We start from the raw sequence: 56,573 nt of genomic DNA, 5'->3' as shown, positions 1-56,573 counted from the left end.
CGGTGATCGGCACCGTGCTCAAGCAGGGGGAGCCGCTGAACAACTACGTCAACCAGTTCGGTCCCTTCTGGGCGCAGACCTTCAGCCTGCTCAGCCTGAACACCGTCTACAGCGCCTGGTGGTTTTTGCTCATCCTGGCCTTTCTGGTCATCTCCACCTCTTTGTGTATTGCCCGCAATACACCCAAGATCCTGGCGGATTTGAACCAGCTGAAGGAAAACGTCCGCGAACAAAGCCTGAAGGCATTTGGCCATCGCGCCGAAGCCGCCCTGGCTGAAGCGCCCGACGTTGCCGCCCACCGCATTGGTCAAACCCTGGTGCAAAGCGGCTGGAAGGTGAAGCTGCAGCACCGTCAACCGGAGGGACCTGACGCGGCTGGTGGCTGGATGGTGGCGGCCAAAAAGGGCTCGGCCAACAAGCTGGGCTACATCGCCGCGCACAGCGCCATTGTGCTGATCTGCATTGGCGGCTTGCTCGATGGCGACATGATCGTGCGCGCGCAGATGTGGCTGGGTGGCAAGAGCATCTACAGCGGTGGCGGGCTGATCGCAGAGGTTCCGGCCGAGCACCGGCTCAGCGCCAGCAACCCGACCTTCCGTGCGAATCTGCTGGTGTCGGAGGGCACGCAATCAGGCACCGCCATCCTCAACCAGCCCGGTGGTGTGCTGTTGCAGGAACTGCCGTTCAATATCGAGCTGAAAAAGTTCATCGTCGAGTACTACTCCACCGGCATGCCCAAGCTGTTCGCCAGCGACATCGTGATTCACGACAAGTCCACCGGCGAAGCCACCGAGGCGCGTGTGGAGGTCAACCATCCGGCCCGCTACAAGGGCATCGAGATTTACCAGTCCAGCTTTGATGACGGCGGATCCAGCGTGACGCTGCAGGCTTTCCCCATGGCGGCGGCCAGCAAGCCGTTCGAGATCCAGGGCACCATCGGCGGCTCCAGCAGCCTGATCAACGGCGAAGGCCCGAACGCAGAAAAACTGACACTCGAATACACCGGCCTGCGCGTCATCAACGTGGAGAACTTTGGCGCAGACCCTGGCACTGCGGGCTCGGGTGCAGATGTGCGCAAGGTCGACCTGCGACAGGCCATCGACAGCCGCCTGGGCGCAGCCAACAAGACCGTGACGCAAAAGGAGCTGCGCAACGTCGGCCCAAGCGTGAGCTACAAGCTGCGCGATGCAGCCGGCCAGGCGCGCGAGTTCAACAACTACATGCTGCCGGTCAAGCTCGACGCCTTGCCCGACAGCCCGTCCGTGTTCCTGCTCGGTGCGCGGGAAAAGCCGTCGGACCCGTTCCAGTACCTGCGCATCCCGGCAGACGCGGAGGGCAGCATGCAGACCTTCCTGATGGTGCGTGCGGCGCTGGCTGACCCGGTACTGCGCGAGCGCGCTGTGCGCCGCTACGCCAGCCAGGCGGTGGGCGCCGACCGCCCGGAGCTGGCCCAGCAACTGATCGAATCCGCCTCGCGCGCGCTTGCCCTGTTCGCTGGCAGCGGCGAAGGCGCGCCGGGTGGCAAGGCCCCTGCAGCCGGTCTGCAGGCGATTGCCGATTTCATGGAAGTCAATGTGCCCGAAGCCGAGCGTGAGCGCGCCGGCGAGGTGTTGATCCGTATCCTCAACGGTGTGCTGTTTGACCTGACGCAGATGACGCGCCAGCAGGCGGGCCTCAAGCCGTTGACTCAGGACGAGCCCACACGCGGCTTCATGTCGCAGCTGGTGCTGGCTCTGTCTGACGCCTACCTTTACCCGGCGCCCATGGCGTTTCAGCTGAAGGACTTCACGCAGGTGCAGGCCAGCGTGTTCCAGGTTGCCCGTGCGCCCGGACGGAACATCGTTTACCTTGGCTGCGCCTTGCTGATCATCGGCATTTTTGCCATGCTGTATGTGCGTGAACGGCGCATCTGGGTCTGGCTGTCCCCCTTGTCTCCTTTCGCTTCTGCAGAGCAGGCGGGAAGCAGCGCCACGATGGCCCTGTCCACCAACCGGAAGACAATGGACGGTGACAAGGAATTTGATCTTTTGAAAGCGAAACTGTTGCAGGCCTCCGCATGAACACAACCACGATCGCCAAGCCCCCTACCAACACCAAGATGACCCACACCACCACCACGCTGAGCGCTGGCGGTGACACCACCCTGAGCCTGGAAGCGGGCTACTTTTCGAGGCGCAACGCACTCGACTGGGTGTTCGCCGTGCTGGTGACGGCGGGTTGCCTTTACGCCTTGTTCCGCTACAGCGCCCACATGGATGTCTACGAGAAAGGCATCCTGATCGGCACCATTCCTTCCGTGATCGCCATGGGCTGGTTCTGGCGCCCGCTCCAGGCGCTGACGGTGCTGGTGGCGGCGTTCTCCCTGATGGGCATTGGCGCCTATCAGGGTGATCTGGCGCGGGCCGAGCAGGTGTTCTGGCTCAAGTACTTCCTTTCCAGCCAGTCGGCCATCCTCTGGATGAGCGTGCTCTTTTTCATGAGCACGATTTTTTACTGGCTGGGCATGTTTGCGCCTGCGGGCAAGTCGGATGAAGGCTCTGCGCGCGGCGGAACCATGGAGCTGCTGGGTTCGCGCATTGCGTGGGTGGCCATCGGTATGGCGCTGATCGGCACCATGGTGCGCTGGTACGAAAGCTACCTGATGGGCCCGGATATCGGGCACATTCCGGTGAGCAATCTGTACGAAGTCTTCGTGCTGTTTTGCTGGATGACAGCGGCTTTTTATCTTTATTTCGAAGCGCAGTACAAGACCCGCGCCATGGGCGCTTTCGTGATGCTGGTGGTCAGTGCGGCCGTGGGCTTTCTGCTCTGGTACACCGTGGTGCGTGAAGCGCATGAAATCCAGCCGCTGGTGCCTGCGCTCAAAAGCTGGTGGATGAAGCTGCATGTACCGGCCAATTTCGTCGGCTACGGCATGTTTGCGCTGGCTGCCATGGTGTCGCTGGCCTACCTGATCAAGCAACAGGCGACCGAAACCCGCTGGTACCGCCTCACGCCCCTGTGGTTGCTGGGCGTGGTGCTGTGTTTCGTTCCCATCGTGTTCCGAAAATCCCCGGCGGAAGCCGCAGCGGGGAGCAGCAACTACTGGGCCGTTTATCTGCTGGTGTCCGGCCTGATCACGGCAGGCCTTCTGCTGGGGCGCAAACGCATCGCAGACCGCCTGCCCAGCTTTGAGGTGCTCGACGACGTGATGTACAAGTCGATCGCGGTCGGCTTTGCGTTCTTCACCATTGCCACGGTGCTGGGCGCGCTGTGGGCGGCCGAGGCCTGGGGTGGCTACTGGAGCTGGGACCCGAAAGAAACCTGGGCCCTGATCGTGTGGCTCAACTACGCGGCCTGGCTGCACATGCGCCTGATGAAAGGCCTGCGCGGCACGGTCGCTGCATGGTGGGCATTGGTCGGATTGGCTGTGACCACGTTTGCGTTCCTGGGAGTGAACATGTTCCTGTCAGGGCTTCACAGTTACGGTACCCTGTAGGCAGTCTGGCGTTCGTCGGGTGCGTCTCGCCCGTCCTGTTTTCCGGATGGGCGCGTGATGACCACTGAATCCCTGTAAGAAGCGACTGCGTATTCAGACTAACCCTCAACACCAGGACTTCCCATGATCATCAAGACTTTTTCCAACGGCTTCGACCACCGCGTTCCCAGCGAAATCACGTCGCAGCAGGTTTACCAGAATCGGCGCGAGCTGATGAAACTGATGGCCACCGGTGCCGCAGGCGCGGCGCTGGCAGGCTGGGCAGGGCGCGAGGCGCTGGCACAGGGCGTGCAGAAGCCCGGCAAGCTGGCCGCCTTGCCCGGTGCGAAGTCGTCCGTCGTCGGCGCGGTGACGATGGAGAAAGTCACCGACTACAAAGATGTGACGAGCTACAACAACTTCTATGAGTTCGGCACCGACAAGGCCGACCCTGCGAAGAATGCACACACCCTGGTCACCAAGCCCTGGTCCGTGGCGATTGAGGGGCTGGTCAAGCAGCCCAGGAGCTACACGCTGGAAGACCTGATCAAGCTCGCCCCGCAGGAAGAGCGCATTTACCGCCTTCGCTGCGTGGAAGGCTGGTCCATGGTCATTCCATGGGTGGGTTACTCGATGTCTGAACTGATCAAGAAGGTCGAGCCACTGGGCAGCGCCAAGTATGTGGAGTTCGTGACGCTCGCGGATCCAAAGACCATGCCCTTCGTGGGCTCGCGTGTGCTGGAGTGGCCGTACGTGGAGGCCCTGCGCCTTGACGAAGCCATGAATCCGCTGGCCATGCTCGCTTTCGGCATGTACGGGGAAGTGCTGCCCAACCAGAGCGGCGCGCCGGTGCGCATGGTGCTGCCTTGGAAGTACGGTTTCAAGAGCGGCAAGAGCATCGTCAAGATCCGCTTCACAGACAAGGAGCCACGCACCGCATGGAACAAGGCGGCGCCGCAGGAGTACGGTTTCTATTCGAATGTGAACCCGCTGGTTGACCATCCGCGCTGGAGCCAGGCCACCGAGCGGCGTATCGGCGAAGACGGCCTGTTCGCCAAAAAGCGCAAGACGCTGATGTTCAACGGCTACGAGGCCCAGGTCGGCCAGCTGTACGCGGGCATGGACCTCAAGAAGTTCTTCTGATGGCCAGCTTGTCAGCGGGCCGCCAGAAGGCGCTGCTGCATCCGGTGGCCAAGCCGCTGTTGTTTCTGGTCTGTCTGCTGCCGTTTGCCTGGCTGGTCTACAGCGCGGCGACCAACGGGCTGGGGGCCAACCCGGCTGAAGCGCTGATCCGCCAGACAGGCGACTGGACGCTGCGTTTCCTCTGTCTTGTTCTGGCCGTGACGCCCTTGCGGGTGATCACTGGCACTCCGGCGCTGGCCCGGTTTCGCCGCATGCTGGGGCTGTTCGTCTATTTCTATGTGGTGATTCACCTGCTGAGCTACAGCTGGTTTGACATGGGCTTTGACATTCCCGAGATCGTCAAGGACATCGTCAAGCGCCCCTTCATCCTGGTTGGCTTCGCCGCCTTTGTGCTGCTGACCCCGCTGGCAGCCACTTCATTCAACGCGGCCATCAAGGCCATGACTGCCAAGCATTGGCAGCGGCTTCACAAGCTGGTGTACCTGATTGCCGGGCTTGGGGTGCTGCATTTTTTCTGGATGCGCGCTGGCAAGAATGACTTTGCCGAAGTGTTCATCTATGCGCTCATCATTGCCGCCTTGCTCGGCTGGCGGTTTCAGCAGTTTCTCAAGAAGAAAAAACTGCAGCCCGCTGTGGGCGGGCACACCGGGCTTTCACGGTGATCAACGGCCGATGAGGTGCTCACCGCGCATCTGGTCAGTGGCGGTTTCGCGTTCCCGGATCAGGTGAACCTGGTCACCGTCCACCAGCACCTCGGCCGCCCGGCCCCGGGTGTTGTAGTTGCTGGCCATGCTCATGCAGTAAGCACCTGCAGACATCACTGCTAGCAAATCGCCTGCCGCCACGCGCAGGTTGCGGTCACGACCAATCCAGTCGCCGCTCTCGCAGACCGGGCCGACCACGTCGTAACGTGCTTCAGTCGCTGACGGCTTGGCCGGTTGCAGTGGCACGATGGCATGAAAGGCCTGGTACATCGCCGGTCGTGGCAGGTCGTTCATTGCGGCATTGACGATGCAGAAATTCTTGTGCTCGCCTGGCTTCACGTACAGCACCTCGGTCAGGCAGACACCGGCGTTGCCTACCAGCGAGCGACCGGGCTCGATCATCAATTTCTTGTGGCCGTAGCCACGGGCATCGATACGCGCCAGCAACTGCGCCCACAGCGCATCGGCCTGCGGTGGTGTGTCGTTGTTGTAGTTGATACCCAGTCCGCCACCGAAGTCGATGTGCTCCAGCACCATGCCGGCGGCTTCAATACTGTCGACCAGATCAAGCACCCGGTCCATGGCGTCCAGATAAGGCGTGGTGTCGGTGATCTGCGAGCCGATGTGGCAGTCGATGCCGACCACCTTCAGGCCGGCCAGCGACGCCGCGTGCCGGTAAATGCGCAGCGTGTCTTCGTGGGCCACGCCAAATTTGTTGTCCTTGAGCCCGGTGGAAATATAGGGATGCGTCTTCGGGTCGACGTTCGGGTTGACGCGAATGCTCACCGGTGCGCGCAGGCCCATCGTGAGGGCGACTTCCGACAGCACGTCCAGTTCGGCCTCGCTCTCCACATTGAAGCAGCCGATGCCGGCGCTCAGGGCCTGACGCATTTCGGCAGGTGTCTTGCCGACCCCGGAGAAGATGACCTTGTCTGCCTGCCCGCCAGCGGCCAGCACCCGTGCCAGCTCGCCACCGGAGACGATGTCAAAGCCGCAGCCCGCCTGTGCAAACACCTGCAGCACGCCGAGCGAGGAGTTGGCCTTCATGGCGTAGCAGATCTGTGCGTTGCGCCCTGCAAAGCCGCGCTGGTAGGCCGCCAGCGCCGTCAGCATGGCGGCCTTGGAGTAGACAAATAGCGGTGTGGCGAACTGCTGCGCCAGCGCGGGCAGGGAGACGCCCTCGGCAAACAGGACATCGTCGCGGTAGCTGAAATGCGGGTGGCCGGGGAGGAGGGCGTGGGTCATGGGTGCAGTCGAAAAGGAAGAGCGTTCAGACAGGATGTTAGTGAGGCGGGTAACGGCACGCCATGCTGTTTTTGTGGAAATCAGGCCGTTTCTCTTGTGTTTGAGAGGCTCGACCAAGGGGTTTGCCTTGACTGTGCCGGGTTGCCGAAGGGCTCGAGGCCCTCAATGCTCAACGCGCCGCCGATGCCGCCGGTGCGGCGCTCGGTGCAGGCAGGCTGGCGGCGGCGGGTGCCTTGGGTGGCGTTGGTAGAAACAAGGGCCCCTTCTGGCCGCAGCCCGCAAGGGCCAGGGCTCCGACCACAAAGGCAGCAAGGCCATGGCGGCGAGTCTGCAATCGCAGCAGGCCTAAAATTTGCGCAGAGAACAGCATCACAGGATTGTAATGACGGACCTTGAATACCAGGACCTCGCGGAATCGGCACTGCAGGCGATAGAAATATCCTGTGACCGGATCAACGATGAGACGACAGCTGATGTCGACAACCAGCGCACCGGCGGCATGATCACGCTCACGTTCTCGAACCGCAGCCAGATCATCATCAACCTGCAGAAACCGCTGCAGGAAATCTGGATGGCGGCCAAGGCGGGCGGCTTTCACTACCAGTTCAAGGGCGGGCAGTGGGCAGACACGAAGGACGGCAGTGAGTTGTTCGCGGCCCTGTCACGCTATGCCTCGGCGCAGGCCGGGCAGCCGCTGGTTTTTTCGCCGGCGGTTCCCCAAGGTCAGCCGCTGCGCTGAACGTACCGCGGGGCGTTCAGCGCAGGCGTCCCCGCCTACCCGGGCCCAATCCTCAATTCTTGAAGAGGTCCAGGATGCGCTTGCGCTCGTCCGACGGCGGCAGCACCTGAATCGGTGTACCTGGCGCAGCGGGTGCGCCCGGTGCGGCCGCTGCCGGGTCCTGCATGCCCACCGCACTGACGCCAGACCCTCTGGCGTATTCGCTGTAGTACCACTCGCCGCCTGAGTTGACGACGCCTTCCGGCGCCGGGTATTCAGCCACGGGAACGCCCTTGAGTGCGTACTCCATGAAGTTGATCCAGATGGGCAGGCTCAGGCCGCCGCCGGTTTCCCGGTCGCCCAGTTTCTTCGGTGTGTCGTAGCCCATCCAGACCGCCGCTGTGAGGGTGGGCTGAAAGCCGACAAACCAGGTGTCGATGGAGTCGTTGGTGGTGCCGGTCTTGCCGAACAGGTCGGGGCGCTTGAGGGTGGATTGCGCCCGTGCCGCGGTGCCAGAGCGGGCCACTTCCTGCAGCAGGCTGTCCATGATGAAGGCGTTGCGTGCATCAATCACCCGGGCCGAGTCGTCCAGCACCGGCGGTTTGGTTTCGAGCACCACCTTGCCCCGCTGGTCGGTGATGCGGGTGATCAGATAAGGATTGACGCGGTAACCGCCGTTGGCGAACACGGAATAGGCGGTTGCCATCTGCATGGGCGTGACCGAGCCGGCGCCCAAGGCCATCGTGAGGTAGGCCGGATGCTTTTCAGCTTCGAAGCCAAAGCGGGTGATCCAGTCCTGAGCGTAGGGTGCCCCGACCGCCTGCAACACGCGAATGGACACCATGTTCTTGGACTTTTTCAGGCCGGTACGCAGGCTCATTGGGCCTTCGAACTGCCCGTCGTAGTTCTTGGGCTCCCAAGGTTGCCCACCGGTCACACCGGCGTCGAAGAACAGGGGTGCGTCGTTGACGACGGTAGCTGGCGTGAAACCTTTCTCCAGCGCGGCAGAGTAAATGAAGGGCTTGAAACTGGAGCCCGGCTGGCGCCATGCCTGCGTGACGTGGTTGAACTTGTTTTTCTCGAAGTCAAAACCGCCGACCAGCGCGCGGATCGAGCCGTCGCGCGGATCGAGCGCGACAAAGGCGCCTTCCACTTCCGGCAGCTGGGTGATCTCCCAGGTGTTCTTGGGCGTCTGAACCACGCGGATCAGCGCGCCACGCCGGATCTTGATGTTGGGGCCGGCCTTGTCCGCCAGGCCTGACTGAGCCGGTTTGAGCCCTTCGCCGGTGATCTCCACCGTCTCGCCGTTCTGGCGCATGGCCAGAATCCGTTTTGGGTTGGCCTCCAGCACCACCGCAGACCGGACGTCGCCGTTGTCTGGGTTCTCCGTCAATGCGTCGTCGATGGCGTCGTCGGTTTCCTGCGGGTTGGACGGCAGGTCGATGAATTTCTCGGGGCCGCGGTAAATCTGCCGGCGCTCGTAATCCATGATGCCTTTGCGCAGTGCTTTGTAGGCGACCGTCTGGTCGGTCGAGCGCAGTGTGGTGTAGACGTTGAGGCCACGGGTGTAAGTCTCGTCGCCGTACTGGTTGTAGACCAGCTGGCGCACGGTCTCGGCCACGTACTCGGCATGCACGCGCCCGGCGTCTGGCCCGCTTTTGACCTTCAGCTCTTCGTCTTTGGCCGCCTTGGCCTGCTCGGCGGTGATGAAACCGTTTTCTTCCATCCGGTCGATGATGTAGAGCTGGCGCGAGCGTGCCCGTTTGGGGTTGATGATGGGGTTGTAGGCCGAAGGCGCCTTGGGCAGGCCAGCCAGCATGGCCGCCTCGGCGACCGAGATGTTTTTGAGCGGCTTGCCGAAGTAAGCCTCGGAGGCGGCAGCAAAGCCGTAGGCCCGGTTTCCCAGAAAAATCTGGTTCATGTAGATCTCGAGGATCTGATCTTTTGTAAGCAGATGTTCCAGCTTGAAGGTCAGAAGAATCTCGTAGATCTTGCGGGTGTAGGTTTTCTCTGCAGACAGGTACACGTTACGCGCCACCTGCATGGTGATGGTCGACGCGCCTTGCCTTTTGGCCTGCCCCACATTGGCCAGGCCCGCACGGATCACGCCCAGATAGTCCACCCCGCCATGGGAGAAAAAGCGTGCGTCCTCAATCGCCAGGACGGCGTCTTTCATCACCTTGGGAATCTCCTGGATCGGCGTGAGGCTGCGTCGTTCTTCGCCGAATTCACCAATGATCACCCCATCGGCCGAGTACACGCGAAGGGGCAGCTTGGGACGGTAGTCCAGCAGGTCAGAGATGTCCGGCAGGTTGGGGTAGGCGACCGACAGGGCAATCGCCACAAACAGCACGATGCCCAGTGCGCCAGCCAGCGCGACGCCAGTGGTCCAGAGCACGCCCTTGAGCAGCCACAGCTTCCAGCCGCCGAGGCTGGAGCCCTTGCTTGCCGGACGGTTGTGGGCGTCGGCAGGGTCGGATGGGGATGAGTTTTGGGGCATGTAGGCAATCGTAGGGCAGTGCCGATTATAAAAATGCTGGTAGCCGTACCGTCTGCGGCGCGATCCAGTAAAACCTCACACTTTCACGTTACGCAGCCCGAAGCGCCTGAATACGTATGGCTGATGTAGGCCCAGACCGTCGGCTTTTGGCAACGCTATGGATGCGTGAAAACGGAAAAATCGTTATCGTACAAGGGGCTTACTGCTACTATTGAAGTGATTTCTTAAGTATGCGAGGCTACATGTTAGCCGTCATTTGGGGACTATCTTGATCTCTTTGGGATCGTTATTCAAACGCCAGGACCCTGCGCTGCTGGGGCTGGACATCAGCTCGTCCAGCGTCAAGCTGGTGGAGTTGAGCCGCGACAAGGCGGGCAATCTGGTGCTTGAGCGCTGCGCGATCGAGCCGCTCGAGCGCGGATGGATCACCGATGGCAACGTGGAGAAATTCGACGAGGTGGCCGACGCGGTCCGCCGCCTGGTCAAAAAGAGCGGCACACGCACAAAAAACGTGGCGATGGCGCTGCCCGCCTCTGCGGTCATCACCAAGAAAATCATTCTTCCTGGCGGTCTCACCGACGACGAGCTCGAACTGCAGGTCGAGTCCGAGGCCAACCAGTACATCCCCTTCTCACTGGACGAAGTCAGCCTTGACTTCTGCGTTGTGGGGCCCAGCGCCAACTCCGCTGGCGACGTGGAGGTGCTGATCGCAGCCTCCCGCAAGGAAAAGGTTCAGGACCGCGAAGGTCTGGCCGAAGCTGCCGGACTCAAGCCGGTGGTGGTGGATGTGGAGTCGTACGCCTCCCGCCTCGCGACCGCCCGTCTGATTGAGAACCTGCCCAACAAGGGCGTGGACACCATGGTTGCGCTGTTTGAAGTGGGCGCGCTCACCACCAGCATGCAGGTCATCAAGAACGACGATGTGCTGTACGAGCGCGATCAGGCTTTCGGTGGTGCACAGCTCACGCAACTCATCGTGCGGCAGTACGGTTTTTCGCCCGAAGAGGCCGAAAGCAAGAAACGCAGTGGCGATCTGCCTGAAGACTACGAGTCCGGCGTGCTCAAGCCCTTTGTGGAAAGCATGGCCCAGGAAATCGGCCGCGCCCTGCAGTTTTTCTTCACCAGCACGCCGCACAACAAGGTGGACTACGTGATGCTGGCTGGCGGCTCGTCGGCCTTGCCGGGTCTCACGGATGCGGTGACGCAGCAAACCTCCTTCGCCTGCGTACTGGTCAATCCCTTTGAAGGCATGGAGTTTGGTGATGGTGTCCGGGAGAAGAAGATGCGGCGCGAAGCCTCTTCCTACCTGACATCGTGTGGCCTGGCGTTGCGGAGGTTCCTGCAGTGATTCTTGTCAACCTGCTCCCCCACCGCGAGGCGGCACGCAAGCGTCGGCGCGAGGCGTTCTTTGCCAGCTTGGGTGCTGCAGCCGTTCTGGGTGGCCTGATCAGCATGGGGGTGTACTCGTGGTATCTGGCCCAGATCGAGGAGCAGACCGCGAAGAACAATTTCCTGAGGACAGAGATCACACGTCTGGACAACCAGATCAAGGATATTGCCACGCTTCAGGCAGAGATTGCCGCCCTTCGCGCCCGGCAGAACGCGGTGGAGGACCTCCAGGGCAACCGCAACATGCCGGTTTACCTGCTGGCCGAACTTGTGAAGCAACTGCCCGATGGTGTGTACATCAACTCCATGAAGCAGGAGAACCAGTTGGTGCGGATCACGGGTGTAGCCCAATCGAACGAGCGTGTGTCTGAACTGCTTCGCAATCTGGCCAACAACAGCCCGTGGCTGACCAAGCCCGAGCTGGTGGAGATCACGGCAGGTACTGTCTCGCTGAGTCAGCGCGACCTGCGCCGCGTGTCGAATTTTTCCATGCGGGTCGGCGTCAAGCGGGCCAGCGATGCCAAGCCCGCCGCCGGTGCGGCATCTGCTCCGAAGACGGCAGCCCCTGCGCCTGCCGCAGCCAAAACCTGACGCCGTCTGACTGACCCATCATGGCAAAAACCCCGAAACTATCCATCGATCTGAGTGGACTGCAGGAAAAGCTGAAAGGCCAGTTCACGGGCCTCAATCCCAACGACCCGCCCTCCTGGCCGGCCGTTCCCCGTTATCTGCTGTGCGTGGCGGTAACGGTTCTGGTGGTTGTCGCTCTGTGGTTCGTGTGGCTCAGCGCGTCAGACGAAGAGCTGAATGCCGAGATTGCCCGCGAGGTTCAGCTCAAGGAAGACTACAAGAAAAAGCTGGTTCAGGCGGTCAATCTCGACGCGCTCAAGAAGCAGCGTGAGCAGGTTCAACAGTACGTGACGCAGCTTGAGAAACAGCTGCCCAGCAAGGCAGAGATGGATGCGCTCCTCTCGGACATCAACCAGGCTGGAATCGGGCGCAGTCTGCAGTTCGAGCTGTTCCGTCCAGGCCAGGTGAGCGTGCGGGAGTATTACGCCGAACTGCCAATTGCTGTGCGGGTCTCGGGCCGGTACCACGACATCGGTGCCTTTGCGGCCGATATCGCCAATCTGTCACGCATCGTCACCTTGAACAACATGAGCCTGGCGCCTGCCAAGGACGGTACCTTGGTGCTCGACACTACCGCCAAGACTTTCCGGTATCTGGACAACGACGAAGTGGAGTTGCAGCGCAAGGCCGCGCCCAAGGGGGCGAAGAAATGATGATCAACCGATGCCTGGCGGCTTTTGGCGCATTGCTGGCTGCAATGCTGATGGGCGGCTGCACGTCGTCCGAGCAGCAGGAACTTCAGCAGTGGATGGCAGAGCAGCGTAACGCCACCAAGCCCAAGGTGGACCCAATACCTGAGCCGACCAAGTTTTCCCCGCGCGCTTACACCGAGGAGGGTTCCATAGAGCCCTTCAGCAGCCAGAAGCTGACACAGGCCCTGAAGCGCGATTCGAAGCAGGAAACGGCCAATGCTGCCCTGATTGCCCCCGAACTGAGCCGCCGCAAGGAGCCTCTGGAGGCCATGCCACTTGATGCCGTGGTAATGGTGGGCAGCCTCATCAAGGCCGGGCAACCGGTGGCGCTGGTGCGGGTGGACAACCTGATTTACCAGGTGCGGGTGGGCAACTACCTCGGACAGAATTTCGGCCGTGTGACCAAGGTCACTGAGACAAGCCTTTCGCTGCGTGAGATTGTGCAGGATGCTGCCGGCGAGTGGATAGAGCGAACAGCAGCGTTACAGCTTACAGAGGGATCCAAATGAAACAACCAACAGCGATCATCATGAGGCTTGCGGTGGGGAAAGTTGTCCAGCGGTCGCTGGGCATGGCGATGGTTTGTTCCCTCTTTGGGGTATTTCTCCTGGCTGCATCTCCTGTGCTGCAGGCGCAGACCACCAACTCTATTCAAGGCGTCACCGGATCGGTCCAGGGCGGTGTGGAGATCATCCGCATCGACATGGCTGAGCCGCTGGCTGCCGTTCCTGCAGGCTTCAGCATCCAGGCGCCAGCCCGTATTGCACTGGACTTCCCGGGCATCAGCAACGCCATGGGGCGTTCAACCGTTGATCTCAATGTGGGCAACCTTCGCTCCGCCAACGTCGTGCAGGCGGGTGACCGCAGCCGCGTGGTGCTGAATCTCAAGGCACCAACTGCGTACAAGGCCGAGGTTCAAGGTAAGGTGCTACTCATCACCCTGGAGCCGGTCGCAGTCGCTGCGCCTTCGGCTGTGGCCCCTCCTGCTTTCGCGGAGAACCGCAACCGCGACGTTCTTCTTCTCAGGGACATTGACTTCCGTCGTGGCCAGGACAGCTCGGGCCGGGTGATTGTCGATCTGGCCAACAACCAGGTCGGAGTGGATATTCGTCAGCAGGGCCAGACGCTGGTCGTTGAATTTCTCAAGAGCTCCCTGCCAGAGGGGTTGCGTCGGCGGCTGGATGTGGCTGATTTCGGCACACCGATCCAGACGGTCACAACATTCCAGTCAGGTGACCGGGTGCGCATGGTGGTGGAGCCCAAGGGGGATTGGGAGCACAGCGCCTACCAGAGTGATAACCAGTTCGTGCTGGAAGTTCGCCAGCAGAAGATTGATCCGAACAAGCTGACCCAGGGCGCGGGCTACAACGGTGAAAAACTGTCCCTGAATTTCCAGAATATCGAGATCCGCTCGTTGCTGCAGGTGATTGCCGATTTCACCAACTTCAATATCGTGACCTCAGACACAGTGACGGGCGCGGTGACCTTGCGGCTCAAGGACGTCCCGTGGGATCAGGCGCTGGACATCATTCTGCAGGCCAAAGGCCTCGGCATGCGCAAAACCGGAAACGTACTGGTAATTGCCCCCAAGGACGAACTGGCGGCCAAGGACAAACTGGATCTGGAGTCGCGCAATGCGATCCAGAATCTGGAGCAGGTTCGCACCCAGGACTTCAAGCTCAACTACGCCAAGGCGGCAGACATTGCATCCGGACTGGTCGGCTCCGGTGGCCCCGGCGCGACTCGAATACTGTCGCCACGCGGCAGCGTGATCTCCGAGGTGCGAACCAATCAGTTGTTCGTCACCGATATTCCCTCCAAGCTTGAGCAGGTTCAAAGCCTGATCGCCAAGCTGGACATCCCCGTTCGGCAGGTGCTGATCGAGGCGCGTATCGTGGAAGCGGCAGACTCGTTTGGCAAGTCCCTGGGCGTCAGGCTGGGCGGGCGACCGTTCTCCTTGAACAACGGACGAAACGCCAGTTTCGGTGCGACCTACATCAATCCGCCGACGACACCCGCTGCACCGGTTCTGGGTTCCAACTTTGGAACGACCACAGGAGACTTCCTTCGCTTGCCAGCCAATGGCCAGAATGGTTTCTCGGCGGCCAGTTTTGCGATTTCTCTTTTCACATCAGATGTGACCCGGCTGTTGAATCTTGAGATATCCGCCATGGAGGCAGACGGAAAGGGCAAGATTGTGTCCAGCCCCCGAATCGTCACTGCAGACCAGGTCAAGGCGCTCATTGAGCAGGGTACCGAGCTGCCTTATCAGATCGCCACTTCCAGTGGTGCAACGTCCCTCGCATTCCGCAAGGCAAATCTGAAGCTGGAGGTCACTCCGCAGATCACGCCGGAAGGGAACATCATCCTGAATGTTGATATCAACAAGGACAGCGTGGGGCGCTCGACACTGAACGGTTTTGCGATCGATACCAAACACATTCAGACTCAGGTGCTTGTCGATAACGGCGGCACAGTCGTCATCGGCGGCATCTTCGAGCAAAACGACCGGGAGGACGAGACCAAGGTTCCGTTTCTGGGCGACCTGCCGGGTGTCGGCAATCTGTTCAAGACCCGAACCCGTACGGCGACCAAATCCGAACTGCTGGTTTTCCTGAGCCCGAAAATGCTGACCAGTGGTGCTTCCTTGCGCTGAAACACGGATCGCTTCTCCGATTTGCGGCTGTTTCGATATCCCTGACGATATTGCATGAAAATGCAGGGGCACTGCAGTCGCGTTGGCTGCAGCCTGGAGAGCATTGGACGTGGAAGCAAATTCGGTGAAGATTTCCTGCATCGGCCTGCCTGGTTCGGGAAAATCCACGATCGGCAGGCAGCTGTCGCGGCGCTTGGGTGTCCGCTTTCTTGATTCCGACCAGGTCATAGAGCAGCGTGCGGGTTGCTCGGTGCGCGAGCTTTTCGAACGGGAAGGCGAAAGCGCATTCCGGCAGATGGAACGGCAGGTCATTGACGAGCTGACCCAGCAGGCGTGTGGTGTCATTTCCACCGGCGGCGGCGCGGTTCTGGACCCTGACAACCGCGAACACCTGCGAAGCCGCACCCGCGTGATTTACCTCCACTCGGCACCGGAAGAGGTATACCGGCGTCTCAAGCATGACCACAGCCGGCCCCTGCTGCAGGTCGCCGATCCGCTTGCCAAGCTGCGTGATCTGTACGCGGCGAGGGACACCCTGTACCGCGAAACCGCCCATTTCGTCATCGAGACGGGCCGTCCATCCATCGCCACGCTGGTGAACATGATCCTGATGCAACTGGAACTCGCCGGCATGGCGCCGGCGGCCTGAGTTCTGCGGCGTGGGTAGGCGCGCGCTGCGCCGCAGCGTTTTACACTCGGATGATGCAAGCCAATTCCCAGTCGTCGATGGCGCGGGTCGACATCGACCTCGCTGATCGCAGTTATCCCATCCTGATCGGTTCCGGCCTGCTCGGACAGGCCGCCACTTACGGCGACTTGCCGCGCGCCGATTCTGCTCTCATCGTGTCGAACACCACCGTCGCCCCCTTGTATGCGGCGCAGCTGACAGACGCCCTGCAAGCCCGTTACCGCCGGGTGTTTCTGGTGACATTGCCGGACGGCGAGGAACACAAAGACTGGGCGACGCTGCAGCGCGTGTTTGATGCCTTGCTGGAGCCGGGTTGTGATCGCAAAACCGTTTTGTTTGCCCTGGGCGGTGGCGTGGTCGGTGACATGACCGGTTTTGCTGCGGCCAGCTATATGCGCGGTGTGCCGTTTGTTCAGATACCCACCACCTTGCTGGCCCAAGTGGATTCCTCGGTGGGTGGCAAGACCGCCATCAACCACCCGCTTGGCAAGAACATGATCGGTGCGTTTTACCAGCCACTGCAGGTGGTTTGCGACCTCGATGTGTTGCAGACACTGCCGTCCCGCGAGATCAGTGCCGGCCTGGCAGAGGTCATCAAGTACGGGCCGATTGCCGACATGGCCTTCCTCGACTGGATTGAGGCCAACCTTGATGCGTTGTTGAATCGCGAGCCCGGGCCCATGGCGCATGCGATCCAGCGCAGCTGTGAAATCAAGGCCTGGGTGGTCAGCCAGGACGAGCGGGAGTCTGGCATCCGCGCCGTCCTGAACTTTGGCCACACCTTCGGTCACTCCATCGAATCAGGTCTGGGTTATGGCGAATGGCTTCATGGCGAGGGCGTGGGGTGCGGCATGGTGATGGCGGCCGAGCTTTCGGCACGCCTGGGGCTGGTCGATGATGCGTTCGTCCAGCGCCTCAGGCGCTTGATCTCCCGTGCCGGTTTGCCAGTGAAGGCCCCCAAACTGTCTGACAAGGACAACGCCGGCCGTTACCTCGAACTGATGCGGGTGGACAAAAAGTCCGAGGCCGGGGAAATCCGGTTTGTCCTGATCGATCAGCCCGGCCATGCCGTGATCCGTCCGGCATCGGATGCGGTGGTGCGTGAGGTGATTGATGCGTGCTGCGCCTGATGGCTGTTGATCGGTCTGTGCAGGGACCTTCCGGTGGGCCGTTCGTGCTGGCCGCGATCTGGGCGGGGTTTTTCGGCCCCAGGTTGGGGTAGTCCATGGTTCTGGCCCCCTATGCCTGCCATCCCGAAGCCTCCCGCGGGCGTCGGTTTCCCGAGCCAGTCGCCCCGACCCGATCAGACTTTCAGCGCGACCGCGACCGCATCGTTCATTCCACCGCGTTCAGGCGGCTGGTCTACAAGACCCAGGTCTTTCTCAACCATGAGGGCGATCTGTTCCGCACGCGTCTCACGCATTCGCTGGAGGTTGCACAGCTCGGGCGCTCCATTGCGCGGACGCTGAAGCTCAATGAAGATCTTGTGGAGGCGATTGCGCTGGCGCATGACCTCGGGCACACGCCCTTCGGCCATGCCGGGCAGGACGCCTTGAACGATTGCCTGCGGAAGCACAATCCCGAAAGCGCAGGCTTCGAGCACAACCTGCAGAGCCTGCGGGTGGTGGACTTTCTCGAGGAGCGGTATCCCGAACACGACGGCCTGAACCTCACCTTCGAGACGCGGGAGGGCATTCTCAAGCATTGCTCCGCGCGCAATGCCCGGCACATCGAGGCGCGCGAGCCGGGCGGTGTGGCCCATCGCTTTATCGCTGAGCCGCGCGGCCAGCCCAGCCTGGAAGCACAACTTGCCAACCTGGCCGACGAAATTGCCTACAACGCCCACGACATCGACGATGGGGTTCGCTCCGGGCTGTTGCGCCTGGAACAACTGGAAGAGGTCGAACTTTTCAGCCAGTACTGCCGGGAGGCGCAGCTCGCACATCCGCGTCTGGCCGGGCGGCGACTGCTTTTCGAGGCCATCCGGCGCATGCTGAGCGCGCAGGTGTACAACGTGATTGACGCGACCTGGCAGGCAATCCGCTCAGCGGGGCCTTCGGATGCCGATGCCGTGCGGCAATGCCCGCCGCTGGTCTGCTTCGCCGACGAGATGACGCGTCAATCTGCGGCCTTGAAGCGTTTTCTGCTCGCCAATCTGTATCGCCACCCCAAGGTGGTGCAAACAACGGTGGCAGCCCAACAGGTGGTGAGGGATTTATTCGAAGCCTACATGAGCGATCCGGCACAAATGCCACAAGCCCATCTCGATCGGTTTGATGGGGCTGAATCGCCGTATCGGCCGGGTGCGAAACCCGAGCGGGTGGTGGCCGATTACATCGCCGGCATGACCGACCGCTTTGCCACCCGTGAGCATGAGCGCCTGAAGGGGCAGACGGTTTTTGCATCGGTTTGAGGCAGCGCCTCATCGGCGTAGCGCGCCGTAAAAAAATCCCAATCTGTTGGCTGGATTGAATCGAACGGGCGGAGAGGTTTGGCGCATGGAGGTCCTGGGTTGGCGCCGGTTACACCGAATAGGCATGACCATATGACGGGTATGCATCCGGAACGCTGGCGCTTTGAATCGGCGCGTATTAAGCTCATGACGAATACGTTTTGTAACATTCAACAGGCGATACAGGCATCAAATCTGCTTGGTTGCCGGACAGCTTTGAAGGTGTTCCCATGAGTATCAATCGACGTCAACTGGTGGTGGGTGGAATGTTCGGCAGTGCGATGGTGGCGAGTCCCGCCGTCATGGCGCAGGCCGCCAAGGGGGGCGCCCGCAAGCTGGTGCTGGGACAGTCGGTTCCGCTGACGGGTGCGGCTGACCAGATCGGTCTGGCCTATCTGAACGGCGCCAAGATGTACTTTGATGCCATCAACGCCAAGAACGGTGCCGGTGGCTACAAGATCGAAGTCAAGGCGCTGGACGACGGCTACAACCCGGCCAAGGCCGCGGCGAACGCCAAGCAGTTGATGGACGACGGCGTGGACGCGCTGTTCGGCTTCACCGGCACCGCCAGCTGCGACGCAGCCTACGCGGTAGCCAAAGCCTCGGGTACCCTGTTTTTTGCGCCGTTTGCAGCATCGGACACGTTGCACGAACCCGGTTTGTCAAACGTTTTTCATGTTCGTCCCGCGCTTGCTGATGAGGCCTACAAGGTGGTCCGCCACTGCGCAACCCTCAACCAGGACCGGATCGCGGTTTTCGCCGAAGATGACGCCATGGGCCGTGCCGGTGTGGCCGCCATCAACCAGGCGCTGGTGGATCTCAAGCGCCCGCCGATTGTGGCCAGTGCGCTGTCGCCCGTGAACAGCGACAAGGTGGAGCCGGCAGTGGCGGCGCTGATGAAGGCCCAGCCTCAGGCCATCATTCAGGTCAGCCTGTTCAACTCGTCTGCGGCTTTCATCCGCAAGATGCGCCGTGCCGGCTACGGCGGACAGTTCCTGAATTTTTCCGTGGTCGGTATCGATCCGCTGTTCAGTGCACTGGGTAAGGAAATTGGCGGGATTGTGATTTCCCAGGTGGTGCCATCACCCCGCAGCACCGGCACGCCGATCATCCGTGAATACCTCGAAGTGCTGAACCAGACCGACCAGACGCCGAGCTACGAAAGTGTCGAAGGCTACATCGCCGCCAAGACCTTTGCCGAAGGCGTGCGGCGCAGCTCGGCCGGAAGCGGTAAGCCCGACCGCGCTGGCCTGCAAAAGGTGTTTGAGTCAATGACCGATTACGACATCGGCGGCTTCCGCGTGAACCTGCGCCCCAAGAAATACGAATCGGTGCGCGTGATCGATCTGGTCACCATCACCGCCGACGGCAAAGTCGTCCGGTAAACGGGCCCGCGCGGCATGGGCTGCGCGGGTATCGTGGTTCGGCAGGTGCAGCCGGGCAGCGGGCTGCCAGCTGCCGGTAGTTGGCCCTATCATGGCGCCAAGGTGGGCGTCCTTGCCCACAGCACCTCACGGCACGACCTTGGCACGCCTTCCACGTTTGAGTCTTCCCGGTTACCCGCACCACGTCATCCAGCGCGGTAACAATCAGCAGCCCATCTTCTCCGGGACGCAGGACTTCGAGTTTTTTCTGGCCTTGCTGCAGGAGAACGCACGGAAGTTCGATGTGGCCGTTCATGCGTATGTGCTCATGCGCAACCACTTTCACTTGCTGCTGACGCCACCCACCGCGGACGCCTTGCCCCGGTTCATGCAGTCTGTGGGCAGGCGCTACGTCCGTTATTTCAATGACACGCAGCAGCGCTCTGGCACCTTGTGGGAAGGGCGCTACCGTTCATCGCCGATGCAGGCCGACCCTTATCTGCTGGCCTGTATGGTGTACCTTGATCTGAACCCGGTTCGCGCCGGGCTGGTGGCTGAGGCGGCCGACTATCCGTGGTCCAGTCACGGCCATTACACGGGCCTGCGCGTGGACAAACTAGTGACGCCCCATCCCCTGTTCTGGTCGCTGGCCAACACGCCGTTCGCGCGTGAGACCGCCTATGCGCGTCTGGTCCGGGCCGGTGTCAGCCCCGATCTGCAGGTAGTCTTGACTGAATCTGCCTTGACCGGGTGGGCACTGGGCAGTGAGGACTTTGTCGCTGATCTGCAGCGAAGCACGCCGCGTCGGGTCAGCAAGGAGCGCCCTGGTCGTCCGGCACGCCCCAAGCCCGCCGTCGACTAGGCGTCCAAATGGTCATCAAAGGCCAATTTAAGCGATTTTTAATACGTCCCCAATTAATTTTCTAGCGTTCGAAGTGATCGTTAAATGGTATCTGACCCCAATTAAAACACTTGGCATTTTTGTTGCTGTGCAATAAGCTCCAATGTTCGCAAAATTGTGATTCTGCGGGAGCCCTCTCGATCCGGTTTTAAAGGGTCGGGCGCCTGCACTGACGAGGAAACTGCCATGACCACCGCCGCCGAAATCAAGCATTCTGAAGACCATGGGCTGTACGCCGGCGGCAACGAGCATGACGCCTGCGGCGTCGGTTTTGTGGCGCACATCAAGGGCCACAAGTCCCACGACATCGTCCGTCAGGGCCTGAAGATCCTCGAAAACCTCGATCACCGGGGTGCAGTGGGGGCGGACAAGCTGATGGGCGATGGCGCCGGCATCCTGATCCAGTTGCCTGATGCGCTGTACCGCGAGGAGATGGCCAAGCAGGGCGTGCAACTGCCACCGCCCGGTGAATACGGCGTCGGCATGGTATTCCTGCCCAAAGAGCATGCGTCGCGCCTGGCCTGTGAGCAGGCGCTGGAGCGCGCGGTCAAGGCCGAAGGCCAGGTGCTGCTGGGCTGGCGCGACGTCCCCGTCAACCGTGACATGCCGATGTCGCCCACCGTGCGCGAGAAAGAGCCGGTGCTGAGACAGATATTCATCGGCCGCGGCAACGACGTCATCGTGCAGGACGCGCTGGAGCGCAAGCTGTATGTCATCCGCAAGACCGCCAGTGCCGCCATCCAGAACCTGCACCTGACGCACAGCAAGGAATACTACGTTCCCAGCATGTCCAGCCGGACGGTGGTTTACAAGGGCCTGTTGCTTGCCGATCAAGTCGGCACTTACTACAACGACCTGACCGACGAGCGCTGTGTCTCGGCCCTGGGTCTGGTGCACCAGCGCTTCTCGACCAACACCTTCCCCGAGTGGCCTCTGGCCCATCCCTATCGCTATGTGGCCCACAACGGCGAGATCAACACCGTCAAGGGCAACTACAACTGGATGAAGGCCCGCGAAGGCGTGATGTCTTCACCGGTGCTGGGCCCTGACCTGCAGAAGCTCTATCCGATCAGTTTTGCCAGCCAGTCCGACACCGCCACTTTCGACAACTGCCTTGAGCTGCTGACGATGGCCGGCTACCCGATCAGCCAGGCGGTGATGATGATGATCCCCGAGCCGTGGGAGCAGCACACCACGATGGACGAGCGCCGCAAGGCCTTCTATGAGTACCACGCTGCCATGCTGGAGCCGTGGGACGGTCCTGCCTCCATTGTGTTCACCGACGGTCGCCAGATCGGCGCCACGCTGGACCGCAACGGTCTGCGTCCCTCGCGCTACTGCGTGACCGATGACGATCTGGTCATCATGGCCTCTGAGTCGGGCGTGTTGCCGGTGCCCGAGCACAAGATCGTGCGCAAATGGCGTCTGCAGCCGGGCAAGATGTTCCTGATCGATCTGGAACAGGGCCGCATGGTGGACGACGAGGAGATCAAGGCCACGCTGGCACACGGCAAGCCTTACAAACAGTGGATCGAAAACCTGCGCATCAAGCTGGACGATGTGAAGCCTTCGCCAGCGGGTGCCGCGGACCGGCTTGGCCGGACGCAAGGCGCCGCCCCCAGCGAGGGGGGAGGCGAACCACACGCAGTGGGGAGCCACGGGGGAGTGTCTTTATTGGATCGCCAGCAGGCGTTTGGCTACACGCAGGAAGACATCAAGTTCCTGATGTCCCCGATGGCCGCCAACGGTGAAGAGGCCACCGGCTCCATGGGCAACGACAGCCCGCTGGCCGTGCTGTCCAACAAGAACAAGCCGCTTTACAACTATTTCAAGCAGTTGTTTGCGCAGGTGACCAACCCGCCGATCGACCCGATCCGCGAGGCGATTGTGATGTCGCTGGTGTCCTTCATCGGCCCCAAGCCTAACTTGCTCGACATCAACCAGGTCAATCCGCCGATGCGGCTGGAAGTCAGCCAGCCGGTGCTCAACGTCGCCGACATGCAGAAGCTGCGCGACATTGAAGCGCACACCCAGGGCAAGTTCAAAAGCTACACGCTGGATATCACCTATCCGTTGGCGTGGGGCCATGAGGGTGTTGAGGCCAAGCTGGCCTCGCTGTGCGCCGAAGCCGTCGATGCCATCAAGGACGGCAAGAACATCCTGATCGTCAGCGACCGCGGCATCAGCGCCACGCAGGTGGCGATTCCTGCGCTGCTGGCCCTGTCGGCGATTCACCAGCATCTGGTGAAAGAAGGTCTGCGCACTACCGCCGGTCTGGTGGTGGAAACCGGCTCCGCCCGCGAGGTGCACCACTTCGCGGTTTTGGCGGGTTACGGCGCCGAGGCGGTTCACCCCTACCTCGCGATGGAAACGCTGGCCGAGCTCTCCAAGGGTCTGCCCGGCGATCTCAGCACTGAGAAAGCGGTCTACAACTACACCAAGGCCATCGGCAAGGGTCTCTCGAAGATCATGTCCAAGATGGGCGTTTCGACCTACATGAGCTACTGCGGTGCGCAGCTGTTCGAGGCGATTGGCCTGAACCGCGACACCATCGCCAAGTTCTTCACCGGCACTGCAAGTCAGGTGGAGGGCATGGGTGTGTTCGAGATTGCCGAAGAAGCGCTGCGCATGCACCGCGCGGCATTCAGCGACGACCCGGTGCTCGCCAACATGCTCGACGCTGGCGGCGAGTACGCCTGGCGCGCACGCGGGGAAGACCACATGTGGACGCCGGACGCCATTGCCAAGCTGCAGCACTCGACCCGCGCCAACAACTGGAACACGTACAAGGAATACGCCCAGCTGATCAACGACCAGAACCGCCGTCACATGACGCTGCGCGGCCTGTTCGAATTCAAGATCGACCCAAGTAAAGCGATCCCGATTGACGAGGTCGAGCCGGCCAAGGAAATCGTCAAGCGCTTTGCAACGGGTGCGATGTCGCTCGGCTCCATCAGCACCGAGGCGCACGCCACGCTGGCCGTGGCCATGAACCGCATCGGCGGCAAGAGCAACACCGGCGAGGGTGGTGAAGACCCTGCGCGTTATCGCCAGGAACTGAAAGGCATTCCGATCAAGAAGGGCGAAACGCTCAAGAGCGTGATCGGCGCCAAGCAGGTCGAGGTTGATCTGCCGCTGCAGGAAGGCGACTCGCTGCGCTCGAAGATCAAGCAAGTGGCTTCCGGCCGCTTTGGCGTGACGGCGGAATACCTGGTGTCTGCCGACCAGATCCAGATCAAGATGGCCCAGGGCGCCAAGCCGGGCGAGGGCGGACAACTCCCCGGCGGCAAGGTCAGCGAGTACATCGGCCAGCTGCGCTACTCGGTGCCGGGCGTGGGCCTGATCTCTCCGCCACCGCACCATGACATTTATTCCATCGAAGATCTGGCCCAGCTGATTCACGATCTGAAGAACGTGAACCCACGCGCCAGCATCAGCGTGAAGCTGGTCAGTGAAGTCGGTGTCGGCACGATTGCAGCGGGCGTGGCCAAGGCCAAGTCTGACCATGTGGTGATCGCTGGGCACGACGGCGGCACAGGCGCTTCGCCGTGGTCGTCCATCAAGCACGCCGGCTCCCCGTGGGAAATCGGCCTGGCCGAGACCCAGCAGACGCTGGTACTGAACCGTCTGCGTGGCCGCATTCGCGTGCAGGCTGATGGCCAGATGAAAACCGGCCGCGACGTCGTCATCGGCGCGCTGCTGGGTGCTGACGAATTCGGGTTTGCCACGGCACCGCTGGTGGTCGAGGGCTGCATCATGATGCGCAAGTGCCACCTCAACACCTGCCCGGTGGGTGTGGCCACGCAGGACCCGGTGCTGCGCCAGAAATTCAGCGGCAAGCCCGAGCATGTGGTGAACTATTTCTTCTTCGTCGCCGAAGAAGCCCGCCAGCTGATGGCGCAACTCGGGGTGCGCAAGTTCGACGACCTGATCGGCCGCGCCGATCTGCTCGATACCCAGAAAGGCATCGAGCACTGGAAAGCCAGCGGCCTCGATTTCAGCCGCCTGTTCTACCAGCCGAATGTGCCCGCCGATGTGGCCCGACTGCATGTGATGGAGCAAGACCATGCGCTGGACAAATCGCTGGACATTCGTCTGATCGAGAAGTCGAAGGCTGCACTGGAAAAAGGCGAGAAGGTCCAGTTCATCGAAGTGGCGCGCAACGTCAACCGCACCGTCGGCGCCATGCTGTCGGGCGAATTGACCCGCCGCCATCCGGAAGGCCTGCCCGACGACACCCTGCGTATCCAGCTGGAAGGCACTGGCGGCCAGTCGTTCGGCGCGTTCCTGGCCAAGGGCATCACGCTGTACCTGATCGGTGACGCCAACGACTACACCGGCAAGGGTCTTTCCGGCGGCCGCATCGTGGTGCGCCCGAGCATTGACTTCCGTGGTGAGGCGCACAAAAACACGATTGTGGGCAACACCGTGCTCTACGGTGCCACTACGGGTGAGGCGTTTTTCAGCGGTGTGGCCGGCGAGCGCTTTGCCGTGCGGCTTTCGGGCGCCACGGCGGTCGTCGAGGGGACTGGTGACCATGGCTGCGAATACATGACCGGCGGTACCGTCGTTGTGCTGGGTAAGACCGGCCGTAACTTCGCTGCCGGCATGAGCGGTGGCGTGGCGTTTGTGTACGACGAAGACGGCCTCTTTGCCACCCGCTGCAACACCGCCATGGTGTCGCTCGACAAGGTGGTGACCACCGCCGAACAGCACACCCACGACAAGGCCGACTGGCATGCCGGCGAGAGCGATGAGGAAATGCTCAAGCGTCTGCTGCAGGACCACAACCGCTGGACTGGCAGCAAGCGTGCCCGTGAGTTGCTCGACAACTGGAGCGAGTCGCGACTGAAGTTCGTGAAGGTCTTCCCCAACGAGTACAAGCGTGCCCTGCTGGAGCGCAAGGAGCGTCGCCTGGAAGCGGCGACCGAGACCACCCGCGCACAGGTCGCGACCAACCAGAGTGAAGCTGTCGCTGCCAAATAAGGCAGTCTGACCCAGCACCACCATCACAGAATCGACAGGACTGCATCATGGGAAAAATCACCGGCTTCATGGAGTACGAGCGCATCGAGGAGGGCTACAAGCCCGTGCCGGAGCGCCTGAAGAACTACAAGGAATTCGTCATCGGGCTGGACGATGCGCAGGCCAACAAGCAGGCCGCCCGCTGCATGGACTGCGGCACGCCGTTCTGCAACAACGGCTGCCCGGTCAACAACATCATTCCCGACTTCAACGACATGGTGTTTCGTGCCGACTGGAAAAATGCCATCGACACACTGCACAGCACCAACAACTTTCCAGAGTTCACGGGCCGCATCTGCCCGGCGCCCTGCGAGGCTGCCTGCACGCTGAACGTGAATGACGACGCGGTGGGCATCAAGTCCATCGAGCACGCCATCATCGACCGTGCATGGTCCGAGGGTTGGGTCAAACCCGTGTTACCCAAGCACAAGACGGGCAAGAGGGTCGCGGTCGTCGGCTCCGGCCCTGCCGGCCTGGCTGCGGCTCAGCAACTGGCGCGTGCTGGCCACTCGGTCACTGTGTTCGAGAAGAATGACCGTGTGGGCGGCCTGTTGCGCTACGGTATTCCCGATTTCAAGATGGAGAAGGTGCACATCGACCGCCGCGTCGAGCAGATGCAGGCCGAAGGCGTGGTCTTCCGCACCGGCGTGATGGTGGGCAGCCTGCCCAAGGATTCCAAGGTCACCAACTGGGCCAAGGAAACCATCACCCCCGAGCAGCTGCAGAAAGAGTTTGATGCCGTCATGCTGACTGGCGGCGCCGAACAGTCGCGCGACTTGCCGGTGCCTGGCCGCGAGCTGGACGGCGTGCATTTCGCGATGGAGTTCCTGCCGCAGCAGAACAAGGTCAACGCGGGCGACAAGGTCAAGGGCCAGCTGCGCGCCGACGACAAGCACGTCATCGTCATCGGTGGTGGCGACACCGGCTCCGACTGCGTGGGCACCAGCAACCGCCATGGCGCGGCCAGCGTGACCCAGTTCGAGCTGATGCCCCAGCCGCCCGAAGAGGAAAACCGCCCGCTGACCTGGCCTTACTGGCCCATCAAGCTGCGCACCTCGTCGTCGCATGAAGAGGGTTGCGAGCGCGAGTTCGCCATTTCGACGAAAGAGCTGATCGGTGAGAAGGGCAAAGTCACCGGCCTGAAGACGGTTCGCGTCGAGTGGAAAGACGGCAAGATGGCCGAAGTGCCCGGCTCCGAGCAGATCCTCAAGGCCGATCTGGTGCTGCTGGCCATGGGTTTTGTGTCGCCGGTGGCGTCCATTCTGGATGCTTTTGGCATCGAGAAAGACGGCCGCGGCAACGCCAAGGCCAGCACCGAGTTCACCGGTGGCTACGCGACCAACGTGCCCAAGGTGTTTGCAGCCGGCGATATCCGTCGCGGCCAGAGCTTGGTGGTTTGGGCGATTCGCGAAGGCCGCCAGGCCGCGCGCGCTGTCGACGAGTTCCTGATGGGTTACAGCGACTTGCCTCGCTGAAGCGTCCCGTCGCAGCCGTGTAAATAATTCCCCGCCCGGCATGGCGGTGTGAATGCGGGCTCTGGCCGCACCTGTAACGGTTTCACCCGGCGGGTGCGGCTTTCCCTTTGGGAAATCGGTCGCTTCAAGCGTCTGCGCAGCTGTTGTCTTGCGACGAACTGAAGCCATCACAGGCCGGGCTGCGCTTGCACACGGCTGACGCACAGGTCACCCGCAGACAGCCGTCGGGCGGCAAAGCCCGTATCATCGAGCTTTACGCTGCAGTGCCGCCGGTCTGGTGCTGCAATCACACTGCCCCATGCCCGACATTTCCAATTCCCCCTTGGTTGAACTCAAGGATGTGACGTTTTCCTATCCCGGCTCTGCCGGTGACCGCGTCATCCTGAACAAGGTCACCCTGTCCGTGCCGCGCGGCAAGGTCACGGCCCTGATGGGTGCCTCTGGTGGAGGCAAAACCACTGTGTTGCGCCTGATTGGTGGTCAGCAGCGGGCGGTGCAGGGTGAGGTGCTGTTCGATGGCCAGAACATTGGCAAGCTGGACCAGCCTGGGCTTTATGCGGCCCGCCGTCGCATGGGCATGTTGTTCCAGTTCGGCGCACTGTTCACCGACCTGAGCGTCTTCGACAACGTGGCCTTCCCGCTGCGTGAGCACACCGCGCTGAGCGAAGCGCTGATCCGCGACATCGTGCTGATGAAGCTCAACGCCGTTGGCCTGCGCGGTGCCCGGGACCTGATGCCCAGCGAGATTTCCGGCGGCATGGCGCGTCGGGTGGCGCTGGCGCGTGCGATTGCGCTGGACCCCGAACTCATCATGTACGACGAGCCGTTTGCCGGACTGGACCCGATCTCTCTTGGCACAGCGGCACAGTTGATCCGCCAGCTCAATGACACGCTGGGCATCACCAGCATCGTGGTGTCCCACGATCTGGAAGAGACATTCCGCATTGCCGACCAGGTGATCGTGATCGCCAATGGCGGCATTGCCGCCCAGGGCACGCCTGAAGAGGTCATGCATTCCACGGATCCGCTGGTGCATCAGTTTGTCAACGCGCTTTCCGAGGGGCCTGTGAAGTTTCACTACCCCGGTCCGGATGTGGCCACTGATTTCGGTGGCTCCGGGTCGGCTGCGAACGGCAGAAAGGGTGGGCGCCGATGAGCGGATTCAGTCTCACCCGCTGGGCGTCGGACATCGGCTTCAGCCTGCGCCGGCAACTGGCCGAGATCGGCTATGCCGCCCGCCTGATGGTCAGGCTGGTGTCGCTCACCGTGCCGGCACTGGCGCGCTTTGGTCTGGTGCGTGATCAGATTTTCTTTCTCGGCAACTATTCGCTGGCCATCATCACGGTGTCGGGCCTTTTTGTCGGCTTTGTGCTCGGTTTGCAGGGCTACTACACGCTGCAGCGCTATGGTTCCTCGGAGGCGCTGGGCCTTCTGGTGGCCTTGAGTCTGGTGCGCGAACTGGGTCCGGTCGTGACAGCCCTGCTCTTCGCCGGGCGTGCCGGGACGGCATTGACGGCGGAAATCGGCCTCATGAAGGCGGGCGAGCAGCTTTCCGCGATGGAAATGATGGCCGTCGATCCGGTGCGGCGTGTGCTGGCGCCGCGCTTCTGGGGCGGCATCATCGCCATGCCGCTGCTGGCGGCCGTGTTCAGCGCGGTTGGCATCATTGGCGGCTGGGTGGTGGGGGTCGTGATGATCGGGGTGGATGCTGGTTCGTTCTGGAGCCAGATGCAGGGCGGTGTGGACGTCTGGCGCGATGTGGGCAACGGCGTCATCAAGAGCTTTGTGTTCGGCGTGACGGTCACGTTTGTGGCCTTGCACCAGGGCTTTGAGGCCCAGCCCACGCCGGAGGGGGTTTCCCGGGCCACCACGCGCACCGTGGTGGTGGCCTCGCTGGCCGTGCTGGGGCTGGACTTCCTTCTCACCGCCTGGATGTTCAGCCTTTGAAGGCCATGTCAAACTTTTTTATCAAGCCATGCCAAAATACTTGCATTGTTTTTGCTTGTGTGCAGACGCCCACCGTGGGGCGTGCGCAGCAACCAGGCCGGGCAAGGGATGGTGTGGGCGGCAGTCCTCGCATGAGGCATGGCGCATGTCACTGAAAGAATAACAATGCAACGCTCGAAAAACGATTTGTGGGTTGGTCTGTTCGTCCTGATCGGGGGCGCGGCAGTGTTGTTTCTCGCGCTCAAGTCGGCCAATCTGCTCAGCCTGAGCTTCGACACCTCCTACCGTGTCACTGCCAAGTTTGACAACATCGGTGGCCTGAAGCCGCGCGCAGCGGTCAAGAGCGCCGGCGTGGTCGTCGGACGCGTGGAGAGCATCACCTTTGACGACAAGGCCTACCAGGCCAGCGTCGACCTGGCCATGGAAAGCCGTTATGTGTTTCCCAAGGACAGTTCGCTCAAGATCCTGACCAGCGGACTGCTGGGTGAGCAGTACATCGGCGTCGAGGCCGGCGGCGATCTCAAGAACCTCGCAGCAGGCGATGTGATCAAGCAGACCCAGTCGGCCGTGGTCCTTGAAAACCTGATCAGCCAGTTCCTGTACAGCAAGGCTGCAGACAGCAGTTCTTCCCCCGCCCCTTCAGCGCCTGCCTCACCGCCTCCAGCAGCAGAGAAAAAATGATGACATTCACCACCTTCTTCAAGCGCGGCCATGGGGCTGCAGCACTGCTTGCCCTGGCTTTGCTCCAGGGCTGCGCCAGTGGACCGAACGCCAACCCGGCGGATCCGCTGGAGCCCCTGAACCGGACCATTTTCAGCTTCAATGAAGGCGTGGATCAGGCGATCCTGAAGCCTGTCGCCACTGTCTATCGCGATGTCACCCCTGCGCCTGTCCGCACTGGTGTGACCAACTTCTTCGGCAACCTCAGCGATGTCTGGTCGACCGTGAACAACCTGCTGCAGGGCAAACCGACCGAGGCGATGAACAGCTTCTTCCGGGTCACGACCAACACCTTGTGGGGCCTGGGTGGCATTTTCGATGTGGCGAGTGATCTGAACATCACCAAGCACAGCGAGGACTTCGGGCAAACGCTGGGTTACTGGGGCTTCGATGCAGGTCCGTACCTCGTGCTGCCGCTGCTGGGCCCCTCGTCAGTGCGTGACGGCGTGGGAACGCTGGTGGACTACCAGGGTGATCTGGTCAGCCGAACCGACAACGTACCGGCGCGCAATTCGCTGACGGTGTTGCGTGTGGTGAATGTCCGGGCGAACCTTCTCGGCGCTGGCGAGGTGGTGGATCAGGCGGCGCTCGACAAGTACAGCTTTACCCGGGATATCTACCTGCAGCGGCGAGCGAGCCTGATCGGGCGCGATACCCCACAGAAGGAAGAGCGCTTTGATCTGCCGGAAGGCAGCCAAAAGTAAGTGCCCGCTTTTACGCCGACAACTTTTACATAACGACGCCAAAACTTCACCGCCCGTAAGGGTGAATACACGCAGAATCCATCACGAGCGCCACACGGGCAACAATGTGCGGCAGGGTAAGCGCCCTGTCCAACCGACCCCAAAGCGCTTCGTAGTGTCATAAAGGAAAACCATGAACCGCAGAATTCTTGCGAAACTGTTTGCCACCGCTGTCGGCGTTTCCCTCCTGGGAATTGCACCTTGGGTCCGTGCGGCTGAGGAAGCCCCGGACGCGCTGATCAAGCGCGTTTCGGCTGAAGTGCTGGACAACATCAAGTCCGACAAGGCCGTCAAGGGCGGTGACATGGGCAAGGTCATCAGTCTGGTGGACGCCAAGATCATGCCGAACGTGAACTTCACCCGCATGACGGCGTCGGCCGTGGGTCGCAACTGGCGCCAGGCGACACCGGAGCAGCAAAAGCGGCTGCAGGAAGAGTTCAAGACCCTGCTGATCCGCACCTACTCCGGCGCACTGTCACAGGTCAATGACCAGAAGATCAACGTCAAGCCCCTGCGCGCGGCACCTGCAGATACCGAAGTGGTGGTGCGCACCGAAGTGCTGGGTCGTGGTGACCCGGTGCAACTCGACTACCGCATGGAAAAAACCCCCACGGGCTGGAAGATTTACGACCTGAACGTGCTGGGCGTGTGGCTGGTGGAGACCTACCGCACCCAGTTTGCCCAGGAAATCAGCGCCAAGGGCGTGGACGGGCTGATCGCGTCGCTGTCGGAGCGCAACAAGTCCAACGCCGGCGAAAAGAAATCCTGAAAAAGTCTTGAATCCAGCGTCACACCATGATCCTGTTGCCTGCTGACCTGACCCACGACCGGGCAGCTGCCTTTTCCGGCACGATCGCCGGTCAGGTGGCAGCGCAAGCGGGCCCTGTGGTGGCTGACGCGGGTAGCATGACGGCCTTTGACTCGTCGGCATTGGCCGTACTGCTGGAATGCCGCCGTCAGGCGGTGGCGGCTGGTCGTGGATTTGTCGTGCAGAACCTGCCACCCAAGCTGCGGCAACTGGCCGGCTTGTATGGCGTCGAGGAACTGTTGCCGGCGGCCGAAGCGACATCTGGCTGAGATCCTTTGCGGGGCATGCCTCGGCCTGAAAGGGCCATCCATGCAGCCACGGGGCGGACGGGCTTGGCACCCCCTAAAATAGAGGGCTAATGTCCGCCACCTCGCCAGCCATCTCCTTTCGGTCAGTCTCCAAAAGCTATTCGTCCAAACGCAGCAGCGCACCAGCGGTCCAGGCACTGGACCACGTGAGTTTCGACATCGAGGCGGGTGAGTTTTTCGGCCTTCTGGGCCCGAACGGCGCTGGCAAAACATCCCTCATCAGCATCCTCGCCGGCTTGTCGCGGGCCTCCAGCGGCACCGTCACTGTGCATGGCAGCGATGTGGTCACCGATTACGCCAACGCGCGCCGCAAGCTGGGCGTGGTGCCGCAAGAGCTGGTGTTTGACCCTTTCTTCACGGTACGCGAAGCGCTGCGCATCCAGTCGGGCTATTTCGGCATCAAGGGAAACGACGACTGGATCGACGAGTTGCTGGCCAGTCTCGGTCTGGCCGACAAGGCCAATGCCAACATGCGCCAGCTTTCAGGCGGCATGAAACGCCGCGTGCTGGTGGCGCAGGCACTGGTGCACAAGCCACAGGTGATCGTGCTTGACGAGCCCACCGCCGGCGTCGATGTGGAACTGCGGCAGACCCTTTGGCAGTTCATCGCCAAACTGAACAAACAGGGCAGCACGGTGCTGCTGACCACGCACTATCTGGAAGAGGCCGAGGCGCTCTGCAGCCGCATTGCCATGCTCAAGCAGGGCCGGGTGGTGGCGCTGGCGCAAACCTCCGAACTGCTGCGTGCGGCCTCGTCCAACGTGCTGCGCTTCAAGATCGACAGCGAACTGCCGCCCGCGTTGGCTGCGCGTGCACGCATCACCGGCCGCATCGTGCAGTTTCCCGCCCACAACGCCCACGAGATCGAGCAGTACCTTGCCGCCATCCGCGAGGCAGGGCTGGTGGCCGAAGATGTGGAAATCCGCAAGGCCGATCTCGAAGACGTGTTCCTCGAGGTGATGGCCGAAAAGATTGGAATGGCGGCATGACCGGCTGGCAAACCCTGTTTTACAAGGAAGTTCTGCGTTTCTGGAAGGTCGCCTTTCAGACGGTGGGTGCGCCCGTCCTCACGGCCGTCATGTACATGCTGATCTTTGGTCATGTCATGCAGGGCAAGGAACTGGTGTACGGGCAGGTGAGCTACGCGGCCTTTCTGGTGCCTGGCCTTGTGATGATGAGCGTGCTGCAGAACGCGTTTGCCAACAGCTCTTCATCGCTGATCCAGAGCAAGATCATGGGCAGCCTGGTGTTTGTGTTGCTGACCCCGCTGTCGCACTGGCACTGGTTTTTTGCCTACGTGGGCTCGTCTGTTGCCCGTGGGCTGCTGGTTGGGGTGGGTGTTTTCGCTGTGACCGCCTTCTTTGGCCCGCCCGCCTTTGTGGCGCCCCTCTGGATCGTGGTCTTCGCGCTGCTGGGGGCGGCCATGCTGGGCGCGCTGGGTGTGATTGCCGGCCTGTGGTCCGAAAAATTCGACCAGATGGCGGCATTCCAGAACTTTGTGATCATGCCGATGACGTTTCTGAGCGGTGTGTTCTATTCCATTCATTCCCTGCCGCCGTTCTGGCAGACTGTGAGCCACCTGAATCCGTTTTTTTACATGATCGACGGATTCCGCTACGGCTTTTTCGGCGTCAGCGATGTGTCGCCCTGGCTCAGTTTGGGCATTGTGTTGACTGCATTGATCGCCGTGAGTGCGATCGCCGTGAACATGCTGCGAACCGGCTACAAAATCAGACACTAATTCATGACCAGCGAAGAACTTCAAACCATCATCACGGCTGGCCTGCCGTGCCAGCACATCGAGCTGTCGGGCGACGGCCGCCACTGGTACGCCACCATCGTCTCCAGCGCATTCGAGGGCAAGCGCCTGATCCAGCGCCACCAGAGCGTTTACGCCACGCTGGGCGGCAGAATACAAAGCGACGAGGTGCACGCCTTGTCGATGAAAACCTACACGCCTGCCGAGTGGGCAGCTAACGCAGCCAGCTGACGCGGCAGAACAGACACCATGGACAAACTACTCATCCGGGGCGGCAAGTCGCTCGCAGGCACCGTCGATATTTCGGGCGCCAAGAACGCAGCCCTGCCGGAGCTGTGCGCGGCTCTGCTCACCGCCGAGCCTGTGACGCTGGAGAACGTCCCGCGTCTGCAGGACGTGGCGACCATGCTCAAGCTGATCCGCAACATGGGCGTGACTGCAGAGCGCAGCGAAGCCGCTTCCGGCACGGTGACATTGAATGCGGCCAACCTGAGCTCGCCTGAAGCGCCTTACGAACTGGTCAAGACCATGCGGGCGTCTGTGTTGGCGCTGGGCCCGTTGCTGGCGCGCTTTGGTGAGGCCACGGTGTCTTTGCCGGGCGGGTGCGCCATCGGCTCGCGGCCGGTGGACCAGCATATCAAGGGCCTGCAGGCCATGGGTGCGGAGATCGTGGTTGAGCATGGCTACATGATTGCCAAGCTGCCGGCTGGCCGCAAGCGCCTGAAGGGCACCAGTCTCACGACCGACATGGTCACCGTCACCGGAACCGAAAACTTCCTGATGGCCGCCAGCCTTGCCGAGGGCGAAACCATTCTGGAAAACGCAGCGCAGGAGCCTGAAATCGGCGATCTGGCCGAGATGCTCATCAAGATGGGCGCGAAGATTGAAGGCCATGGCACCCGGCGCATTCGCATTCAGGGGGTGAAGCGCCTGCACGGCTGCACGCACCGCGTGGTGGCCGACCGCATCGAAACCGGCACCTTTCTGTGCGCCGTCGCGGCCACGGGCGGCGATGTGGTTCTGCGCCACGGCCGGGCCGACCACCTCGACGCGGTCATCGACAAGTTGCGTGAAGCCGGCGCGGTGGTGACGGCCGGCGACGGCTTCATCCGCGTGCAGGCGCAGGGGCGACTGAAGGCGCAGTCCTTCCGGACAACCGAGTACCCGGGCTTTCCGACCGACATGCAGGCCCAGTTCATGGCGCTCAACGCGATTGCGCAAGGGCCGAGCAAGGTGACGGAAACCATTTTTGAAAACCGTTTCATGCACGTCAATGAAATGGTCCGGCTGGGTGCCAAAATCCAGATCGAAGGCAAAGTGGCGGTGATGGAAGGTGTGGAAAAGCTCTCAGGCGCCACCGTGATGGCGACCGACCTGCGCGCGTCTGCCAGCCTGGTGATTGCCGGTCTGGTGGCCGAAGGCGAAACGCTGGTGGACCGCATCTACCACCTGGACCGTGGCTACGACCAGATGGAAGCCAAGCTGCGCGGCATTGGCGCTGACATCGAACGCATCAAATCATGATCACACTTGCTTTGTCCAAAGGACGCATCTTTGACGATGTGCTGCCGCTGCTGCGTTCCGCCGGCATTGAGGTGCTGGACGACCCGGACAAGTCCCGCAAGCTGATCCTTCGCACCAATCAGCCGGAGCTGCGCGTCGTCCTCGTCCGCGCCACCGATGTGCCGACCTATGTGCAGTACGGCGGCGCCGATCTTGGCGTCGTCGGCAAAGACACCTTGCTTGAATCCGGCAGCCAGGGCCTGTATCAGCCGCTCGATTTGCAGATCGCCAAATGCCGGATTAGCGTGGCAGTGCGTGACGGCTTTGATTACGCCGCTGCCGTGCGCCAGGGTTCGCGCCTGCGTGTTGCTACCAAGTATGTGGCGATTGCGCGCGAGTTTTTTGCAACCAAGGGCGTGCATGTGGACCTGATCAAGCTCTACGGCAGCATGGAGCTGGCGCCGCTGACGGGGCTGGCCGATGCCATCGTGGACCTGGTCTCTACCGGCAGCACGCTCAAGGCCAACCAGCTGGTGGAAGTCGAGCGCATCATGGACATCAGCTCGCATCTGGTGGTGAACCAGACGGCGCTGAAGCTCAAGCAGGCGCCGATTCGCGCGCTCATTGATGCTTTTGCCAAGGCTTCCCAACCCGCGTCAATTCCTTCCTGATCAACCCGACGGCACGATTTCATGAACCTCACGGCTACCCCCGTCCGACTCTCCACTGCGAAGCCTGGCTTCGATGCCGAGTTCCAGGCGCGCCTGCACTGGTCGGCAGACACCGATGCGGCGATCGAGCAGCGCGTGGCAGACATCCTGGCCGACGTCCAGAAGCGGGGCGATGCCGCTGTGCTGGAATACACCGCGCGTTTTGATGGTCTGCAAGCCGACTCGATGTCGTCGCTGGAGCTGACCCAGGCGGAGCTCAAGGTGGCCTTCGACGCCATTCCCGCCGCGCAGCGCAGCGCGCTGGAGGCGGCCGCACGCCGCGTGCGCAGCTACCACGAAGCCCAGCGCAAGGCCAATGGCGAGAGCTGGAGTTACCGCGATGAAGACGGTACGCTGCTGGGCCAGAAGGTCACGCCGTTAGATCGCGTCGGTATCTACGTGCCGGGCGGCAAGGCGGCCTATCCGTCGTCCGTGCTGATGAACGCCATCCCTGCGCACGTGGCGGGTGTCGGTGAAATCATCATGGTTGTACCCACGCCGAAGGGCGAGAAAAACGCACTGGTGCTGGCAGCGGCCTATGTCGCAGGCGTCACCCGCGCCTTCACCATCGGCGGCGCGCAGGCGGTTGCCGCGCTGGCCTACGGCACCGCCACGGTGCCCAAGGTCGACAAGATCACCGGGCCCGGTAATGCCTATGTGGCCAGTGCCAAGAAGCGGGTGTTCGGCATCGTCGGCATCGACATGATTGCGGGTCCGAGCGAAATTCTGGTGCTGGCTGACGGTAGCACGCCAGCCGACTGGGTGGCGATGGACCTCTTCAGCCAGGCCGAGCATGACGAACTCGCGCAAAGCATTCTGCTGTGCCCCGACGCCGCCTACATCGACCAAGTGCAGGCCGCGATAGATCGCCTGCTTCCCACCATGCCGCGCGCAGACATCATCGCCAAATCCCTGACGGGGCGCGGCGCGCTGATCCACACCCGCAGCATGGAAGAAGCCTGCGAGATCAGCAACCGCATCGCGCCCGAGCATCTGGAGGTGTCGAGCCAGGACCCGCACCGCTGGGAGCCGCTGCTCAAACACGCGGGCGCAATTTTTCTTGGCGCCTACACCAGCGAAAGTCTGGGCGACTACTGCGCCGGCCCCAACCACGTGCTGCCGACCAGCGGCACTGCGCGGTTCTCCAGCCCACTCGGTGTATACGATTTCCAGAAGCGCTCCAGTCTGATCGAGGTGAGCGAGGCCGGCGCCCAGGCGCTGGGTACCGTGGCCGCTGAGCTGGCCTACGGCGAAGGGCTGCAGGCCCATGCGCGGGCGGCCGAAATGCGCCTGAAAACAGTGCCACCGATGCGCAAGCCGTCATGACAACGCCCGATCCCTTCAACGCCGCCCCGCTGAGTCCACAGTTGAAAAAGCGCATTCGCCCGGATGTGCAGGCCATGCACGCCTACGCCGTTCAAGATTCGACCGGCATGATAAAGCTGGACGCGATGGAGAACCCGCACCGCTTGCCACCAGCGCTGCAGGCCCACCTCGGCCAGCGCCTCGGCGTCTTGGCGCTAAACCGCTATCCGGACGGCCGCGTCAATGACCTGCGCGAAGCGCTCGCGGCCTACGCGCAGATGCCCGAGGGCTATGCGCTGATGCTGGGCAATGGCTCCGACGAGCTGATTTCCTTGCTGGCCATGGTGTGCGATGTGCCCGGCGCCACTGTGCTGTCACCCGAACCCGGTTTTGTGATGTACGCCATGAGCGCGAAACTGCAGGGGCTGAAGTTTGTCGGCGTGCCGCTGACTGCAGACTTCGAACTCGACGAAGCTGCGATGCTGGCCGCTGTGGCCGAGCACAAGCCAGCGATTACCTATCTGGCCTATCCCAACAACCCGACCGCCAACCTGTGGGACGACGCGGTGATCGAAAAAATCATCGTGGCGGTGGGCGAGCAGGGCGGTTTGGTGGTGATGGATGAGGCCTACCAACCGTTTTCCAGCAAGAGCTACATTGATCGCATCACCCGCCACAGCCATGTGCTTCTGATGCGCACCCTGAGCAAGTTCGGCCTGGCTGGCGTGCGCCTCGGTTACATGATGGGCCCCAAGGCACTGATTGCCGAAATTGACAAGGTACGCCCGCCCTACAACATCAGCGTGCTCAATTACGAGTGTGCGTTGTTCGCACTGGAGCATCAGGGGGTATTTGCTGAACAGGCCGCCCAGCTGGTGGCAGAGCGCACCCGCCTGCTCGCCGCGCTCGGCGCCCTGCCGGGCGTGACCACCTGGAAAAGCGACGCCAACATGATTCTGGTGCGCGTGCCCGATGCCGGCAAGACCTTCGAGGGCATGAAATCCCGCAAGGTGCTGGTCAAAAACGTTTCTAAAATGCACCCATTGCTGACCCACTGCCTGCGCCTGACGGTGGGGACTGCGGAAGAAAACACGCAGATGCTGGCGGCGCTCGAACAATCCCTATGACCACCCCTACTTCAGTCACCCCCATGGCGCCGCGCACTGCGGAAGTCTCGCGCAACACGGCCGAGACCCGTATTACCGTCAAGCTCAATCTGGACGGCACCGGCCAGTCCAGCCTGTCCACCGGCATCGGGTTTTTCGACCACATGCTGGACCAGATCGCGCGCCACGGGCTGATCGACCTCGACATTCAGGCGCAAGGCGATCTGCACATTGACGGTCACCACACGGTGGAAGACGTTGGCATCACCCTCGGGCAGGCGGTGGCCAAGGCGGTGGGCGACAAGAAGGGTCTGCGCCGCTATGGCCACGCCTACGTGCCGCTCGATGAGGCGCTGTCGCGCGTGGTGGTCGATTTTTCAGGGCGCCCGGGCCTGGTGATGGACGCTCCATTCAAAAGCGGCATGATCGGCACGTTCGACAGCCAGCTGGCCTACGAGTTTTTCCAGGGCTTTGTGAACCACGCCTTCGTGACGCTGCACATTGACAACCTGAAGGGCGAAAACGCCCACCACCAGGCTGAAACCGTGTTCAAGGCCTTCGCCCGCGCGCTGCGCATGGCGCTGGAGATCGACCCGCGTGCAGCCGGTGTGATCCCTTCGACCAAAGGCTCGCTCTGAGCCCTGGTGTTGCGGCCTGAGGCCGACCGGCTCCATCCCCAGTTCTGCGCCAATCCTTTCTGAAACGACTTTCCGAATGACCTCTTCCAAACGCGTGGCAGTGGTGGACTATGGCTCGGGCAACCTGCGCTCGGTGTCGCAGGCGGTGCAGCATGTCGCACAAGGCAGTGGCTACGAGGTGGTCGTGACTGCCAGCGCGCAGGACGTGATGGACGCCGAGCGCGTGGTTCTGCCGGGTCAGGGGGCCATGCCGGACTGCATGCGCGCACTGGCCGAATCCGGCCTGCAAGCGGCCGTGCTGCATGCAGCCGCACACAAACCGCTGTTCGGCGTGTGCGTGGGCATGCAGATGCTGCTCGACCGCAGCCACGAAGGCACCCAAGGTACCGGAACGCCAGGCCTCGGGCTGATTCATGGCGAAGTCGTCAAGTTTGACCTTGCCGGGCGACTTCAGCCGGACGGCAGCCGCTTCAAGGTGCCGCAGATGGGCTGGAACCAGGTCTACCCTTGCGCGCCGACGCATGCGCTGTGGGCCGGCATACCCGATGGTGCCTACTTCTACTTTGTGCACAGTTTCTATGCGTTGCCGTCGGATGCGCACCACATCGCAGGCGTTGCCGACTACGGCGGACGGTTCGCCGCAGCCATTGCACGCGATAATATTTTTGCGACCCAGTTTCACCCGGAGAAAAGCGCAGACCACGGGCTGGCCCTGTACCGCAATTTTCTGCACTGGAACCCCTGAGCCGTGTGACGGCGGGTGTGCCGTACCGGATGCTTTTCGTTAACCCGATTCCTGAACCGTTTCCCTTTTTGTCCCGACCGCCACATGCTACTCATCCCCGCCATTGACCTGAAAGACGGTCACTGCGTTCGCCTCAAGCAGGGCGACATGGATCAATCCACCGTCTTCAGCGAGGACCCGGCAGCCATGGCGCGCAGCTGGGTTGACAAGGGGGCAAGGCGCCTGCATCTGGTGGATCTCAACGGCGCGTTCGCTGGCAAACCAAAGAACGAGCTGGCCATCAAGCAAATCCTGGCCGAAGTGGGCAGCGAGATTGATGTGCAGCTGGGTGGTGGTATCCGCGACCTGGACACGATTGAACGCTACCTCGATGCGGGCTTGCGTTACGTCATCATCGGCACGGCGGCGGTGAAGAACCCGGGGTTCCTGCAGGACGCCTGCACCGCGTTTGGCGGCCACATCATCGTTGGCCTTGATGCCAAGGACGGCAAGGTGGCCACCGACGGCTGGAGCAAGCTCACCGGCCACGAGGTCGTGGACTTGGGCAAGAAATTCCAGGATTACGGTGTTGAATCCATCATCTACACCGACATTGGCCGCGACGGCATGCTCAGCGGCATCAACATTGAAGCCACCGTCAAGCTGGCGCAGGCACTGACCATTCCTGTGATTGCCTCGGGCGGCCTGTCCAACATGGCCGACATTGAAGCGCTGTGTGCCGTCGAGGACGAAGGTGTCGAGGGCGTGATCTGCGGCCGCTCGATTTACAGCGGCGACCTTGACTTCGCCGCCGCCCAGGCCCGAGCCGATGAACTGAACGGATGACCACGTTGATCATGCGCTGTAGCTCTCCATTCCAGCAGGAGCCGCGGAACCGGCTTCGCCGGGCCGCAGGCGGAGCGGCCCCCTCGGGGGGCAGGGAGCCACACGCAGTGGGCGACCGTGGGGGCGCATGCTAGCCAAAAGAATCATCCCCTGTTTAGATGTCACCGGCGGCCGGGTGGTCAAGGGCGTCAATTTTGTTGAGTTGCGCGATGCAGGTGACCCGGTCGAGATCGCAGCGCGCTACAACGACCAGGGTGCTGACGAGCTGACCTTTCTGGACATCACCGCCACCAGCGACGGCCGTGATTTGATCCTGCACATCATCGAGGCGGTGGCCTCGCAGGTGTTCATTCCGCTCACCGTGGGTGGCGGTGTGCGCACGGTAGAAGACGTGCGCCGCCTGCTCAATGCCGGGGCTGACAAGACCAGTTTCAACTCGGCAGCGATTGCCAATCCGCAGGTGATCGAGGACGCCTCGACCAAATACGGCGCGCAGTGCATTGTGGTGGCCATCGACGCCAAACGCCGCAGCGAGGAAGACGCCAAGCTGCGCGGCCCGGGCTGGGATGTGTACAGCCATGGCGGCCGCAAGAACACCGGCCTCGATGCCGTCGCGTGGGCCACCGAGATGGCCCGCCGCGGCGCAGGCGAGATTTTGCTCACCAGCATGGACCGCGATGGCACCAAGTCCGGCTTTGATCTGGCACTGACCCGGGCGGTCAGTGATGCGGTGAGCGTGCCGGTGATCGCGTCCGGCGGCGTGGGCAATCTCGAGCATCTGGCCGACGGTGTGCAGTCCGGTGGTGCCGATGCCGTGCTGGCCGCCAGCATTTTTCACTACGGCGAATACACCGTGCAGCAGGCCAAGCAGCACATGGCTGCACGCGGCATACCGGTGAGGTTGTAACCCCCGTCGGACGCTCACTGTGTGTAGCGCCTTCCCCCCTGCTGGGGCGATATCTGCGGTCCGGCAAAGCCGGCCCCGCGATATCCTTGGTTTTGATGTCGTGCGAGCTTTCCAAATCCCGGACAATAGGTGAATGAACTGGTTGGACGACGTCCATTGGGACGACAAGGGATTGATCCCGGTGATCGCGCAGGAAGCTGGCAGCGGTGATGTGTTGATGTTCGCGTGGATGAACCGCGAATCGCTCCAGAAAACGGCCGAACTTGGGCAGGCGGTGTATTTCAGCCGCTCGCGGGGCCGGCTCTGGCACAAGGGTGAAGAGTCAGGCAATTGGCAGACGGTGCATGAGATCCGTCTGGATTGCGACAACGATGTGATTCTGCTGAAGATTACACAGGAGGGACATGCGGCGCATGAGCCCTCGATTGCCTGCCACACCGGGCGTCACAGCTGTTTCTTTCATCTTTACAAAGACGGTCAGTGGGTCGTGACGGAGCCCGTTCTCAAAGACCCTCAAAGTATTTACAAATAGGCTGCCCCATGTCCTCCAACGACTCCCTTCAGCGCCTCGCCGAGGTCATCGAAAGCCGCAAGCCCGCCCATGGCGGTGACCCTGACAAGAGCTATGTCGCCCGCCTCCTGCACCGGGGCCCGGACGCCTTCCTCAAGAAGATTGGTGAAGAGGCGACCGAGACCGTCATGGCCGCCAAAGACGTTGATGCGGGTGGGGCGACGGACGTGCTCAAGGGCAAACTCGTGGGTGAAGTGGCCGACCTGTGGTTCCACAGCCTGATCGCGTTGGCATACTATGGCTTGAAACCTGCCGACGTGCTGGCTGAACTGGAGCGACGTGAAGGCACCAGCGGCATCGAGGAAAAAGCCCTGCGCAAGGCCCAGCACCGCGAGGCAAGCGAAGCGCCGGCCAAGGGTTGAGCGGCGGCGCGCCGTCCCCCGCCCAACCCGTCTGAACGTGGAGAAACTGGAACATGGAAACCAATCTGGCCGAATTTGACAGCAAGACCAGCGGCGACCGCACCGTGATGCAGCTGCTTTACGGCCTGCATACCTTGGCCTGGTTCAGCGGCGGCGTGTTCGCGGTGATTGCGCTGATCGTCAACTACATCCGGCGCTCCACTGAATCGGATGCGCTTTACATTGACCACCACAACTACATGATCCGCACCTTCTGGTGGACCCTGCTCTGGCTGGTGGTGTTGTCGCCGCTGTGGTTGCTGCTGTTCCTGCCGGGCGCGATTGCCTACGGTGTGGTCTGGCTGTGGTACCTCTACCGGTGCATCAAAGGGTGGGTGCGCTTCAATCAGCACCAGCCGTCCTGAGGCCTGCGTCAGGTCACCCTCTTACCCATTTCCCTGCCCATGAGCCACTCTGAAAACTGCATTTTTTGCAAGATCGCCGCAGGCGTCATTCCCAGCCGCAAGGTGCATGAAGACGATGAACTGTTCGCTTTTCACGACATCAATCCGTGGGCGCCCGTGCATTTCCTGATCATTCCCAAGGCGCATATTCCGTCCATGGCACAGGTCGGCCCCGAGCATGCGGCCCTGCTGGGGCGCATGATGGTGCTGGCTCCGCAACTGGCCAAGGTACAGGGTTGCAACCCTTACCCGGCCGGTGGTTTTCGCATTGTGACAAACACCGGTTCGGAAGGCGGTCAGGAAGTTCACCATCTGCACCTGCACGTGATGGGTGGGCCGCGCCCCTGGCTCAGGGGCTGAGCTAGGCTTGAGCAAGGCTTGCCCAAGGCGGATCGACGCCAATCGCGCCTGTCCGGGCGTTTGGCCTGCAGGTCAGTAGGTCTACTCAGGCGCACACGGCGGCGGGCCTTTAGAATCGGGTCAGTCGCTGGTGAGTCAGCACAACCTGCAATAACTGAATTTAGGAGCAAATCATGGGTTCATTTTCCATCTGGCACTGGCTGATCGTGCTGCTGATCGTGGTGATGGTGTTTGGCACCAAGAAGCTCAAGAACATCGGCGGCGACCTGGGCGGTGCCGTCAAGGGCTTCAAGGACGGCATGAAAGAAGGCGGCCAGTCGACTGCCGAAGACAAGCCGGCCGCTCCTGCTGGCCAGGTCACCAACGCCCAGGCCGCCGACAAGGCCACGATCGACGTCGAAGCACGCCAGAAGTCCTGATTGAACGCTCGTCGCCCCCCGCGCCTTCTGATTTCGCGCCGCGGGGGATTGCAGGGCCTGCAGTCCGGCGAAACCGGTCCTGCGTTCCCTGCTGGCATAGAAAACTCCACCTTGATGTTCCATGATTGATCTCGGCATTTCGAAGATTGCGCTGATTGGCGCAGTGGCCCTGATCGTCATCGGGCCCGAGAAGCTGCCGCGTGTGGCGCGCACGGTGGGTACCTTGCTGGGCAAGGCGCAGCGCTATGTGGCCGACGTCAAGCAGGAAGTGAACCGTTCCATGGAGCTCGATGAGCTCAAGAAGATGAAGGAAACGGTGGAAGGCGCAGCGCGTGATGTGGAGAGCTCCATACAGACCAACGCCAGCGACTTCGAGAAATCGTGGACCGAAACGACCGGTGAGATCATGGGTGAAGCCGGTGGTGTTGACAGCAATGGGAACTCCATTGGCTTTGACCTTCCGCCCGAATACCGTCACCCCAAGAAGAAATGGCGCATCAAGCAGGGCGCCATGCCGCAGTGGTACAAAGCCCGCTCAGGTGTTCGCACCAAGGCCCAGTCGGGTGCCGCACGCGTGGCCCGCTTCAGGCCCCGGCCGACCCAGCGTCCCAACGCCTGACGCGGACCCCATCGCACTTTCCCTGTTCCGCGCATTCCGGCGCCACCCATCCAGCGCAGATTTCCCATGAGCGACCCCCAGAACGACAAGCCCGACGAACTTGCAGGTACCGAGCAGCCTTTTGTTCAGCACCTGATGGAGTTGCGCGACCGCATGATCAAGGCGGTCATTGCCGTTGGCATCGCTGCCGCTCTTCTGGCGCTGTTCCCCGGACCCAGCGCGCTCTATGACCTGATGGCCGCACCACTGGTGGCCTCGCTGCCCAAGGGTGCCACGCTGATTGCGACCAATGTGATCTCGCCCTTTGTGGTGCCGATCAAGATTTTGTTCATGGCGGCCTTCATGATTGCCCTGCCCGTAGTGCTTTACCAGGTGTGGGCTTTCGTGGCGCCAGGCCTGTATTCGCACGAGAAAAAGCTAGTGATGCCGCTGGTGATTTCCAGCACGCTGTTGTTCTTTGTCGGCGTTGCGTTCTGCTACTACTTTGTTTTTGGCCAGGTGTTCCAGTTCATCCAGAGCTTTGCGCCCAAGTCCATCACGGCTGCGCCAGACATTGAGGAGTACCTGAACTTCGTGCTGGGAATGTTCCTCGCGTTCGGTCTGGCCTTTGAGGTGCCGATTGCGGTGATCCTGCTGGTGCGCATGGGCGTGCTCACCGTGAAACAGCTGCGCGAGTACCGGGGTTATTTCTGGGTCATCGCTGCTGTGGTGACCGCTCTCGTCACGCCGCCGGATGCCGGTTCCATGATCATGCTGCTCGCGGTGGTTGGCAGTCTTTACGAGATTGGCATTGTGGCTGCGCAACTCTTTGTGAAGAGCACCAAGGCGCCAGACACTGACGCCGACACCGAAACCGCCAAGTCCTGACGCTGTGCGGCGGGTAGCTGAGCTGCCGCGCGGAACAGATTAGCGCTGAATCGCTTTGGGCCGTTGCCGTTTTCCGGGCGTGACGGCAATTTCAATCTGATTGTCTTTTCGCAAGACGGTCAACGGCGAAGGTGAACCAGGCTTGAGAGCCGCCACTGCGGTAAGCAACTGACTCACGTTGCTCACAGCCTTTCCTTCCACCGCAATCACCACATCACCTGGCTGAATGCCGGCCTGCGCTGCGGGGCCGTTCTGTAGCACGCCGGTGATGATCACCCCTCCGTTTTTCGCAACTGATGGTTTCAGGCCAAACGTCTCCGCCAGTTCGGCGTTGAGGTCCTGCGGTTCCACGCCGATCCATCCGCGCGTCACCTGGCCGTCCCGCACAATGCCTTCAAGCACTTGCTTGGCTGTTGACACCGGAATGGCAAAACCGATGCCCATGGACCCACCAGAGCGCGAATAAATTGCGGTGTTGATGCCCATCAGGTGGCCGTTCACATCGACCAGCGCACCGCCCGAGTTGCCCGGGTTGATCGCCGCATCGGTCTGGATGAAGTTCTCGAAGGTGTTGATGCCCAGCTGGTTGCGGCCCAGCGCGCTGACGATGCCGCTGGTGACGGTCTGCCCCACGCCAAACGGGTTGCCGATGGCCATCACCGGGTCGCCCACCTGCAGACTGTCGGAGTTGCCGAGGACGATGACGGGCAGCTTGTCGAGCGCGATTTTCAGGATGGCGAGGTCGGTATCCGGGTCGGTGCCGATCACCTGTGCGCTGGCCTTGCGGGTGTCGTTGAGGATGACCTCGATCTCGTCAGCACCTTCAATCACATGATTGTTGGTCAGGATGTAGCCGCTGGCGCTGATGATCACGCCGCTGCCCAGTCCGCCCTGTGGTTCGTTCTGGCCCTGGTCGCCAAAGAAGAATTTGAACCACGGGTCTTCGGCGTGCGGATTTTTGGCTGCTGCCTTGCTGGTGTTGATGCTGACCACGGCAGCAGAAGCCACCTTGGCTGCCGCACGGAATCCGCTCGGCCCCACGCCCGCGCCGCCTGCGGATACCGGCGCCTCAATCACCGCCACAGAACCGCCGATCGCGCCCCTGCCCAGCCATTGCGGCTTGAGGGTGGCGACCACAAAATAGGCGGCCAGCAGCACGGTGACCGTCTGGGAAAACAGGAGCCAGGTACGCTTCATGGATCGGGTGCTTCGGGTGACTTCAGGTGGTTCGCGTGAACGAAATCGCTCACACGATGGCATTGCAAAACCATATTCTCCCTCAAGGACACGCCAAAAAGCCGGGACGGCCTTGCGTCCCATGGATTGCCATCCCGCAGCGGCCTGAGACAATCCGGCCATGAGCACCAATCGAGTCGATGTGTTGCAGGCTTTTGATGCCCTGCTGCAGCCTGCCCGCTTCAAGGATTACGGCCCGAACGGCCTGCAGGTCGAGGGGCGCATGGCGGTGCGCAAGCTGGTGTCGGGCGTGACGGCCAGCCGTGCCCTGATTGAGGCGGCGATTGCTGAAAAAGCCGATGCCATTTTTGTGCATCATGGTCTGTTCTGGCGCGGGCACGACGGCTGCGTCACCGGCTGGATGAAGCAGCGTCTGGCCCTGCTGCTGGCCCATGACATCAATTTGCTGGCCTACCACCTGCCGCTGGATGCCCACCCGGAGTGCGGCAACAACGCCCAACTAGCGCTGAAGCTGGGACTCACGGCCACGGGGCGCTTTGGCGAGCAGGACCTGGGCTGGATTGGCCACAAAACTGATGGTGGCGCTTTTGAAAGCCCCGAGGCCTTGGCCAGCCATGTGGGTCAGGTGCTTCAGCACCCAGTGGTGCTGGTGGCAGCGGGCAACAAGCCTGCCAAGCCGGTGAGTCGGCTGGCCTGGTGCACCGGCGGGGCTCAGGGGTATTTTGAGGCGGCCATCGCGGCGGGTGCCGACGCCTTCATTACCGGTGAAATCTCCGAACCCCAGGCGCATTACGCACGCGAGATGGGCGTGGCTTTCCTCGCGTGTGGCCACCATGCCACCGAGCGCTACGGGGCCCCGGCGGCGGCAGGTCATGTGGCCGCCCAGCTCGGGCTGGAGCACCAGTTCATCGACATCGACAACCCGGCGTGAGGCGACGCCAGCCTGGTCTGCCTGACCAGTTGCATATCAGGTGGGGGTGTGCCGCGGGCGCGGGGGTTTGGTACCTCCTTTGGGAATGCCACCCTTGGTCTTGTGCGGGCTGCCGTGTCCGCGTGAACCTCCGTGGGGTACGGCGTCCCGAAGGGCGCGCCAGCTGGAGCCGAGGTCCGCATGTTCGACCGCAACCGCCTTGCGGGTTTCCGGGTCCAGCATGGCAGCGCGGGAACGCATGCTGCGTGCCGCCTCCGCCATCGACTGCACTTCATGCAGCAGCTGGTCCACATCCTTGCCGGTCGCCGCCATGTGCACGATTCCGACGCCGATGTCCGGTGTCACCGTGATCTCCTGGTGCGACAGGGAGTGCACCGCCACCGGCCGCCGCAGGCTGGAGGCCACGCGCAGGCTGAGGGTGCGAATCCAGCGCGGCGAGTGCATGGTTTCAATCAGCACCAGAAAGCAGCAGTCGTAATAGCGTCCGGCCGGGTTCACGGCGCCGGTGTGCCGCTGAATCCGCAGCGCCAGCTCGATATAGATTTCCTGCATGCCCGCCGGGCCGACCTGGGCTTGCAGGCGATCCGGTTCAAACAACAGGATAGCCATCAGTGCGCCGTCACGGCGTGTCCGCAGACGGCGACCCTGGGCATCAATGATTTTCTGCACCATCGGCACACTGCTGTACAGCTGCGTCACCGGGTCGCGCAGCGAGTTGTCACGCTGCACCAGTTGCCGCGTGTGCTGGTTGCGAAGCCACAGCATGATGGCGGTGACCACCACGCTGAGCAGTCCCACGCTGGCCACCGCTGCCTGCATGGCAAAGGACAGACGCGTGTCGGTGATTGCCAGCCCGTACAAACCCATCTGCGCCGGCAAGGTCAGCAGGCAGCCGAGTGCCAGCCCCCAGGCCTGCTTGTCGCCCAACTGAGTGGCGCGGACGGACAACCACAGCACCACCGACAAATTGCCGACGGCAAGCAAGGCCGAAGCGGGCAGACGCCATTCGGCGGGCGCCAGCAGGCACAGCGGGCCGCCGATCAGACACAGGCCAGTCACCGTCAGCAGGCAGACGCGCATCAGGTGGTCCCGCTGGTGTGCCGACAGCCATTCGCTGGCGCCATAGCTGCCCATGGCTGCGCACAGCGGACCGACCACAACCTGCACCAGCACCAGTTGCGGGCGGGCAAACGGCCAGATGGCGGCGGGAAGACCGCTCAGCAACATCACGGCCAGCCAGCAGAAAAAGAGATACGCCACGGCCTGCACGGCGGCGCGGGTGCGGCTCCAGACCAGTTCTCCCAGGGCGAGCCCCACCACCAGACCGAGTGCGCCTGCCTCGGCGCTCCACAGCATCATCTCGGCCGGCGTCATGGTGGCTGCAAAGGTGTCGCGCACGGCCGTTCAGCCTCGGTGGCGGGGATTGGGGGAAAATACCGGCAATGCAGCCATGCAATCCACCTCTGTTGTTGCGCGGTGTTGACCGCACCCTCGCCGACAGACGAGACCCTGTTGTCGGGATTATGGGCAGCGCCGTCTGGTTTTGTACAGACACGGGCGAATGCGGACGCTTGTCAGCCGTTTTCCACGGGCGACAAAATGCCTGAGACCCTCCTGATCACCATGGGCGACGCCGCAGGCATCGGCCCCGAGATCATTGCCCGGGCCTGGCGTGACAGCCCGGCCGATCTGGCCGGCTGCGTGGTGGTGGGGGATGTGGCCACGCTGCGCCGCGCCAGTGCGCTCATGGCATCCCCGCTGGCATTGCCGGTGGTTCAACTTGACAGCCTCCCAGACGTGGCGCAGACGCCCCCGGGGTGCCTGCCTGTGCTGCAGAAATGTGAACTGCAGGTGCCACCGCCATACGGTGTGGTGAGCGCGGCGGCTGGTCAGGCAGCGGCGGACTGCATTGTCTGGGCGGCCCGCACGGTGCTGGCCGGGGAAGCGGCGGCGATGGTGACTGCGCCCATCCACAAGGAGGCGCTGGCCGCTGCCGGTGGATGGGTGTCCGCCTTTCCCGGGCACACGGAAATGCTGCAGGCAGAAGCTGCCACGTTCCTCGGTCGTCCGGTGGCGGATGTGCCGGTGCGCATGATGCTGGCCAACGATGAGCTGCGCACGGTGCTGGTCAGCATTCACATGTCGCTGCGGCAGGCGATTGAGGCGGTGACGCTTGACAATGTGTTGCAGACCCTGCGCATCACGCACTCGGCGTTGTCGGGCAGCCTAGGGCGCGCGCCCCGCATCGCCGTGGCCGGGCTCAACCCGCATGCGGGCGAGGGCGGACTTTTCGGCAGCGAGGAGCAGACCATCATCGCGCCAGCCGTCGCTTTGGCCCGTCAGGAAGGCATCGATGTGAGTGGTCCCTACGCGCCCGACACCGTGTTCATGCGCGCCCGTCGCACGGCCGGCCTGTCAGGCGAATTTGACGTGGTGGTCGCGATGTACCACGATCAGGGGCTGATTCCGGTGAAGTACCTGGGCGTGGAGCAGGGCGTGAATGTCACGCTGGGGCTGCCTCTCGTGCGCACCAGCCCGGACCACGGCACGGCATTCGATATTGCCGGCCGGGGCGTGGCTGACGCTTCCAGTCTGCTGGCCGCCATCCGCATGGCGCGGCAACTGTCCGCCTAGGGGGCGGGCGGGCTACGGAGCGGGCTACTTTTTGTTCAGACTGTCGCGGATCTCACGCAGCAGCACCACCTCTTCGGGCGGTGCTGCGGGCGCAGCCGGTGCCGCCTCTTCATTGCGCTTCAGCTTGTTGATCTGCTTGACCATCAGAAAAATGATGAAAGCCAGAATCGCGAAATTGACCGCCACGGTGATGAAGTTGCCATAGGCGAACACCGGCACGCCTGCTTTCTTGAGCGCATCCAGTGTGGCGACCGTCCCGGCGGGCACCGGACCCATCACGACGAACAGGTTGGAAAAGTCGAGCTTGCCGACCACGGCGCCGATCACCGGCATGATGAGGTCGCCCACCACCGAATCGACGATCTTGCCGAAGGCCGCACCGATGATGACGCCAACAGCCAGATCAATCACGTTGCCCTTGACGGCAAATTCCTTGAATTCTTTCATCATGCCCATGGCGGCTCCTTTGCGGGGTTGGGGTGGATTCTAAGACCTGTGCTGGCCTTCATGGGGCCGATTATGGCCGGGCCGTTCAGCACAAATGCAACAAAGTGCCGGTTTGCCGGGGCGATCTGTGGACGAGGCAAAGCAAGGCAGTCGGGTTCCCGCCACGCCTTGAAAACGTGCTTTGCGCTCCGCTACAATCGCGGGTTGTCCCCAATAAGCCTTTTTCAAGCGAGTTCTTGAAGGATTTCCATGACCCAAGCGAGTGTGAATGGCGTGCCTCCCGGCGCTCCCCTAGATAAAGACAAAAGAAACTGGCTCGTCGCTACTTGCGCTGTGGGTGGCGCGGGCGTCGCAGCGGTTGCCGTGCCGTTTGTCAGCACCTTCCAGCCCTCTGAAAGGGCCAAAGCAGCAGGCGCTGCGGTGGAAGTCGATATTTCCGCCGTCAAGCCGGGCGAGAAGATCGTCGTCGAATGGCGCGGCAAGCCGGTCTGGATCGTCAAGCGCACGCCCGAGCAGATCGCGTCGCTGCCCAAAGTTGACGCTCTGCTGGCAGATCCCAAATCCGAGCGTAACCCTGGCGAACTCACCCCTGAGTACGCCCGCAATGAGGCTCGCTCCATCAAACCTGAAACCCTGGTGGTGGTGGGCATCTGCTCCCATCTGGGTTGCTCGCCTTCCGACAAGTTCACCCCAGGTGCGCAGCCCTCGCTGCCCGACGACTGGGCCGGCGGTTTCCTCTGCCCTTGCCATGGCTCCACCTTCGACATGGCCGGTCGCGTCTACAAGAACAAGCCGGCGCCTGACAATCTGGAAGTGCCCCCCCACATGTACCTGTCCGATACCCGCCTGCTGATCGGCGAGGACAAGAAGGCCTGAGCCGGGGAATTTCCCCAGAAACCTTCAACCGGACATGTGAAAACAGGCCGCGTTAATCTTTTTGCTATGCCTATGTTGGCGCAAGAATCTCCCCGAACCAGGATCAGTGATGGCTGAATTCAAAGAACTTCCTCCCGACGCCCCCTTGGCCGCCAAAGCCATGAACTGGGTCGACAACCGTTTCCCGGCCAGCAAGCTGTACAAGGAGCATCTCTCCGAGTACTACGCGCCCAAGAACTTCAACTTCTGGTATTTCTTTGGCTCGCTGGCGATGCTGGTTCTGGTGATCCAGATCGTCACAGGCATCTTCCTCACGATGAACTACAAGCCGGATGCCGCACAGGCCTTCGGTTCGGTGGAGTACATCATGCGCGACGTGCCATGGGGATGGCTGATCCGCTACATGCACTCGACAGGCGCTTCGGCCTTCTTTGTGGTGGTGTACCTGCACATGTTCCGCGGCCTGATCTACGGCAGCTACCGCAAGCCACGTGAGCTGATCTGGATTTTCGGCTGCGCGATTTTCCTGTGCCTGATGGCCGAGGCGTTCATGGGTTACCTGCTGCCCTGGGGTCAGATGAGCTACTGGGGCGCCCAGGTGATCGTGAACCTGTTCGCGGCGGTGCCTTTCATCGGCCCCGATCTGGCGCTGCTGATTCGCGGCGACTACGTGGTGGGCGACGCCACCCTCAACCGCTTCTTTGCCTTCCATGTGATTGCTGTGCCGCTGGTACTGCTGGGCCTGGTGGCTGCGCACATCATTGCCTTGCATGAAGTGGGTTCCAACAACCCGGACGGCGTTGAGATCAAGGCAACCCGTGGTCCCGATGGACACCCTGTTGACGGCATTCCCTTCCACCCCTACTACACGGTTCACGACATCCTGGGCGTGAGCGTGTTCCTGATGATCTTCACGGCGATCATTTTCTTTGCGCCTGAGTTCGGTGGTTACTTCCTCGAATACAACAACTTTATTCCCGCAGACCCCCTGAAGACGCCTGCTCACATCGCACCGGTCTGGTACTTCACGCCTTACTACTCCATGCTGCGCGCCATCACCAGCGAGATGATTTACGCGCTGATCGCCTGCGTGCTGGCAGGTGCCGTGCTCGGCGTGATGAAAGCCAAAGTGGCTGCCATCTTCAAGGCCGCCATCGTGGGTGGTGCCGTGGTGCTGGTCGCAGCCATGCTGATGATCGACGCCAAGTTCTGGGGCGTGGTCGTGATGGGTGGCGCTGTGATCATCCTGTTCTTCCTGCCATGGCTGGACAACAGCGAAGTGCGTTCGATCCGCTACCGCCCAAGCTGGAACAAATACCTCTACGGTGCGTTTGTGATCAACTTCCTGGTTCTGGGTTACCTCGGCATCAAGCCGCCGTCCCCCATCAACGAACGCGTCTCCCAGATTGGTACGCTCTTTTACTTCGGCTTTTTCCTGTTGATGCCGTGGTGGAGCCGGCTGGGCACCTTCAAGCCGGTGCCCAACCGCGTGACTTTTGCAGCCCACTGAGCCGGAGACGCATAACAATGAAAAAACTCATCTTCACGTTGATGGTCGCATTCGGCCTGCACGCTGGCGTTCAGGCTGCCGGCGGTGGTGTGGCCTGGGACAAGGCACCCAACAAGATCAATGACCTTGGTGCCCTGCAAAACGGCGCCAAGCTGTTTGTCAATTACTGCCTCAATTGCCACTCTGCTGCCTTCATGCGCTTCAACCGCCTGCAAGACATCGGGCTGACGGAGCAACAGATCAAGGACAACCTGCTGTTCACCACCGAGAAGGTGGGCGACACCATGAAGGTGGCCATGGACCCGAAAGAGGCCAAGGAGTGGTTCGGCGGCCTGCCTCCTGACCTCACGCTGATTGCCCGTTCGCGTTCGGGCGCAGGTGGTACCGGTGCTGATTACCTCTACACCTACCTGCGGACCTACTACCGCGACGACACCAAGGCCACCGGCTGGAACAACCTGGCCTTCCCGAACGTCGGCATGCCGCACGTGCTGTGGGAATTGCAGGGCGAGCGCAAGCCGGTCTTTGCCAAGCACGAAGACAAGGGACACACCGCAGAGGTGTTCACCGGCAAATGGGAACAGATCACGCCCGGCAGCATGACCCCGCTGGAGTATGACCAGGCCATTGGCGATCTGGTCGGCTTCCTGCAGTGGATGGGCGAGCCCGCGCAGAACACCCGCGTCCGGGTGGGCGTCTGGGTGCTGTTGTTCCTGCTGGGCATGACTTTCGTGGCTTGGCGTCTGAACGCGGCGTACTGGAAAGACGTCAAGTAGTATTTCACTGTGCGGCGCACGAACAGTGCGTTGGCATCCTCGGAGTGGATGGTCCTGAGTTGAATCTTGGCCTCCACTCTTTTGTTTTCAGGAGTTCCGAATCATGATGGTCCTTTATTCAGGCACAACCTGCCCCTTTTCGCACCGCTGCCGCTTTGTGCTGTTTGAAAAAGGCATGGATTTTGAAATCCGCGATGTGGACCTCTACAACAAGCCGGAAGACATCAATGTGATGAATCCGTATGGTCAGGTACCCATCCTGGTTGAACGCGATTTGATTCTTTACGAGTCGAACATCATCAACGAGTACATCGATGAGCGCTTCCCCCACCCCCAGTTGATGCCCGGTGACCCGGTGGACCGTGCCCGCGTGCGCCTGTTCCTGCTGAATTTCGAGAAAGAGCTGTTCGTGCATGTCAGCACGCTCGAGTCGCGCGCTTCCAAGGGCAATGACAAGGCGCTGGAGAAGGCCCGCTCGCACATTCGCGACCGCCTCACGCAACTGGCGCCTATCTTCCTGAAGAACAAGTTCATGCTGGGCGAGAGCTTCTCCATGCTGGACGTGGCGATTGCGCCGCTGCTCTGGCGTCTGGATTACTACGGCATTGACCTGTCGAAAAATGCGGCGCCCCTGCTCAAGTACGCCGAGCGCATCTTCTCGCGCCCTGCCTACATTGAGGCGCTGACGCCTTCCGAGAAGGTCATGCGCAAGTGAGTATGGCCCCCACGCTTGTCGCTTCGCGTACTGCGCTGCCCCCCGAGGGGGCCGTGGCTCCTGCGGCCCGGCGAAGCCGGTTCCGCGGCGCCTGCTGGCGCGTGAACGCAGACCAAGCGGATTTGCGGCTCCCAATTCGGGTTTTCATTGGCTGATTTCATGAATGCGCCGGACGCATCTTCCACCCGCCCGTACCTGATCCGTGCGCTGTACGAGTGGTGCACCGACAACGGTCTCACGCCTTACGTGGCGGTGGCGGTCGATGACACCGTGCAGGTGCCGCGTGAGTACGTGAAGAACAACGAGATCGTGCTCAACATCAGTTTTGATGCGACCAGCTCGCTCAAGCTGGGCAACGAGTTCATCGAGTTCAAGGCGCGTTTTGCTGGCAGTGCACGCGAGATCATGGTGCCCATCAGCCACGTGATTGCCATTTATGCCCGCGAGAACGGTCAGGGCATGGCCTTCCCGATGGGACCCGCCACGCAGGCACCGGCCGGGTTGTTGCCTGCCCCGTCGCTACCTGCCGGTACCCCCGCAGAGGCCCCGGCGCGTGCCGCTGATGAGCACGCCAAGATCATGCAACTGGTGCCCGAGACACAGCCTGCAGCCGATGGTGGCAAGGGCGATGATCCGGAGCCTCCCAAGACACCGCCGCGCTCGCGTCCGGCGCTCAAGCGGATCAAGTAAAACGGGTCAAGTAAAATACGTGGTGCCGCGCGCAGCATGCGCTGCGTCAGCAACCATTCATGCCGCTTTAGCTCAGTTGGTAGAGCAACCGCCTTGTAAGCGGTAGGTCGTCAGTTCGATTCCGACAAGCGGCACCATTGCCACCCCCCGCAGCCCTCTGAACAGGCTTTGTGATCGATAGCCCTCTGGAGCCATCACTTCGGGCGGGTTAGTATCTTCAGCCGAATTGAGTTAACCTTCCAACCCTCGCGCTGCAGCCTGGCCTGAAGCAGCGGCAGGATCTGGCGGAGTTTGGCGGCGGCAGCATTGCCGCTGACCAGCAGACACCAGCTGTCGTTGTCAATCGGCCCGGCCTTGACGGACGCGCGCAGGGTTTCAGGAATCAGGCTTTGAACGGCTTGCAACCTGTCACTGGATTCACGGACCAGGTCCGTCAGTCGCGCAAGCGAGGGTGATTGTTCTGCCGCCTGGCGCACGGTGAGCGCGGGCGGAAGACTTCGGTAGGTCGTCACGGCAGCTTTCGTGGAAATTGTGGTCGCCAGCTTCTGGCCGTTTCCCTGGCAGAGGCCAAGCATTGAAAGAGGTACGCACGTGCATTTGATTATCACGGATGCCTGGCTCGCCAGGAGCAGGGCCATCTACCTCAGCGGTACCAAACTGGTTCTGGCGGGTTTTGTTGCCGCGCTGGCATTGATGCTGGTGGCTGCGGGTCTGTACCACTGGGTGTTCCTCAAGGGCGCACGGGAGGGCTGGCCCGTCATTGGTGCGCTGGTAAAGCTGATGGTCAAGGATGAGTTTGACCAGCGGGATCGTTTCCTGCGCGAAAACCTCGACGTCATGGCCAAGCGCGTGGGCGAGATGCAGGCCAAGATGTTGCAACTGGAGGCCTTGGGTGAGCGCGTGTCCGGTCTGGCCGGCGTCAACCCGAACGAGATCAAGACACCGCCCGGGCGCGGTGGCGTGCTGGTTGGCGGCCCCTCACTCTCCATGCAGGAGCTGCAGGCCACGCTCACCGAACTCGACAAACTCACCGACCAGCGCGTGGACCTGATGACCGTGATGGAGTCGCGCCTGTTCGACCAGAAAGTCAAAAAGATGATGGTGCCCACCCAGGAGCCCGTAGCAGGCGGCAATCTGGGCTCGTCTTTTGGCTGGCGCATTGACCCGCTGAACGGCCGGTCTGCGCTGCACACCGGTCTTGATTTTCCTGCCGCATCGGGCACTGCTGTACTGGCTGCTGCCGGCGGCATTGTGGTGTCGCAGGAATACCACCCGGAATACGGCAACCTGGTTGAAATTGACCATGGCAACGAACTGGTCACGCGCTACGCCCACGTTTCACGCGTTTTTGTGAAAAAGGGTGATCTGGTCAAGCGTGGTCAGAAGGTGGCAGAGGTCGGAACCACTGGTCGCTCGACCGGGCCGCACCTTCACTTCGAGGTGCTGGTGCAGGGCGTGTTTCAGGATCCGCAGAAGTTCCTGAATGCGGGCCGCCAGTTGCCTGTGGCCCCGATGGCGATGGCCCAGCCCAACAGGCCAGCCATGTCGCCACAGCTCCCACAGCCGCCTGTCGCGGCCGCGCCGACCAGCGGGGGGACCACTGTTTCCCCTGCGCCCGTATCAGCAAACCCGCCTCGCTGAAATCCTGCGGACTGACGCTGTGAAGCGGGCGCCGCTCCGGCCGCAGCGGTTCTCCCTGTGGAGGCTAAAATCAGGGGTTTGCGCCCGGTTGAACTGCCCGGCGTCGCCCACATCTCTGCTTCGTACTCATTAAGGGATTTCGGTCGCATCACCCGCTCATGGGAGCATTCAGTGCGACCTCTCACGTATGGCTTCCAACTTCCTGACCCAAATTTTCGGCAGTCGCAACGACCGGCTGCTCAAAACCTACCGCAAGACGGTCGAGCGCATCAATGCGCTGGAGCCCCAGTACGAAAAACTCTCCGATGACGAACTGCGCGGCAAGACGGACGAGTTCAAGAACCGCCTGACAGCCGGCGAGGAACTCGACAGCCTGCTCCCCGAAGCCTTCGCAGTGGTCCGTGAGGGCAGCAAACGCGTCATGAAGATGCGGCATTTCGATGTGCAGATGC

At 61.8% G+C, this 56,573-nt stretch carries 57 protein-coding genes and 1 tRNA gene (2 of these 58 running past the window's edge); 51 read left to right on the top strand and 7 right to left on the bottom strand.

Going from position 1 to position 56,573, the window contains the following annotated elements:
• The 4 genes from AAG793_RS09950 to AAG793_RS09935 all read left to right on the top strand — a co-directional run.
• On the top strand, window positions 1-2,060 hold the 3' portion of the coding sequence (locus AAG793_RS09950) for a cytochrome c biogenesis protein ResB (RefSeq protein WP_341907422.1). 121 nt of this gene lie to the left of the window's left edge; 2,060 of the gene's 2,181 nt are visible here — the last part of the coding sequence; its start codon lies beyond the left edge, outside the window; the stop codon is at window positions 2,058-2,060.
• A 38-nt stretch (window positions 2,061-2,098) separates the two neighbouring features.
• Window positions 2,099-3,478, top strand: a complete 1,380-nt coding sequence (ccsB, locus tag AAG793_RS09945) for a c-type cytochrome biogenesis protein CcsB (RefSeq protein WP_341907707.1) — start codon at window positions 2,099-2,101, stop codon at window positions 3,476-3,478.
• A gap of 123 nt (window positions 3,479-3,601) precedes the next feature.
• Window positions 3,602-4,600: a protein-methionine-sulfoxide reductase catalytic subunit MsrP gene (gene msrP, locus AAG793_RS09940; RefSeq protein ID WP_341907419.1), complete on the top strand. Its 999-nt coding sequence runs from the start codon at window positions 3,602-3,604 to the stop codon at window positions 4,598-4,600.
• On the top strand, window positions 4,600-5,262 hold the full coding sequence (locus tag AAG793_RS09935) for a protein-methionine-sulfoxide reductase heme-binding subunit MsrQ (RefSeq protein ID WP_341907416.1): 663 nt from the start codon (window positions 4,600-4,602) through the stop codon (window positions 5,260-5,262). Before msrP ends, AAG793_RS09935 begins: the two co-directional genes overlap by 1 nt.
• On the opposite strand, the gene lysA is transcribed toward AAG793_RS09935, so the two are convergent.
• The gene (lysA, locus tag AAG793_RS09930) at window positions 5,263-6,549 is read right to left on the bottom strand and encodes a diaminopimelate decarboxylase (RefSeq protein ID WP_341907413.1); all 1,287 of its coding nucleotides are present in this window, start codon (window positions 6,547-6,549) and stop codon (window positions 5,263-5,265) included.
• 169 nt (window positions 6,550-6,718) lie between these two features.
• On the bottom strand, window positions 6,719-6,919 hold the full coding sequence (locus AAG793_RS09925) for a lipoprotein (RefSeq protein WP_341907410.1): 201 nt from the start codon (window positions 6,917-6,919) through the stop codon (window positions 6,719-6,721).
• Window positions 6,920-6,931: 12 nt separating this feature from the next.
• On the opposite strand from AAG793_RS09925, the gene cyaY reads away from it, so the two are divergent.
• Window positions 6,932-7,288 carry an iron donor protein CyaY gene (gene cyaY, locus AAG793_RS09920; protein ID WP_341907407.1) on the top strand — a complete coding sequence of 119 codons (357 nt, stop codon included), beginning with the start codon at window positions 6,932-6,934 and terminating at the stop codon, window positions 7,286-7,288.
• A gap of 52 nt (window positions 7,289-7,340) precedes the next feature.
• Here the strand turns inward: cyaY and AAG793_RS09915 are convergent, their stop codons facing one another.
• Complete coding sequence (locus AAG793_RS09915) at window positions 7,341-9,767, bottom strand: penicillin-binding protein 1A (protein ID WP_341907404.1); 2,427 nt, start codon at window positions 9,765-9,767, stop codon at window positions 7,341-7,343.
• 268 nt (window positions 9,768-10,035) lie between these two features.
• Between AAG793_RS09915 and AAG793_RS09910 the strand changes: the two genes are divergently transcribed.
• The 36 genes from AAG793_RS09910 to tatC all read left to right on the top strand — a co-directional run bounded on the left by AAG793_RS09910 (window position 10,036) and on the right by tatC (window position 44,704).
• The gene (locus AAG793_RS09910; protein WP_341907401.1) at window positions 10,036-11,115 is read left to right on the top strand and encodes a pilus assembly protein PilM; all 1,080 of its coding nucleotides are present in this window, start codon (window positions 10,036-10,038) and stop codon (window positions 11,113-11,115) included.
• Window positions 11,112-11,747, top strand: a complete 636-nt coding sequence (locus tag AAG793_RS09905) for a PilN domain-containing protein (RefSeq protein ID WP_341907399.1) — start codon at window positions 11,112-11,114, stop codon at window positions 11,745-11,747. Before AAG793_RS09910 ends, AAG793_RS09905 begins: the two co-directional genes overlap by 4 nt.
• Before the next feature lie 20 nt (window positions 11,748-11,767).
• A complete protein-coding gene (locus AAG793_RS09900) occupies window positions 11,768-12,439 on the top strand; it encodes a type 4a pilus biogenesis protein PilO (RefSeq protein WP_341907396.1) in 672 nt (223 codons plus the stop codon).
• Window positions 12,439-12,987, top strand: coding sequence for a pilus assembly protein PilP (locus AAG793_RS09895; protein WP_341907393.1), 549 nt, complete (start codon window positions 12,439-12,441; stop codon window positions 12,985-12,987). The genes AAG793_RS09900 and AAG793_RS09895 overlap by 1 nt, the downstream gene beginning before the upstream one ends.
• Before the next feature lie 62 nt (window positions 12,988-13,049).
• Window positions 13,050-15,134 (top strand): type IV pilus secretin PilQ, encoded by a 2,085-nt coding sequence (locus AAG793_RS09890; RefSeq protein ID WP_341907704.1) that lies wholly within the window; start codon window positions 13,050-13,052, stop codon window positions 15,132-15,134.
• Between the two features lie 124 nt (window positions 15,135-15,258).
• The gene (locus AAG793_RS09885) at window positions 15,259-15,783 is read left to right on the top strand and encodes a shikimate kinase (protein WP_341907701.1); all 525 of its coding nucleotides are present in this window, start codon (window positions 15,259-15,261) and stop codon (window positions 15,781-15,783) included.
• A gap of 50 nt (window positions 15,784-15,833) precedes the next feature.
• Window positions 15,834-16,952: a 3-dehydroquinate synthase gene (gene aroB, locus AAG793_RS09880; protein WP_341907391.1), complete on the top strand. Its 1,119-nt coding sequence runs from the start codon at window positions 15,834-15,836 to the stop codon at window positions 16,950-16,952.
• Between the two features lie 95 nt (window positions 16,953-17,047).
• Window positions 17,048-18,235: a deoxyguanosinetriphosphate triphosphohydrolase gene (locus AAG793_RS09875; RefSeq protein WP_341907388.1), complete on the top strand. Its 1,188-nt coding sequence runs from the start codon at window positions 17,048-17,050 to the stop codon at window positions 18,233-18,235.
• A 269-nt stretch (window positions 18,236-18,504) separates the two neighbouring features.
• A complete protein-coding gene (locus AAG793_RS09870; RefSeq protein ID WP_341907386.1) occupies window positions 18,505-19,659 on the top strand; it encodes an ABC transporter substrate-binding protein in 1,155 nt (384 codons plus the stop codon).
• Between the two features lie 139 nt (window positions 19,660-19,798).
• Window positions 19,799-20,500: a transposase gene (locus AAG793_RS09865; protein WP_341907700.1), complete on the top strand. Its 702-nt coding sequence runs from the start codon at window positions 19,799-19,801 to the stop codon at window positions 20,498-20,500.
• 225 nt (window positions 20,501-20,725) lie between these two features.
• Window positions 20,726-25,525, top strand: coding sequence for a glutamate synthase-related protein (locus AAG793_RS09860; protein WP_341907384.1), 4,800 nt, complete (start codon window positions 20,726-20,728; stop codon window positions 25,523-25,525).
• Between the two features lie 47 nt (window positions 25,526-25,572).
• Window positions 25,573-27,039, top strand: coding sequence for a glutamate synthase subunit beta (locus AAG793_RS09855; RefSeq protein ID WP_341907381.1), 1,467 nt, complete (start codon window positions 25,573-25,575; stop codon window positions 27,037-27,039).
• 298 nt (window positions 27,040-27,337) lie between these two features.
• The gene (locus AAG793_RS09850) at window positions 27,338-28,195 is read left to right on the top strand and encodes an ABC transporter ATP-binding protein (RefSeq protein WP_341907378.1); all 858 of its coding nucleotides are present in this window, start codon (window positions 27,338-27,340) and stop codon (window positions 28,193-28,195) included.
• Entirely contained in the window at window positions 28,192-28,986 is a 795-nt protein-coding gene (mlaE, locus tag AAG793_RS09845) for a lipid asymmetry maintenance ABC transporter permease subunit MlaE (protein WP_341907375.1), read from the top strand. Before AAG793_RS09850 ends, mlaE begins: the two co-directional genes overlap by 4 nt.
• 165 nt (window positions 28,987-29,151) lie before the next feature.
• On the top strand, window positions 29,152-29,667 hold the full coding sequence (mlaD, locus tag AAG793_RS09840) for an outer membrane lipid asymmetry maintenance protein MlaD (RefSeq protein WP_341907373.1): 516 nt from the start codon (window positions 29,152-29,154) through the stop codon (window positions 29,665-29,667).
• On the top strand, window positions 29,667-30,410 hold the full coding sequence (locus AAG793_RS09835; RefSeq protein WP_341907370.1) for a VacJ family lipoprotein: 744 nt from the start codon (window positions 29,667-29,669) through the stop codon (window positions 30,408-30,410). The genes mlaD and AAG793_RS09835 overlap by 1 nt, the downstream gene beginning before the upstream one ends.
• 172 nt (window positions 30,411-30,582) lie before the next feature.
• Window positions 30,583-31,218: an ABC transporter substrate-binding protein gene (locus AAG793_RS09830; RefSeq protein WP_341907367.1), complete on the top strand. Its 636-nt coding sequence runs from the start codon at window positions 30,583-30,585 to the stop codon at window positions 31,216-31,218.
• A 26-nt stretch (window positions 31,219-31,244) separates the two neighbouring features.
• A complete protein-coding gene (locus AAG793_RS09825; protein ID WP_341907365.1) occupies window positions 31,245-31,526 on the top strand; it encodes an STAS domain-containing protein in 282 nt (93 codons plus the stop codon).
• A gap of 89 nt (window positions 31,527-31,615) precedes the next feature.
• Complete coding sequence (locus AAG793_RS09820) at window positions 31,616-32,554, top strand: ABC transporter ATP-binding protein (protein ID WP_341907362.1); 939 nt, start codon at window positions 31,616-31,618, stop codon at window positions 32,552-32,554.
• The gene (locus AAG793_RS09815) at window positions 32,551-33,306 is read left to right on the top strand and encodes an ABC transporter permease (RefSeq protein ID WP_341907360.1); all 756 of its coding nucleotides are present in this window, start codon (window positions 32,551-32,553) and stop codon (window positions 33,304-33,306) included. Before AAG793_RS09820 ends, AAG793_RS09815 begins: the two co-directional genes overlap by 4 nt.
• 3 nt (window positions 33,307-33,309) lie before the next feature.
• Window positions 33,310-33,555, top strand: coding sequence for a BolA family protein (locus tag AAG793_RS09810; RefSeq protein WP_341907357.1), 246 nt, complete (start codon window positions 33,310-33,312; stop codon window positions 33,553-33,555).
• A gap of 18 nt (window positions 33,556-33,573) precedes the next feature.
• The gene (gene murA, locus AAG793_RS09805) at window positions 33,574-34,848 is read left to right on the top strand and encodes a UDP-N-acetylglucosamine 1-carboxyvinyltransferase (protein WP_341907355.1); all 1,275 of its coding nucleotides are present in this window, start codon (window positions 33,574-33,576) and stop codon (window positions 34,846-34,848) included.
• Window positions 34,845-35,498, top strand: coding sequence for an ATP phosphoribosyltransferase (gene hisG, locus AAG793_RS09800; protein WP_341907352.1), 654 nt, complete (start codon window positions 34,845-34,847; stop codon window positions 35,496-35,498). The genes murA and hisG overlap by 4 nt, the downstream gene beginning before the upstream one ends.
• 21 nt (window positions 35,499-35,519) lie before the next feature.
• Complete coding sequence (hisD, locus tag AAG793_RS09795) at window positions 35,520-36,863, top strand: histidinol dehydrogenase (protein ID WP_341907350.1); 1,344 nt, start codon at window positions 35,520-35,522, stop codon at window positions 36,861-36,863.
• Window positions 36,860-37,969 (top strand): histidinol-phosphate transaminase, encoded by a 1,110-nt coding sequence (gene hisC / locus AAG793_RS09790; protein ID WP_341907347.1) that lies wholly within the window; start codon window positions 36,860-36,862, stop codon window positions 37,967-37,969. Before hisD ends, hisC begins: the two co-directional genes overlap by 4 nt.
• The gene (hisB, locus tag AAG793_RS09785; protein WP_341907345.1) at window positions 37,966-38,586 is read left to right on the top strand and encodes an imidazoleglycerol-phosphate dehydratase HisB; all 621 of its coding nucleotides are present in this window, start codon (window positions 37,966-37,968) and stop codon (window positions 38,584-38,586) included. Before hisC ends, hisB begins: the two co-directional genes overlap by 4 nt.
• Before the next feature lie 76 nt (window positions 38,587-38,662).
• Window positions 38,663-39,331, top strand: coding sequence for an imidazole glycerol phosphate synthase subunit HisH (gene hisH / locus AAG793_RS09780; protein ID WP_341907343.1), 669 nt, complete (start codon window positions 38,663-38,665; stop codon window positions 39,329-39,331).
• A gap of 84 nt (window positions 39,332-39,415) precedes the next feature.
• Entirely contained in the window at window positions 39,416-40,156 is a 741-nt protein-coding gene (hisA, locus tag AAG793_RS09775) for a 1-(5-phosphoribosyl)-5-[(5-phosphoribosylamino)methylideneamino]imidazole-4-carboxamide isomerase (protein WP_341907339.1), read from the top strand.
• A 127-nt stretch (window positions 40,157-40,283) separates the two neighbouring features.
• The gene (gene hisF / locus AAG793_RS09770) at window positions 40,284-41,063 is read left to right on the top strand and encodes an imidazole glycerol phosphate synthase subunit HisF (protein ID WP_341907336.1); all 780 of its coding nucleotides are present in this window, start codon (window positions 40,284-40,286) and stop codon (window positions 41,061-41,063) included.
• A 133-nt stretch (window positions 41,064-41,196) separates the two neighbouring features.
• Complete coding sequence (gene hisI / locus AAG793_RS09765; protein ID WP_341907333.1) at window positions 41,197-41,595, top strand: phosphoribosyl-AMP cyclohydrolase; 399 nt, start codon at window positions 41,197-41,199, stop codon at window positions 41,593-41,595.
• An 8-nt stretch (window positions 41,596-41,603) separates the two neighbouring features.
• On the top strand, window positions 41,604-41,996 hold the full coding sequence (locus AAG793_RS09760) for a phosphoribosyl-ATP diphosphatase (protein ID WP_341907331.1): 393 nt from the start codon (window positions 41,604-41,606) through the stop codon (window positions 41,994-41,996).
• Window positions 41,997-42,049: 53 nt separating this feature from the next.
• Window positions 42,050-42,400, top strand: a complete 351-nt coding sequence (locus tag AAG793_RS09755; RefSeq protein WP_341907328.1) for a hypothetical protein — start codon at window positions 42,050-42,052, stop codon at window positions 42,398-42,400.
• Window positions 42,401-42,439: 39 nt separating this feature from the next.
• Window positions 42,440-42,799 (top strand): histidine triad nucleotide-binding protein, encoded by a 360-nt coding sequence (locus AAG793_RS09750; protein WP_341907326.1) that lies wholly within the window; start codon window positions 42,440-42,442, stop codon window positions 42,797-42,799.
• A gap of 173 nt (window positions 42,800-42,972) precedes the next feature.
• Window positions 42,973-43,218, top strand: a complete 246-nt coding sequence (gene tatA / locus AAG793_RS09745) for a Sec-independent protein translocase subunit TatA (RefSeq protein WP_341907324.1) — start codon at window positions 42,973-42,975, stop codon at window positions 43,216-43,218.
• Window positions 43,219-43,339: 121 nt separating this feature from the next.
• Window positions 43,340-43,837 (top strand): Sec-independent protein translocase protein TatB, encoded by a 498-nt coding sequence (tatB, locus tag AAG793_RS09740; RefSeq protein ID WP_341907321.1) that lies wholly within the window; start codon window positions 43,340-43,342, stop codon window positions 43,835-43,837.
• A 66-nt stretch (window positions 43,838-43,903) separates the two neighbouring features.
• Window positions 43,904-44,704: a twin-arginine translocase subunit TatC gene (tatC, locus tag AAG793_RS09735; RefSeq protein WP_341907318.1), complete on the top strand. Its 801-nt coding sequence runs from the start codon at window positions 43,904-43,906 to the stop codon at window positions 44,702-44,704.
• Window positions 44,705-44,743: 39 nt separating this feature from the next.
• Here tatC and AAG793_RS09730 read toward each other — a convergent pair whose 3' ends face one another.
• Window positions 44,744-45,901 carry a trypsin-like peptidase domain-containing protein gene (locus AAG793_RS09730; RefSeq protein ID WP_341907315.1) on the bottom strand — a complete coding sequence of 386 codons (1,158 nt, stop codon included), beginning with the start codon at window positions 45,899-45,901 and terminating at the stop codon, window positions 44,744-44,746.
• Window positions 45,902-46,061: 160 nt separating this feature from the next.
• Here AAG793_RS09730 and AAG793_RS09725 point away from each other — a divergent pair, with 160 nt between their 5' ends.
• Window positions 46,062-46,832, top strand: a complete 771-nt coding sequence (locus AAG793_RS09725; protein WP_341907313.1) for a Nif3-like dinuclear metal center hexameric protein — start codon at window positions 46,062-46,064, stop codon at window positions 46,830-46,832.
• Window positions 46,833-46,868: 36 nt separating this feature from the next.
• Here the strand turns inward: AAG793_RS09725 and AAG793_RS09720 are convergent, their stop codons facing one another.
• Window positions 46,869-48,230, bottom strand: a complete 1,362-nt coding sequence (locus AAG793_RS09720; RefSeq protein WP_341907310.1) for a GGDEF domain-containing protein — start codon at window positions 48,228-48,230, stop codon at window positions 46,869-46,871.
• Between the two features lie 201 nt (window positions 48,231-48,431).
• Between AAG793_RS09720 and pdxA the strand changes: the two genes are divergently transcribed.
• Window positions 48,432-49,466 (top strand): 4-hydroxythreonine-4-phosphate dehydrogenase PdxA, encoded by a 1,035-nt coding sequence (gene pdxA, locus AAG793_RS09715; protein WP_341907308.1) that lies wholly within the window; start codon window positions 48,432-48,434, stop codon window positions 49,464-49,466.
• A 24-nt stretch (window positions 49,467-49,490) separates the two neighbouring features.
• Here pdxA and mscL read toward each other — a convergent pair whose 3' ends face one another.
• Window positions 49,491-49,922 (bottom strand): large conductance mechanosensitive channel protein MscL, encoded by a 432-nt coding sequence (gene mscL / locus AAG793_RS09710; protein ID WP_341907305.1) that lies wholly within the window; start codon window positions 49,920-49,922, stop codon window positions 49,491-49,493.
• 240 nt (window positions 49,923-50,162) lie between these two features.
• On the opposite strand from mscL, the gene petA reads away from it, so the two are divergent.
• The 6 genes from petA to AAG793_RS09680 all read left to right on the top strand — a co-directional run bounded on the left by petA (window position 50,163) and on the right by AAG793_RS09680 (window position 54,617).
• On the top strand, window positions 50,163-50,789 hold the full coding sequence (gene petA / locus AAG793_RS09705; protein ID WP_341907302.1) for a ubiquinol-cytochrome c reductase iron-sulfur subunit: 627 nt from the start codon (window positions 50,163-50,165) through the stop codon (window positions 50,787-50,789).
• Window positions 50,790-50,898: 109 nt separating this feature from the next.
• Window positions 50,899-52,299 (top strand): cytochrome bc complex cytochrome b subunit, encoded by a 1,401-nt coding sequence (locus AAG793_RS09700; RefSeq protein WP_341907299.1) that lies wholly within the window; start codon window positions 50,899-50,901, stop codon window positions 52,297-52,299.
• A gap of 17 nt (window positions 52,300-52,316) precedes the next feature.
• Window positions 52,317-53,075: a cytochrome c1 gene (locus tag AAG793_RS09695; RefSeq protein WP_341907297.1), complete on the top strand. Its 759-nt coding sequence runs from the start codon at window positions 52,317-52,319 to the stop codon at window positions 53,073-53,075.
• 103 nt (window positions 53,076-53,178) lie between these two features.
• A complete protein-coding gene (locus AAG793_RS09690) occupies window positions 53,179-53,790 on the top strand; it encodes a glutathione S-transferase N-terminal domain-containing protein (protein WP_341907295.1) in 612 nt (203 codons plus the stop codon).
• A gap of 159 nt (window positions 53,791-53,949) precedes the next feature.
• Window positions 53,950-54,480, top strand: a complete 531-nt coding sequence (locus tag AAG793_RS09685; protein ID WP_341907292.1) for a ClpXP protease specificity-enhancing factor — start codon at window positions 53,950-53,952, stop codon at window positions 54,478-54,480.
• Between the two features lie 61 nt (window positions 54,481-54,541).
• Window positions 54,542-54,617 (top strand) — tRNA-Thr (locus AAG793_RS09680).
• A 57-nt stretch (window positions 54,618-54,674) separates the two neighbouring features.
• Here the strand turns inward: AAG793_RS09680 and AAG793_RS09675 are convergent.
• Window positions 54,675-54,992: a hypothetical protein gene (locus tag AAG793_RS09675; RefSeq protein ID WP_341907698.1), complete on the bottom strand. Its 318-nt coding sequence runs from the start codon at window positions 54,990-54,992 to the stop codon at window positions 54,675-54,677.
• Between the two features lie 79 nt (window positions 54,993-55,071).
• On the opposite strand from AAG793_RS09675, the gene AAG793_RS09670 reads away from it, so the two are divergent.
• Together AAG793_RS09670 and secA are read left to right on the top strand one after the other, a co-directional pair.
• The gene (locus AAG793_RS09670) at window positions 55,072-56,121 is read left to right on the top strand and encodes a peptidoglycan DD-metalloendopeptidase family protein (RefSeq protein WP_341907290.1); all 1,050 of its coding nucleotides are present in this window, start codon (window positions 55,072-55,074) and stop codon (window positions 56,119-56,121) included.
• A gap of 187 nt (window positions 56,122-56,308) precedes the next feature.
• On the top strand, window positions 56,309-56,573 hold the 5' portion of the coding sequence (secA, locus tag AAG793_RS09665) for a preprotein translocase subunit SecA (RefSeq protein WP_341907287.1). It continues 2,531 nt past the right edge of the window; the window shows 265 of its 2,796 coding nt (coding positions 1-265); it begins with the start codon at window positions 56,309-56,311; its stop codon lies off the right edge, out of view.

The sequence above is a fragment of the Polaromonas sp. YR568 genome (genome assembly GCF_943372955.1).
Lineage (GTDB): Bacteria > Pseudomonadota > Gammaproteobacteria > Burkholderiales > Burkholderiaceae_C > Polaromonas.
This window is presented reverse-complemented; position numbering and strand designations above follow the sequence as displayed.

Coding starts and splice junctions, on each gene's coding strand:
- ccsB (WP_341907707.1), top strand. CDS start 2,099: ATGACCCACACCACCACCACGCTGAGCGCTGGCGGTGACACCACCCTG.
- msrP (WP_341907419.1), top strand. CDS start 3,602: ATGATCATCAAGACTTTTTCCAACGGCTTCGACCACCGCGTTCCCAGC.
- AAG793_RS09935 (WP_341907416.1), top strand. CDS start 4,600: ATGGCCAGCTTGTCAGCGGGCCGCCAGAAGGCGCTGCTGCATCCGGTG.
- lysA (WP_341907413.1), bottom strand. CDS start 6,549: ATGACCCACGCCCTCCTCCCCGGCCACCCGCATTTCAGCTACCGCGAC.
- AAG793_RS09925 (WP_341907410.1), bottom strand. CDS start 6,919: ATGCTGTTCTCTGCGCAAATTTTAGGCCTGCTGCGATTGCAGACTCGC.
- cyaY (WP_341907407.1), top strand. CDS start 6,932: ATGACGGACCTTGAATACCAGGACCTCGCGGAATCGGCACTGCAGGCG.
- AAG793_RS09915 (WP_341907404.1), bottom strand. CDS start 9,767: ATGCCCCAAAACTCATCCCCATCCGACCCTGCCGACGCCCACAACCGT.
- AAG793_RS09900 (WP_341907396.1), top strand. CDS start 11,768: ATGGCAAAAACCCCGAAACTATCCATCGATCTGAGTGGACTGCAGGAA.
- AAG793_RS09895 (WP_341907393.1), top strand. CDS start 12,439: ATGATCAACCGATGCCTGGCGGCTTTTGGCGCATTGCTGGCTGCAATG.
- AAG793_RS09890 (WP_341907704.1), top strand. CDS start 13,050: ATGGCGATGGTTTGTTCCCTCTTTGGGGTATTTCTCCTGGCTGCATCT.
- aroB (WP_341907391.1), top strand. CDS start 15,834: ATGATGCAAGCCAATTCCCAGTCGTCGATGGCGCGGGTCGACATCGAC.
- AAG793_RS09875 (WP_341907388.1), top strand. CDS start 17,048: ATGGTTCTGGCCCCCTATGCCTGCCATCCCGAAGCCTCCCGCGGGCGT.
- AAG793_RS09870 (WP_341907386.1), top strand. CDS start 18,505: ATGAGTATCAATCGACGTCAACTGGTGGTGGGTGGAATGTTCGGCAGT.
- AAG793_RS09860 (WP_341907384.1), top strand. CDS start 20,726: ATGACCACCGCCGCCGAAATCAAGCATTCTGAAGACCATGGGCTGTAC.
- AAG793_RS09855 (WP_341907381.1), top strand. CDS start 25,573: ATGGGAAAAATCACCGGCTTCATGGAGTACGAGCGCATCGAGGAGGGC.
- AAG793_RS09850 (WP_341907378.1), top strand. CDS start 27,338: ATGCCCGACATTTCCAATTCCCCCTTGGTTGAACTCAAGGATGTGACG.
- mlaE (WP_341907375.1), top strand. CDS start 28,192: ATGAGCGGATTCAGTCTCACCCGCTGGGCGTCGGACATCGGCTTCAGC.
- mlaD (WP_341907373.1), top strand. CDS start 29,152: ATGCAACGCTCGAAAAACGATTTGTGGGTTGGTCTGTTCGTCCTGATC.
- AAG793_RS09835 (WP_341907370.1), top strand. CDS start 29,667: ATGACATTCACCACCTTCTTCAAGCGCGGCCATGGGGCTGCAGCACTG.
- AAG793_RS09830 (WP_341907367.1), top strand. CDS start 30,583: ATGAACCGCAGAATTCTTGCGAAACTGTTTGCCACCGCTGTCGGCGTT.
- AAG793_RS09825 (WP_341907365.1), top strand. CDS start 31,245: ATGATCCTGTTGCCTGCTGACCTGACCCACGACCGGGCAGCTGCCTTT.
- AAG793_RS09820 (WP_341907362.1), top strand. CDS start 31,616: ATGTCCGCCACCTCGCCAGCCATCTCCTTTCGGTCAGTCTCCAAAAGC.
- AAG793_RS09815 (WP_341907360.1), top strand. CDS start 32,551: ATGACCGGCTGGCAAACCCTGTTTTACAAGGAAGTTCTGCGTTTCTGG.
- AAG793_RS09810 (WP_341907357.1), top strand. CDS start 33,310: ATGACCAGCGAAGAACTTCAAACCATCATCACGGCTGGCCTGCCGTGC.
- murA (WP_341907355.1), top strand. CDS start 33,574: ATGGACAAACTACTCATCCGGGGCGGCAAGTCGCTCGCAGGCACCGTC.
- hisG (WP_341907352.1), top strand. CDS start 34,845: ATGATCACACTTGCTTTGTCCAAAGGACGCATCTTTGACGATGTGCTG.
- hisD (WP_341907350.1), top strand. CDS start 35,520: ATGAACCTCACGGCTACCCCCGTCCGACTCTCCACTGCGAAGCCTGGC.
- hisC (WP_341907347.1), top strand. CDS start 36,860: ATGACAACGCCCGATCCCTTCAACGCCGCCCCGCTGAGTCCACAGTTG.
- hisB (WP_341907345.1), top strand. CDS start 37,966: ATGACCACCCCTACTTCAGTCACCCCCATGGCGCCGCGCACTGCGGAA.
- hisH (WP_341907343.1), top strand. CDS start 38,663: ATGACCTCTTCCAAACGCGTGGCAGTGGTGGACTATGGCTCGGGCAAC.
- hisA (WP_341907339.1), top strand. CDS start 39,416: ATGCTACTCATCCCCGCCATTGACCTGAAAGACGGTCACTGCGTTCGC.
- hisF (WP_341907336.1), top strand. CDS start 40,284: ATGCTAGCCAAAAGAATCATCCCCTGTTTAGATGTCACCGGCGGCCGG.
- hisI (WP_341907333.1), top strand. CDS start 41,197: ATGAACTGGTTGGACGACGTCCATTGGGACGACAAGGGATTGATCCCG.
- AAG793_RS09760 (WP_341907331.1), top strand. CDS start 41,604: ATGTCCTCCAACGACTCCCTTCAGCGCCTCGCCGAGGTCATCGAAAGC.
- AAG793_RS09755 (WP_341907328.1), top strand. CDS start 42,050: ATGGAAACCAATCTGGCCGAATTTGACAGCAAGACCAGCGGCGACCGC.
- AAG793_RS09750 (WP_341907326.1), top strand. CDS start 42,440: ATGAGCCACTCTGAAAACTGCATTTTTTGCAAGATCGCCGCAGGCGTC.
- tatA (WP_341907324.1), top strand. CDS start 42,973: ATGGGTTCATTTTCCATCTGGCACTGGCTGATCGTGCTGCTGATCGTG.
- tatB (WP_341907321.1), top strand. CDS start 43,340: ATGATTGATCTCGGCATTTCGAAGATTGCGCTGATTGGCGCAGTGGCC.
- tatC (WP_341907318.1), top strand. CDS start 43,904: ATGAGCGACCCCCAGAACGACAAGCCCGACGAACTTGCAGGTACCGAG.
- AAG793_RS09730 (WP_341907315.1), bottom strand. CDS start 45,901: ATGAAGCGTACCTGGCTCCTGTTTTCCCAGACGGTCACCGTGCTGCTG.
- AAG793_RS09725 (WP_341907313.1), top strand. CDS start 46,062: ATGAGCACCAATCGAGTCGATGTGTTGCAGGCTTTTGATGCCCTGCTG.
- pdxA (WP_341907308.1), top strand. CDS start 48,432: ATGCCTGAGACCCTCCTGATCACCATGGGCGACGCCGCAGGCATCGGC.
- mscL (WP_341907305.1), bottom strand. CDS start 49,922: ATGGGCATGATGAAAGAATTCAAGGAATTTGCCGTCAAGGGCAACGTG.
- petA (WP_341907302.1), top strand. CDS start 50,163: ATGACCCAAGCGAGTGTGAATGGCGTGCCTCCCGGCGCTCCCCTAGAT.
- AAG793_RS09700 (WP_341907299.1), top strand. CDS start 50,899: ATGGCTGAATTCAAAGAACTTCCTCCCGACGCCCCCTTGGCCGCCAAA.
- AAG793_RS09695 (WP_341907297.1), top strand. CDS start 52,317: ATGAAAAAACTCATCTTCACGTTGATGGTCGCATTCGGCCTGCACGCT.
- AAG793_RS09690 (WP_341907295.1), top strand. CDS start 53,179: ATGATGGTCCTTTATTCAGGCACAACCTGCCCCTTTTCGCACCGCTGC.
- AAG793_RS09685 (WP_341907292.1), top strand. CDS start 53,950: ATGAATGCGCCGGACGCATCTTCCACCCGCCCGTACCTGATCCGTGCG.